Raw genomic sequence first — 55,578 nt, forward strand, 5'->3', positions numbered from 1 at the left:
GGCTGGTACGTCCACGGGATGAACGCCCGGAACCCCCGGGTGCGGTCCTGCACGTCGCGGATCATCCGCAGGTGCTCGATCCGCTCGGCGTTGGTCTCGCCGGTGCCCATCATCATGGTCGCCGTGGACTCCAGGCCCTGCCCGTGCGCCAGCTCCATGACCTCCAGCCAGCGCGCGCCGGACTCCTTCAGCGGGGCGATCGCCCGACGCGGCCGGTCCGGCAGCATCTCGGCGCCGGCACCGGCGATCGAGTCCAGCCCGGCCACCTTGATCCGGGCGATGGCCTCGTCCAGGCTCACCCCGGAGACCTTCGCCATGTGCAGGATCTCGCTCGGCCCGATGGAGTGGATGGCGAGCTGCGGGTACGCCTTCTTGACCGAGGAGAACAGCTCCTCGTAGTACTCCACGCCGTAGTCCGGGTGGTGGCCGCCCTGGAGCATGACCTGGGTGGCGCCCAGCTCGACCGCCTCGCCGCAGCGGCGCAGGATCTCCTCGGTCGGGTGGGTCCAGCCCTCGGCGTGCTTGGGGGCCCGGTAGAACGCGCAGAACTTGCACGCCGTCACGCAGACGTTCGTGTAGTTGATGTTGCGATCGATCAGGTAGGTGACGATGTTGTCGGGGTAACGCCGCCGACGTACCGCGTCCGCCGCCTCGCCCAGCGCGTGGAAGGGCGCCTCGGTGTAGAGCAGCAGGGCCTCCTCGGGCGTGATCCGCCCGCCGTCCGCGCCGCGTTGCAGGATGTCGTCGATCTCCCGGCTCACCGTCACGCCTCCGAGCGTACGCCGGGCGCGCGCCTGCGCACCCGGGGGTGCGCCGAGCTGTGATTCGAGTCCCGCCAGGTCGGCAACGACCCGACGAGCGCGTGATCCGGCCGACCGGTCAGGCGTCGTAGTCGACCGTGAGGGTGTCGGTGGTCGGGCTGGACTGGCAGGTCAGCACGTATCCGGCGGCCACCTCGTCCGGCTCCAGCGCATAGTTGCGGGCCATCGTCACCTCGCCCGAGACGACCTTCGCCTTGCAGGTCGAGCAGACCCCGCCCTTGCAGGCGTACGGCAGTTCGCCGCGCACCTTCAGCGCCGCGTCCAGCACCCGCTCGTCCCGGCCCATGGTGAAGCGCGACGAGCGGCCGTCCAGCAGGATCGTCACCTCGGCGCCGACGCCCGGCTCGTCACCCGGGCGGCGTACCGGCTCCGGCGGCGCGTCGACGTGGAACAGCTCGCTGTGCACCGCCGACTCCGGCACGCCCCGGCCGGTCAGCACCGCCTTCGCGCCCACCACCATCCCGTACGGGCCGCAGAGGAACCACTCCTCGATGGCGTCGCCGGGCACGATGGTGCCCAGCAGCCGGCCCAGCCGGTCGGCGTCGATCCGGCCGGACAGCAGCGGCGACTCGCCCTGCTCGCGGGAGAGCACGTGCACCAGGTGCAGCCGGGTCGGGTGGCGGTCCTTCAGGTCGGCCAGCTCCTCGGCGAACATCACCGTGTTCGCCGTGCGGTTGCCGTACACCAGGGTGAAGGTGCTGGCCGGCTCGACGGCCAGCGCGGTCGTGATCAGCGCGAGCACCGGCGTGATCCCGGAACCGGCGACCACCGCGCCGTAGCGGCGGACCCGGTCCGGCGCGAACGCGGTGGTGAAGTGCCCCAGCGGGGGCAGCACCTCGACGGTGTCGCCGTGCCGCAGCGCCCCGCAGGCGAACGCGGAGAAGGCGCCGCCGGGGATCTCCCGCACCCCGATCCGCAGCCGGCCGTGCCGGACCAGGTCGTCGGGGGTCGAGCAGATCGAGTACGACCGCCGCACGTCCGTGCCGGTGGGCCCGGCTCCGCCGGGATGCCGGACGGTCAGGTGCTGGCCGGCGGAGAACGCGAAGGTGGCCCGCAGCTCCTCCGGCACCGCGAAGGTGATCGCCACGGCGTCGTCGGTGAGCCGGTCGACGGCGGTGACGGGGAGCGGGTGGAAGGCCGGCCGGCGACGGACCGGGCGGGTGATCGTGACAGTCACAGCGCCTTCAGGTGGTCGAAGGGTTCGGAGCAGGAGCGGCACCGCCGCAGCGACTTGCAGGCGGTGGAGCCGAACCGGCTGACCTGTTCGGTCTCCGGCGAGCCGCAGCGCGGGCAGCGGACGGTGAGGGTGAGCGGGACCACGGTGCCGGCCCGGGTCGGGGCCGGCGGGGCGATGCCGGCGGCGGCCAGCTTGGCGCGGCCACGGTCGGAGATCCAGTCGGTGCTCCAGGCCGGGGTGTAGACCGTGCGGACCTCGGCGTCGGGGTGCCCGGCGACCGCGAGGGCCCGCCGGATGTCGGCGCGGATCACGTCCATCGCCGGGCAGCCGGTGTAGGTGGGGGTGATGGTGACCACCACCCGGCCGGTGGCCGCGTCCTCGTCGACCGCCCGCAGGATGCCCAGCTCGTCGATGGTGATCACCCGGATCTCCGGGTCCACCACCGCCGACACGGCCGTCCAGGGATCGGTCACCGGGGCCGCCCTCCGGGCTCGACCGGGTGGCTCCTTCGCGCCGTGCCCGGCACGCTCACCACCGTGCCCCCGGATGGGCACGGTGCAACACCTGCATCTCGGCCAGCAGGAAGGACAGGTGCTCGGTGTGCACGCCGTCCCGACCGCCACCGGGCGTCCAGCCGGTCGCCGGCCGCTCCAGCGTCGCCTCGTCGAGCACGGCGGAGACGACGGCGTCGAAGTCGGTCCGCAGGGTCGCCGGGTCGACCGGCGCCGCCGGGTCCGCCGCCAACAGCTCGTGGTGGTACGGCCAGAGCTGGTCCACCGCGTCCTGGGCCCGGCGGTGCGACTCCTCGGTGCCGTCGCCGAGCCGCTTCACCCACAGCGCGCTGTGGTCCAGGTGGTACGCCGACTCCTTGCGGGTCTTGGCCCCGATCGCGGCGAGCCGCTCGTCGGCGCAGCCGGCCAGCGCGGTGTAGAGCGGGAGCTGGTACGCCGACAGCAGCAGCAGCTTCACCATGGTCACCGCGAAGTCGCCGTTGGGCAGCTCGACCAGGAGACAGTTGCGGAACTCCCGGTCGTCGCGCAGGTACGCCAGCGCGTCCTCGTCCCGGCCGGCGCCCTCCAGCTCGCCCGCGTACGACAGCAGCAGGCGGGCCGCGCCGAGCTGGTCGAGGGCGATGTTGGCCAGCGCGATGTCCTCCTCCATCTCGGGCGCGCGGGTGGCCCACTCGCCGAGCCGCTGCGCGGCGACCAGCGCGTCGTCGCCGAGGGAGAGGGTGAAGTCGAGGGGGCCGTTCACAGGTGGGCCACCCCGTCCGGCACGTCGTAGAAGGTGGGGTGACGGTAGACCTTGTCGGCGGCCGGGTCGAAGAAGGCGTCCTTCTCGTCGGGGCTGGACGCGGTGATCGCGCCCGCCGGCACCACCCAGATGGAGACGCCCTCCTGGCGGCGGGTGTAGAGGTCGCGGGCGTTGCGCAGGGCCAGCTCGGCGTCGGGGGCGTGCAGGCTGCCGACGTGGGTGTGCGACAGCCCGCGCCGGGCCCGGACGAAGACCTCCCACAGCGGCGAGGATTCCCTGGTCACGCGGCTACCTTCTCCTTCTTCTCGGCCCGCTTGGCGGCGTACGCCGTGGCGGCCTCGCGGACCCAGGCGCCGTCGGCGTGGGCGCGGCGGCGGTGTTCCATCCGCTGCCGGTTGCACGGCCCGTTGCCCTTGATCACCCGCATCAGCTCGTCGTAGTCGGGCTGGGTGAAGTCGTGCGCCTGGCGCTCGGCGTTCCAGCGCAGGTCGGGATCGGGGATGGTCAGCCCGAGGATCTCCGCCTGCTGCACGCACATGTCCACGAAACGCTGGCGCAGCTCGTCGTTGGAGAACCGCTTGATCTTCCAGGCCATCGACTGCTCGGAGTGGGTGGAGTCGCCGTCGGGCGGGCCGAACATCGCCAGCGACGGGTACCACCAGCGGTCGAGCGCGTCCTGGGCCATCGCCCGCTGGGCCGGGGTGCCGTGCGCCAGGGTGTGCAGGATCTCGTAGCCCTGCCGCTGGTGGAACGACTCCTCCTTGCAGACCCGGATCATCGCCCGCGCGTACGGCCCGTACGAGCAGCGGCAGAGCGGGACCTGGTTGACGATCGCCGCGCCATCCACCAGCCAGCCGATCGCACCGACGTCGGCCCAGGTCAGGGTGGGGTAGTTGAAGATCGAGCTGTACTTCTGCCGGCCGTCGAGCAGCAGCTCGACCAGCTCGTCCCGGCTGACGCCCAGGGTCTCGGCGGCGGCGTAGAGGTAGAGGCCGTGGCCGGCCTCGTCCTGCACCTTGGCCAGCAGGATCGCCTTGCGCTTGAGCGAGGGGGCCCGGCTGATCCAGTTCCCCTCCGGCTGCATCCCGATGATCTCCGAATGCGCGTGCTGGGCGATCTGCCGGACCAGCGTCCGGCGGTACGCCTCCGGCATCCAGTCCCGCGGTTCGATCTTCTGGTCGGCGTCGATCACGCCGGCGAAGTACGCCGCCGGATCCTCGCCGGGCGTCGGGCTGCCCCCGCGGGCGCGGGCCGCCGCCTCGCGCAGCGCCGCCTCGGCGGCCTCGACCTGACCGAGCAGGCCACCGTCGGGCGCGTCCTCCCCCGGGGCGAAGTCGTTGCCATACATGTGACCAAGTGTTACAGCTCGCCCCCAACGACACCAGAGGGTGTAACAGGATTTGAGAATCCCCTTCCGTTACCCGCCGGGAGCTCCCGGTCGACACCAGGACAGGCCACCGGCTATGACTTGCGTCACTGAGTAAAGATGAATGCCCCCAACAGGTGCATAACATGCTTTTATCCCGACTTCGCGGCAAGTTGCCGAGCGGCGGGTCCTGGCGCGTCGGTTGTCCGGACGTAGACTTCCCCGGTCACCACCGATCGGCTGCCGACGATCACCGCCAACCAAAGAGGCCACCATCCCCCGGCCTCGGCGATCGAGCCGACCCATTCGGAAACAGCCGGTCCCCCCGGCCCTGACATCTGGAGCTCACCCACTCATGCGATCTCGCGTGATCATGGTGCTCGCCGTCCTGGCGGTGCTGCTCGGCGTCGGCCTGCTGGTGCCGACCGCGTACGCGAAGCTGGCCGGCGACGACGGAGCCGGCGGCATCGGCGGCGGCGCGGCGGAGAAGGTCCCCACCCCCGCGCCCACCGAGCCCCCCGCGCCCACCCTCGCCGCCGCGCCGGTCTCGGTGAACTTCAAGGGCCAGTTCTTCGGCTGGGCCCTGCTGGACCGGAAGACCGGCGAGATCACCGGTTCGAAGAACATGGCGTCGACCAACTCGACCGAGTCGATGCTCAAGGCCTGGATCGTCTCCGACTACCTGCGCCAGCTCGGCGACAAGGCGCCGTCGGCGGAGCTGAAGAAGGCCGCGAGCCTGGCCATCCGGGACAGCGACGACGACGCGGCGAACAAGGTCTACCGGGCCGCGGGCGGGTCCTACCGGGTGCCGGCGGGCGGCCAGGCCGGCCCGGTGGTCCAGCGGGCCATCAAGATCTGCGGCCTCACCGACACCGAGCGCGGCAACGTGGCCGGCTACGAGGGCTGGTGGAGCTTCACCCGGATGTCCCCCCAGGACGCCGTGCGGCTCGGCGACTGCATCGCCGACGGCAAGGCGGCCGGCCCCGTCTGGACCACGTGGGTGCTGGACGAGATGGCCAAGGTACGCGGCAGCGTGAGTCAGCAGCAGGCCCGCTCAGGTGGCGGCAAGTGGGGCATCGTCGACGGCCTGCCGGCCGAGATCAAGGCGCAGGGCCCGGTCAGCGTCAAGAACGGCTGGACCCAGCTCAGCTACGACGGCAACTGGCACGTCAACTGCCTCGCCGTCACCGACAAGTGGAGCCTCGCGGTGATGTTGCGCTACCCGGCGGGCCAGCCGCTGTCGTACGGCGCGAAGGTCTGCGCCAGTGTCACCACCCAACTGGTCACCCCGCAGCCCGGCGCGGCGCTCAAGGTGCCGCAGCAGCCGGTCGGGAAGCTCTGATGGCCGGCAACCGGCGGGCCGACCGCACCGGCCGCCGGGACAACCAGCCCCTGAAGCTCGCCGCCTTCGCCGCGGTCATGATCGGCCTGGTGCTGGTGTCACTGCGGCTGCTACCCGGCTCTCCGCTGGAGTCCGCCGCCGCCTCGCACTGGGGCGACCCGTCCACGCCGGAGCGCTCCACCGAGTCGCCGACCGACCGCAGCAGCCGCCCGACCTCGTCGCCCACACCGACGCCGTCGCTGGACCCGCTGCCCTTCGCGGACAAGGACCTCGACCTCGACATCAAGGGCTGGTACGCCTGGAGCGTCCTGGACAAGCGGACCGGCGAGATCATCGGCTCGGACAACATGGCCGAGACCAGCACCACCGCCTCACTGATCAAGTCGTGGATCGTCGCCGACTACCTGCGGCGGACCGCCGACGCCGGACAGACCCCGAGCGACGCCAAGCTCGCCGACGCCACCCGGATCATCCGGGACAGCGACAACACCCGGGCCGAGCAGTTCTACAACACCGTCGGCCGGTCCGCGTCGATCAAGCGACTGATCTCGATCTGCGAGCTGACCGACAGCAGCGCCGCCGCCGACGGCGGCTGGAGCCGGACCAACCTCTCCCCCCGGGACACCGCCCGGCTCGGCGCGTGCATCGCCGACGGCCGGGCGGCCGGCCCGAAGTGGACCAAGTGGCTGCTCAACGAGATGAAGCTGGTTCGTGGCGCGGGTGACTTCGGCATCCGCAAGGCGTTCCCGGCCGCCGAGCAGAAGACCATCGCCATCAAGAACGGCTGGATCGACCGGACCAGGGAGCAGGAGATGCACATCAACTGCCTGGCCATCGGCGACACCTGGACGATGGGCGTGATGGTCCGCTACCCGATCAACCTGGGCTACGACTACGGCATGAAGAACTGCCAGAAGATCACCGAGGCGCTGCTCCGCGACGGCACCTGAGCCGCCCTGATCAACCCCGTTTCGCCGATGTGGCGGTGTTCCCGGCCCCGGGACACCGCCACATCGCCGTACCGGCGAGCGGCTCAGCCGGCGGAGCGGCGACCGGCCCAGCCGGCGGAGCGGCGACCGGCCCAGCCGGCGGAGCGGCGACCGGCTCAGCCGGCGAAGAAGGCCGGGCCGTCGGCGGGCAGGGCAGGCACCTCGCCGACGGCGGCGGCCCGGCGGGCGAACTCCCGCAGCCCGGCGACCTGCCGTTCACCCAACGAGAAGTCGAGGGTACGGAAGTAGGTGGCGAGGGTCGCCGCGTCGAACGGCTCCCAGCGGGCCGCCGCCTCGGCCACCTGGTCCAGCTCGGCCAGGCACAGGTCACGGGAGCGCAGGAACGCCTCGTGCACCTCCTTGACCATGCCGGGATGGGCGGCGGCGAAGTCGCGGCGCACCGCCCAGACGGCGAAGACCATCGGCAGGCCGGTCCACTCCCGCCACGCCTGACCGAGGTCGGTCACCTCCAGGCCACGACGGGGCGCCTCGTAGAGCGCGCGCAGCGCGACGTCGCCGATGAGCACCCCGGCGTCGGCCTCCAGCAGCATCTGGGTCAGCTCGGGCGGGCAGCGGAAGTAGTCGGGGTGGACCCCGTACCGCTCGCCGAGCAGCAACCGGGCGAGGAGCACGCCGGTCCGCGAGGTGGAGCCGAGGGCGACCCGGCCGCCGTCCAGTTCGGCGAGCGGTTTGGTGGAGACCACGTTGACCGAGAGCACCGGCCCGTCGCTGCCCACCGCGAGGTCGGGCAGGAGCAGCAGCTCGTCGGCGTGCCGCAGGTACTCCACGTGCGAGATCGGACCGATGTCCAGGTCACCGGCGACCAGCGCGGCGCTGAGCCGGTCCGGGGAGTCCTTGTGCAGGTCGACGTCGAGCAGCGCGCCGGAGCGCATCAGCCCCCAGTAGATCGGCAGGCAGTTGAGGAACTGGATGTGCCCGACCCGGGGACGTGCCACGCGCTCAGCCATGACCCGACCGTATCCCCGCCCACCGGAGCCGGCTCACCGGGACGGCCGTGAAGTGGCCAACCCCGCACCGGCCGGCGGATCGGCCGGCCCGACGCTGCCGGCCATGGTCGATCCGCCGCGCTCGGCCGGCACCGTCCCGGCCGGCGGTTCGGCCGGCTCGGCCACCGCCGGCTCGGCCACCGCCGGCCCGGCCACCGCCCGCTCGGCCACCGCCGGCTCGGCCACCGCCGGCTCGGCCACCGCCGGCTCGGCCACCGCCGGCTCGGTTGATGGCGCGGGGTCAGCGGCGGTCGTCCGGTCCGCGTCGGTGGCGACGCGGCGCGAGCGGCGGACCGCCCGGGTGACCACCGGGACGAACGCCAGCACCACCAGCAGCCCGGCGACGCCGGCCGCGGCGATCAGCGGTCGCGGTGGCAGCACCGCCAGCAGCGCGCCGCCGAGCAGGTAGCCGGCCATCGAGCCGCCCTGCACGGCCGCGCCGATCAGGGCGTACGCCCGGGCGCGCAGCGCCTCCGGCACCCGCCGGGCGGTCAGCACGTTGATGAAGACGTTGTCGCCGCCGTTGGCCGCGCCGCCGACCAGCCAGAGCGGCACCAGCAGCGCCGCCGCCGGCACGGTGGCGGCGAGGACCACCACCAGGCTGCACCCGCCGAGGCTGGCGAGCACCCCGTAGACCAGGCCGCCGTCGTCGGTGAGCCGGCGGGCCACCCGGGCGGCCAGCCAGCTACCGGGCAGCATGCCGGCCATCCAGGCGGCGCCGACCAGCCCGTAGACGGTGGCCGAGGAGTCCAGGGTCTCCCGGATGAAGAAGACCTCGACCACGTTGATGCCACCGATCGCGGTGATCACCGCCGCCGTGCTGACCACCATGGCCAGCATCAGCGGGTCGGCACGCAGTCGCCAGGCCGGCGCGGGGTCCGCGGTGGCGCTCGGGGTGGCGACCCGGCGGCCACCCCGCCGGGTCCGCAGCAGCAGGCCGGCGCCGACCAGCGCCAGGTAGCTGACGGCGTCCAGGAGCAGCGGTACCCGGGTGCCGAACTCCCCGACGAGTAGCCCGGCGAGCACCGGCCCGGCGAGGGCGCCGAGCGAGACGGCGGTCTGGCTGACGGCGCTGGCCCGGGGCAGGTCGCCGGGGCGGACCATCGCCGGCAGCAGCGCCGCCAGGCAGGGCTGGGTGACGGCGAGCCCGCAGGCGAGCAGGGCGACCAGCCCGATGACGGCCACCGGCCGGTCGGCGAAGGCGAGCAGGACGCAGATCACGGCCTGCCCCAGCCCGACGGTGACCAGCAGGGTACGGCTGTCGACCCGGTCGGCGAGGCGACCGGCGAGCGGGGCGAACAGCACCAGCGGCAGGGTGGCCGCCAGCAGCAGCCCGGACACGGCCAGGCCACCGGCCCCGGCGGCCTGGAGAGCCAACGCCAGGGCGGTGGCGGCGAGGAAGTCCCCGCAGATGGTGGTGCCGCGTGCGGCGGCGGTGAGCCAGACGTCGGACCAGCGCGAACCGTCAGTCGTGAAGGACATACTTCGAAAGTAATGCTTCACAACTGATCGAATCAACCCCTGTCCTAGAGCGGCACCACCTTGTACTGCGCTGCCACGGCCCGCGCCCCGGCCGGCGGATCCGACAGCCGGTTCCGCTGCCGGTACGGCTCGAACAACGCGATCACCGTCTCGTTGAGTTCGGCCAACTCCTCGGCGGTGAGCAGCAGCAACGAGTCGCTGAACAGGGCGACGTCGTACCACTCGGGCGGCTCGCCGGCGGCCCGCCGCAGCCAGTCCCGGGTACGCTCCGCGTCCCGGACGGCGTGCGCCTCCACCAGCGCCTGCTCGGCCGCGCGAGCGTCCGGCCCGGCGTCCTGGCCGGCCTCGACCATCCAGCTCTGGCTGAACGTGCGCCACACCCGCTCCCGCGCGTCGCCCCGGCTCGGGGCCTGCTCGACCAGCCCGAACCTTGCCAACGCCCGCAGGTGGTAGCTGGTCGCGCTCGGCGAGAGCCCGACGATCTCCGCGCACTCGGTGGCCGTCCCACCGCCCTCGCGGGTGCTCAGGTATTCCATGATCGCGATCCGGGCCGGATGGGCCAGCGCGCGCATCACCTGCGGGTCGCTGATCGTCAACCGGCGCGGATCGGGGCGTGCCTCGGTCATGGCCCCATGATCCCGCCCACCGGTCGCCCCGGCCAGCGGCCGGGCCGTCCGACCGGGGTGGCCGAGGGGTCGGGACCAGGGCCGGAGCGCCGGAAAACCGGTTTGCCCGCCGGGACGCCGGCAGTAGACTGCCCTGTCCCGCCCGACGGCCGAGGTGTGTAGCACCGCAGCGGACGTCCCCGCGCCGACCGACGGTCGGAAACGCGAGCGGCAGCGTTGTTCCCCGTGGCGAGGAGTACGTGGATGACCCTGCACGCCCCAGCACAGTCCCTGGACGACGAGCTCGCCGTCGAGCGTGCCCACCTGGACAGCTCCCGACTCGCCCTGCGCCGGATGCGGGAGCGCGCCGAGGCGCTCTTCGCCACCGGCGACAAGGTCGCCGGTGACGCCTACACCGCCGAACAGCTCGGCCGGCACATGGCCCGGCGGGTGGTCGAGCTGGCCGACGACCCGACCACCCCGCTCTTCTTCGGCCGGCTCGACTTCGGCCCCGCCGACCCGGAGCACGCCGGGCGGGAGTACCACGTCGGCCGGCGACACGTCACCGACGAACTCGGCGAGCCGCTGGTGCTGGACTGGCGGGCCCCGGTGTCCCGCTCGTTCTACCGGGCCAGCGCCCGCGACCCGCAGGGCGTCGCCGTGCGGCGACGGTTCGGGTTCAGCGCCGGGGCGCTGACCAGCTTCGAGGACGAGCGCCTGGACCGGGGCGAGGAGCTGGGCACGACCAGCCGGATCCTCACCGCCGAGATCGAGCGGCCCCGCGTCGGGCCGATGCGGGACATCGTCGCCACCATCCAGCCCGAGCAGGACGAGCTGGTCCGGGCCGACCTGGCCGACTCGATCTGCGTACAGGGCGCGCCGGGCACCGGCAAGACGGCCGTCGGCCTGCACCGCGCCGCGTACCTGCTCTATCTGCACCGGGAGCGGCTGCGCCGGGCGGGTGTGCTGATCGTCGGGCCGAACCGGGCGTTCCTGTCGTACATCGCGGCGGTGCTGCCGGCGCTCGGCGAGGTCGAGGTCGCCCAGGCCACCGTGGAGGACCTGGTCGTCCGGGTGCCGGTGCGGGCGGTCGAGGACCCGGCGGTGGCCACCCTCAAGCACGACGTCCGGATGGCCGAGGTGCTGCGCCGCGCGGTCGACGCGCACGTCGGCACGCCCACCGAGCCGATCATGGTGTCGGACGGCTCGTTCCGCTGGCGGATCGGCCTGGACCCGCTGCACCGGCTGGTCGAGGAGACCCGCCGGGAGGGCCTGCCGTACGCCACCGGGCGCGAGCGGATCCGGGCCCGGGTGGTCGGGCTGCTGCAACGCCAGGCCGAGGCCCGCCGGGCCGAGTCGCCCGGGGACGCCTGGCTGCGCCGGATGGGCCGGGCCCGACCGGTGACCACCCTGCTGGACGCGGTCTGGCCCGCGCTCACCCCGGACGGGCTGGTGCACACGCTGCTCGGCGACCCGGCCGCGCTCGCCGCCGCCGCCGACGGCCTGCTCACCCCCGAGGAGCAGGCCCTGCTGCGCGGCGGCACGACGGCGACCGGCACCAGGCTGGGCCGCACCCCCAGGGCGACCCGGTGGACCGCCGCCGACGCGGTGCTGATCGACGAGGCGGCCGGCCTGATCGAGCGGCCGGCCGGCTTCGGGCACGTGGTGGTCGACGAGGCGCAGGACCTCTCCCCGATGCAGTGCCGGGCCGTCGCCCGGCGCAGCGAACACGGCTCGATCACCCTCCTCGGCGACCTGGCCCAGGGGACCGCGCCGTGGGCCGCCACCGACTGGCGGGAGTCCCTGGCCCACCTGGGCAAGCCGGACGCGGTGGTGGTGCCGCTGAGCGTCGGCTTCCGGGTGCCCGCCGTGGTGGTCGCGTTCGCCAACCGGCTGCTGCCGGCGCTCGCCGTCGACGTACCCCCGGCGGAGTCACTGCGGCGCGACGGCGCGCTCGACGTACGTCCGGTGACCGACCTGGTGGCGGCGACGGTGGCCGAGGTGCGGGCGGCGCTCGGGCACGACGGCTCGGTCGGCGTGATCGCCGCCGACGACGCGGTGGACGGGCTCCGCGAGGCGCTGGCCGCCGCCGGTGTCGACACCGCGACGGCCGACGACGTGGCGGCCGGGGCGCGGGTCACCGTGGTACCCGCCACCCTGGTCAAGGGCCTGGAGTACGACCACGTGGTGGTCGTCGAGCCGGCCGCGATCGTGGCCGCCGAGCCGCGTGGCCTGCACCGCCTCTACGTGGTGCTGACCCGGGCGGTCTCCCGGCTGTCCGTGCTGCACACCGCGCCACTGCCCGCACCGCTGGCCGAGGCCCCGACGACCTGACCCGGGCGCGACCCGGCGGGACGCCGGCAGCGGGCGGTACGGAGGGACCGTCCCGGGCGCTGCCGGCACCGGCGCGCACCGCCCTCGACTTTGTGTTTTAAAGTAGTTTGCATGACCGTCGAGGACGACGACCCCGCCCCGCTGGACGCCGCCAGCGCGATGCGGCTGATCCACGAACAGCGGGCGACCACCACCCGGCACCTGGAACCCGACCCCCGGCTGCACTACTGGCCCTGGGGGGTCGCCTGGCTGGTCGGCTTCGGGCTGTACTTCCTGCGCTTCTCCCCGGACGGCCGGACGCTGGTCGCCATGCCGCAGTGGCTGCCACTCACCGCGCTCTTCGTGCTGCTCGGCGGCGCGGCGGCGGTCTTCGCGGTGGGCAGCGCCCGCGCCTGGCGGCACGTCACCGGCGACTCGGCCCGGCGCGGAAGCTGGTACGGCACGGCCTGGGGACTCGGCTTCCTCAGCCTGTTCGCGGTCGCCGGCCGGGTCTCCGGCAGTCTCCCCGACGACCTCGCCGGGCTGCTCTGGTCGGCGCTCTCCGTCGCGCTGACCGGCGCCCTGCACCTGGCCGGCGGGGCGATCTGGCTCGACCGCACCCTGTTCCGGCTCGGCGTCTGGCTCACCGCGGTCAACATCGCCGGAGTGCTCGCCGGCCCCGGCTGGCACGCCCTGGTGGTCTCGGTGGCCGGTGGCGGCGGGATGCTGCTCGCCGGGGAGATCGCCCGGCTCCACCGGCGGGACCGCGGATGAGCGAGCTGGACCCGGTCATCCACGCCCAGGCCCGGCTGCGGGTGGTGGTCACCCTCGCCACCCTCGGCGACGGCGACCGGATCACCTTCCCCCGCCTCCAGGAACTGCTCGCGATGACCGCCGGCAACCTCTCCGTGCACCTGCGCAAGCTGGCGGACGCCGGCTACGTCGAGATCGACAAGACCCACCGCGGACGTACCCCGGCCACCCTGGTCCGGCTCAGCCGGCGCGGCCGGCGGGCGTTCGAGGAGTACACCGAGAACATCCGCAGCCTGCTCGACCCCGCCGACCCCAGGGAGACCCGATGATCCTCGCCCGCGCCGACCAGGCCACCCGCCGGTACGGCGACGTCCTCGCCCTCGACCGGGTCGACCTCACCGTCGGCACCGGCGAACTGGTCGGCCTGCTCGGGCCGAACGGCGCCGGCAAGAGCACCCTGATCAACCTGCTGGTCGGGCTGCGCCGGCCGACCGCCGGCCGGGTCGAGCTGTTCGGCGGCGACCCGCGCGAGCCGGCGTCCCGGCGACAGCTCGGGGTCACCCCGCAGGAGACCGGCCTGCCCGGCACGCTCCGGGTCGGCGAGGTGGTCGACTTCGTCTCCGCGCACTTCCCCGACCCGGTGCCCCGGGCCGAACTGCTCGACCGGTTCGGCCTCACCGACCAGGCCCGACGGCAGACCGGCGGGCTCTCCGGCGGCCAGCGTCGCCGGCTCGCCGTCGCCCTCGCCTTCGTCGGCCGGCCCCGGCTGGTCGTCCTGGACGAGCCCACCACCGGCCTGGACGTCGAAGCCCGGCACACCCTCTGGGAGGCGGTCCGGTCGTTCCACGCCGACGGCGGGACGGTCCTGCTGAGCAGCCACTACCTGGAGGAGGTGGAGGCCCTGGCGCAGCGGGTGGTGGTGATCGGGCAGGGCCGGGTGCTCGCCGACGACACCGTCGACGCGGTACGCGGCATCGTCGGGGTCCGCCGGGTCAGCCTGGTCGCCGCCGACCTGCCCGAACTGCCCGGGGTGGTCGCCACCGAGCACACCGACGGGCGCACCCACCTGCTCACCACCGACGCCGACCAGCTCGTCCGTGACCTGGTCACCGCCGGGGTGGCGTTCCGCGAGCTGGAGGTCCGCCCCACCTCGCTGGAGGAGGCGTTCCTCGCCATCACCGGGAACGGCCCCACCGCCGTACCACCCGTCACCGCCGCCGTCGGCGGCAAGCCCACCGCCTGAGGAGTCGACGCCGTGCCGCTCGCCCTGGTCCACGCCCGCTACCAGCTACTGGAGATCGTCCGGATCCCGGTCGCCGTGGTGGGCAGCGCCTTCTTCCCCGCCGCCGCGATGCTCTTCTTCGTCGTCCCGTTCGCCGGGGACGACCCCACCGGCGCCACCTACGCCACCGCCGCCATGGTCACCTTCGCGGTGATGAGCGCCAACATCTTCCAGTACGGCGTCGGCGTCGCCGAGGACCGCGACCAGCCGTGGAACCCGTACACCCGGACCCTGCCGGCCGGGCCGGGTCCACGCCTGGCCGGGCGGATCCTGGCCGGGCTGGTGCTGACGTACCTGTCGATGCTGCCGGTGGTGGTGATCGCCGCGGTCGCCACCGCGGCCCGGGTCACCCTGGCCGGGTTCCTGCTCGGCGCGGTCACCGTGGCCGTGGTGTCGGTGCCGTTCACCCTGCTGGGCCTCGCCATCGGCTACTCGCTGCCGAGCAAGGCGGCGATCGTGGTGGCGCAGGTCCTCTTCTTCCCGCTCGCCTTCGGCGGCGGACTGCTCTCCGGCCCGGACGACGCGCCCGGCTTCATCAAGGTGGTCGCCCCGTTCCTGCCCACCCGGGGCGCGGTCGAGCTGATGTGGGCGGCGGTCACCGACTGGTCGCCCGACCCGCTCGCCCTGACCATGCTCGGCGTCTGGATCGTGCTGCTGGCAACCGTCGCGGCGTGGGCGTACCGGCGGGACGAGGGCCGCCGGTTCAGCTGACCTTTCGCCCGGTTCCGCCCCGGCGACCGGGGGGACGGTGCCACGATGCCGGCAGGGCGTCCCACCGGTACGCCCCGGAGCCGAGAGGGGTCAACGTGAGCACCGTCCCGGCCGGCACGCCCTGCTGGACCGACCTGGCGACACCCGACCTGGCGGCTGCCCGACGGTTCTACCCGGAGCTGTTCGGCTGGACCGGCCGGGTCGCGCCGCAACCCGAGGCGGCCGGCTACACGACGTTCCTCAAGGACGGCCGGCCGGTGGCGGGCGCCGGTCCACCGGCCGCCCCCGACCAGGTGCCGATCTGGTCGACGTACGTGGCGACCGACGACGCCGACCTGGCCGCCACCCGGGTCGAGGCGGCCGGCGGGCAGGTGCTGGTCGCCCCGTTCGACGTCCTCGACCAGGGCCGGATGGGGGTCTTCGCCGATCCGGCCGGCGCGGTGTTCAGCGTCTGGCAGTCGATGCGGATGCCCGGGGCGGAGCTGTTCAACGCCCCCGGGGCGATGTGCTGGAACGAGCTGGTCAGCCCGGACCCGGAGGGCGCGAAGGTCTTCTACGAGCTGGTCTTCGGCTGGCACCCGGAGGAACAGCCGACGGCCGGGTACGGCTACACCGGCTGGCGCTGCGGGGCGCGCATCGTGGCCGGAATGATGCCGCCGCTCGGCGACGGCCTGCCGGCCGACATGCCCGCCTACTGGTCGGTGTACTTCGCGGTCGACGACGCCGACGCCACCGCCGCCCGCGCCACCACCCTCGGCGGCACCATCCTCACCCCGCCCCGCGACACCCCCCAGGGCCGCCTCACCGCCCTCCGCGACCCCGACGGTGCCCTCTTCACCGTCATCGCCCTCGCCCCCTGATACCGGCGAGATGGCGCGGGTCAGGAGCGGGGCGGCGCAGGGGACGGGTCGCCGGGCGGCGGCTGGTGGGGGCGGGTCGGGACTACCAGGGGGCCGTGGGCGCCGGGGATGACCCGGACCCGGGCCCGGTAGTGCCGGGCCAGCAGGTCCTCGGTGAGCACCTGGTCGGGAGGGCCGACCGCGGCGACCCGGCCGTCGGCGAGCAGCACCATCCGGTCGGCGTACTCGCCGGCGACGGAGAGGTCGTGCATGGTGGCCAGCACGGTCAGGCCGTGTGCCTGGCGGAGCTGGTCGACCAGCTCCAGCACCTCCTGCTGGTGGCCGATGTCCAGCGCGCTGGTCGGCTCGTCGAGCAGCAGCAGGGTGGCGCCCTGGGCGAGCGCCCGGGCCAGGAAGACCCGCTGCCGCTCCCCGCCGGAGAGGGTGGCCAGCTCCCGCCGGCGGAACACGGCCAGGTCCAGCCGGTCCAGCACGTCGTGCACGGCGGCCAGGTCGGCGGCCGACTCCCGGCCCAGCGGCGCGATGTACGGGGTCCGCCCCAGCAGGACGTAGTCGAACACCGACATGCCCGCCGGCACCACCGGGGACTGGGCCACCGTGGCCACCACCCGGGCCCGGTCGCGGCGGCGCAGCGACCCGGACGGCGTACCGAAGAGGGAGATGGCACCCGGCGCGGGCAGCAGGCCGCCGACGGCGCGCAGCAGGGTCGACTTGCCCGCGCCGTTCGGGCCGATCACGGTGACCCACTCCCCCGGGGCGACCGTCAGGTCGACGCCGGCCAGGATCGTCGCCCCACCCAACCGCACGTGCAGATCCCGCACCTCGACCGCCGGCTCACTCCTCGCGCTCACGGCAGCACCCGGCGGGAGGTGCGCAGGACCAGGACGAAGAACGGGCCGCCGAGCAGGGCGGTGACCACGCCGATCGGGACCTCGGCGGGGGCGGCGGCGGTCCGGGCCACCACGTCGGTCAGCGCCAGGAACGCCCCGCCGAAGAGCATCGACAGCGGCAGGATCACCCGGTGGCTCGACCCGGCCAGCAGGCGCACGGTGTGCGGCACGATGATCCCGACGAACCCGATCAGCCCGGAGGCGGAGACGGCGGCGGCGGTGCCGAGCGAGGCGGCGGCGATCAGCAGGTACCGGGAGCGCTGCGGGTGCAGCCCGAGGCTGGCCGCCTCGTCGTCGCCGACGGACAGGACGTCGAGTTCCCGTCGGTGCAGCAGCACCACCACGGCGGTGAGCACGAAGTACGGCAGGATCAGCCGGACGTCCTGCCAGCCGGCGGTGGCCAGCCGCCCGAGCAGCCAGGAGTAGACCTGCTGGATGCTGTCGGAGTGGCGTTGCAGCAGGTACGTCTGCCCGGCGGCGAGGAACGCCGACACCGCCACCCCGGCCAGGATCAGCGTGGCCGGTGACCGGTCCCGCCCGCCGGCCGCGCCGAGCAGGTAGGTCAGGGCGACCGCGCCGAGCGAGCCGGCGAACGCGGCGAGCGGGATGGTGACCGGCATCCCGGTCAGCGCGCCGCCCGCCCCGGCGCCGCCCAGCGTGATCACCGCGGTCACCGCGAGCCCCGCGCCGGCCGCCACCCCCAGCAGGTACGGGTCGGCCAACGGGTTGCGGAACACCCCCTGGTAGCAGCCGCCGGCCAGGGCGAGCAGCCCGCCGACGAGCAGGCCGAGCACCACCCGGGGCAGCCGCAGCTCGGTGACGATGGCGATCTCGCGCTCGGTCAGCCCGCTGTCCAGGTGCACCCCGGGCAGCAGGTTCAGCAGCTCGGCGGCGACGCTGCCGGGTGGCAGGCTGACCGGGCCGAGCGACACCCCGGCGACCAGGGCCACCAGCACGGCGAGCACCCCGGCGGCGAGCCAGCGCTTACGCAGCCCGGCCGGTCGGGGCGTACCGGCGGCGACCGGTGTGCGGGCCGACCGGGCAGCGGCCCAGCGGCCCGGACCGACCCCGGACCCAGCGGATCCGGACCCGACCTCGGCCGGCGCTGACCCCGGCCCAGGCACGGACGCCGGAGCAGGCACGGACGCCGGAGCAGGCACGGACGCCGGCCGGGACGCGTCGGGCGTCCCGGCCGGTCCGGGGTCGGTGGACCGCACGGTCACCGGTGGCGGACCGTCACGCCGGCACCTTGGCGGTGGCGTCGACGATCGACCGGAACAGGTCGACCACGCGCGGGCCCCAGCGCGAGGCGATGTCGTCGTCGAGGGCGACGACCTGGTTGTTCTTGACGGCGGTGACGCCGGCCCAGCCGCTGCGCGCCTTGACCGTCGCCGCGCTCTGCTGGCAGCACTTCGTGTCGGCCAGGAAGACGAAGTCCGGGTTGGCCTTGACGATGACCTCCTGGGAGAGCTGCGGGTAGCCGCCGTTCCTGCCGTCCGCGTCGGAGGCGTCGGCGATGTTCTCCAGACCGGCCATCGTGTAGATCGACCCGATGAAGGTCTTGCTGGTGGCGCTGTACAGCTCCGGGCCCAGCTCGTGGTAGTAGGTCAGCTTCGTCGACCGCTGCGGCAGGTCCTTGGCCAGCTTGGCGATCTCGTCCTTCATCCGGGTGGTGACGTCGGCCGCCTCGGTGGGGTGGCCGGTGAGCGCGCCCAGGTCGGTGAGCTGCCGGTAGGTGTCGTCGAGCGTGGCCGCCGCCGGGGTGAGCAGCACCGGGATCTTCAGCGTGGTGAGCTGGTCGACGATCTTGTTGGTGTCGTTGGCGAGCACCACCAGGTCGGGGCTCCTGCCGGCGATCGCCTCGGCGTTGGGCTGGAAGCCGGACAGGTCGCTCTTCGGCGCGTCGGCCGGGAAGTTCGACTGGTCGTCCACGGCGGTGACCTGCTTGCCGGCGCCGATGGCGAAGAGCATCTCGGTCGCGGTGGGCGACAACGAGACGATCTTCTCGGGACGGCTGTCCAGGGTGAGCTTGCCGACGGTGACGGGGAAGGACGCGGCGGCCGAGCTGCTGCTGCCGGCGGCGGGGGTGTCGTTCGAGGTCTTCTCGGCGCAGGCGCCGAGGGTGAGGGCGGCCACCGCGAGGGTCGCGGCGAACAGCCGGGGGGTACGTCGGGACATCTTGCCTCCTGTCGGTCGAGGAGCGTGGTGCTTCGCCGACAGGGACCGCCTGGGCGTACCCGTCCGCGAGGCGCCCTTCCTCGAGAGCGCGTGTCGCGACCGACCGCAGGCGACCTGGCTCGCCCCACACACGACGGCGCCGGCCACGGGGGCCGGACGCCGGGGCGGCTCCGGCCGGGGGCCGGGACCACGGTGGGGCATCACAGTTGCGGGACAGCGCCGGTTTCGCACCGGCTTCGCTGCGGGTTGGTCGGGTGCCACGGTAGCGCACGACCAGCGGAGATCGTCCGGACGGGCGGGGTGGGTGGGGCCTCGTCGGGGGCGTTACGAGGCCCCACCCGGAATGACGGTCCGATGGGTCAGCAGTAGGTACTCTGCTTGTTGATGACCCGGTACGGGCAGTCGGCGTACTCCGACAGCAGCAGCACGGCCTCCTTGTTGCGGGAGGTCTGGGCGGGGATCACCTCGTCGGGCGGGTAGAAGCCGCCGCCCGAGCCGGACGAGCCGGGGTACATCTCGAAGGTGTACGCCCAGATCTTGTGGGTGCCCCACATCCAGTCGATGCTGGTCCCGTCGGCGATGTAGAGGTCGCTGGACTGCTCCGGGGTGTACCCGTTGGTGCTGGCCATCTGCTGGCCGAGGGTGGCGAAGGTGTTGTACTGGTCGGCGTTCATCCCGGTGGCGGTGTTCGCCGTGGTGTACCCGTACGGCCAGAGCACCAGTTGCGAGTAGGTGTGGAAGTCGATGTTCGCCTTGATCTGCTGCACCCCGCCGACGACCCGGCTGTTGACGAAGTCGCGCAGCGCCCGCGCCTCGGTGGCGGAGAAGGCGGACGGCCCCCGGTAGGTCAGCGACGACGGTGAGCTGGACGAGCCGCCGCAGCAGCCCCACTGGTAGCCCCAGTTCCGGTTGAGGTCAGTGCCGACGGCGGTGCTGCCGCTGTTGGGTTGCCGGTTCTTCCGCCAGGACCGGTACGACCCGGTGGCGATGTCGTACTCGCTGCCGTCCGGGTTGACCGTCGGGACGATCCAGATCTCCCGGGAGTTGACGATGTTGGTGATCCGGGAGTCGGTGCCGTAGCTGTCGGTGAAGAGGTTGAGCAGGTAGATCGCCATCTCGACGGTCAGGTGCTCGCGGGCGTGCTGCTGGGCGTTGAACAGGATCTCCGGCTCGGCCTCGTCGGTGCCGACGTTGTCGGAGATCTTGACGGCCATCAGGTCGCGGCCCTCGTACGACCGACCGATGCTGATCTTGCGGGCGATGGTCGGGTGGTCGGCGACCACCTGGTTGACCACGGCGGTCAGCTCGGCGTAGTCGTGGTAGTTGGAGTCGGCCGGCGGGAAGGCGAGGGTGCCGACGCCGTCCGTGGCGGCCGGTTCGACCTCCTTCTCCAGCCGGAAGCCGAGTCGGGTGATCGCGGCGGCCTCCGCCCGGGTGGCCGAGACGTGCAGCACCCCGTGCTCGGCGGAGTCGATGGCCGCACCGGTACGGGCGACGGCGTTGCGGTCGGCGAAGGTGCGGGGGCCGAGCACCCGGTAGCCGGCGGCCGCGGGCTCGGGTTCCGGGGCCGGCCGCGCGGAGACCGGACCGGTGGCGACGGCGGTGAGGCCGAGGCCGGCGACGACGGCGAGCGCCAGCCGGCGCCGGAAGGGGGAGGTGCGGAAGGCCATGGACATCCTCCTCGGGGTACGGGGGTCCCGTTGCCGCACACTCCACCAGGAGTCACATGGTCATATCAATATCCGTAACTACCTAGGCCCATCCCGACCGGATCGTCACGCCGGCAATGATTTTCCACCCCTCAAACCCTGGCGAAACTTCCTGCCGGACGGGACAGTGAACGGCAACGATTCCTCACCCCGCGGAGTTGCCATGGCCAGCAGAGCCCTGCGTGCGGTCGCCCTCGCCGGCGTCGCCACCCTCACCCTCCTCGGCACCACCGTCCCGGCCCGGGCCGGCGGCCACCCGCCCGCCGGTGGCCACGACGAGCAGATCACCTTCCAGGAGTGGTCCCGCCACCCCGACTGGCGGGGCGGCACCCACCAGGGCACGTACGCCGTGCCCGGCCACCGCGCCGGCCTCACCATCGGCCGGCCCGCCGGCACCACCGAGTTCACCGACGAGCACACCGGCACCACCCGCACCTGGGAGTACGCCACCTGGACGTCGCCGCGCACCGCGATCGGCTTCGACGCCACCGAACTGGTCGCCTCCTGGAACGCCGACACCCCCGCCGGCACCTGGCTCCAGGTCGAACTCCAGGGCACCTACAGCACCGGCGACCGGACCCCCTGGTACGTCATGGGCCGCTGGGCCTCCGGCGACCAGGACGTCACCCGGGCCACCCTGGACGGTCAGGGCGACCCCTGGTCGAGCGTCTGGACCGACACCTTCGCCATCGACGACGCCACCGCCGGGGTGCTGCTCCGGTCGTACCAGTTGCGGCTCACCCTCTACCGCGCGCCCGGACAGACGGCCTCGCCCCGGGTCCGGATGCTCGGCGCGATGAGCTCGCACGTGCCGGACCGGTTCACCGTCACCCCCAGCCGGGGCGGCATCGCCTGGGGCACCGAACTGCCGGTGCCGGCCCGCTCCCAGATGATCCACCGGGGCAACTACCCCGAGTGGGGCGGCGGCGGCCAGGTCTGGTGCAGCCCGACGTCCACCACGATGGTGCTGGAGTACTACGGCCGGCTGCCGTCCGCCACGGACATGTCCTGGATCAGCCCCGGCTACCCCGACCCGCAGGTCGCCCACGCCGCCCGGATGACCTGGGACAGCGAGTACGAGGGCGCCGGCAACTGGCCGTTCAACACCGCCTACGCGGCCACCTTCCCCGGCATCGACGCGCGGGTGACCCGGCTGCACTCGCTCGACGAGCTGGAACGGTTCATCAGGGCCGGCATCCCCGTCGTCACCTCGCAGTCCTTCCTCGACACCGAGCTGGACGGGTCGAACTACGGCACCTCCGGCCACCTCTTCGTGGTCGTCGGCTTCACCGCCGACGGGGACGTGATCGTCAACGACCCGGCGTCGTCGACGAACGCCGAGGTGCGCAACGTCTACCGGCGGGACCAGTTCGAGCAGATCTGGCTGCGGACCAAGCGCTACCGGGCCAACGGCACGGTGGCCGGCGGGTCCGGTGGCATCGCGTACCTGATCAAGCCGGCCGACCGGCCGTGGCCGGTGGTGCCGGGCTCCACCAACTGGTAGGAGCCACCGGTGGTCCCGACCCGGCCCGGGGCGGGTCGGGGCCGCTGTCGGACGACAGTCAGCCGAACCACTCAGCGCTGCTGGTCGCCGGGGTCACCCTCGGCGGGCTGGTCGTCGCCGGCCAGCGCGGAGCGCAGCCGCTCCTTCTCCGCCCGCCGCCGCTCGGCGGCGGCGGCCATCTCCTCGGCCATCTCGTCGCGCCAGCCGCGCAGCAGGAAGAACGACGCGGCGGCGGAGAACGCCAGCGCCACCATCAGCTTCAGGAAGACGTTCATCCCGACCGGCCACAGCGCCGCCACGACCACGAGGAAGAGCCCGATCCGGGCCAGCGTGTACTTGACCGCCGCGCTCACGTTCCCACTCCTTCTCCGCGCCGGGTGCCCCCGCCGTCGGTGGTTCAGCCCGTCCGTCGGGCCAGCCAGTGCACGCCCTGGAACCAGAGCACCGCGTACCCGACGGTGAACGCGAGCGCGGCCAGCCCGCCGGTGAGCAGCGGCGCCAGCCCGGCGGCCAGGCCCGCCGCCAGCAGCCCGGCGACCACCGCGACCAGCGCGGCGAGCAGCGCCGCGACCACCCGGGCCGCGCCGAAGTCCCAGGCCCGGAAGTCGTCCCAGAACAGCCAGACCGGGAGGATCACCGCGAGCCAGCCGTTGGTGTGCCCGAAGTCCCCGGCGCCGACCGCGGCGAACGCCCAGTCGAAGAGCACCAGCGCCAGCAGGCCGATCACCCAGCCGGCCAGACTCACCCCGAGCAGGTCGCCCAGGGTGAGGATGCGCCCCTCGGCGTCCCGGCGGGGGAACCCGCTCCGCTGCTCGCTCATGACCCTAAGAGGGTACGTGAGCACCTCGGACGCCCGACCGGCGACCGGCCGTCAGCCGGCGAGCGCCGTCACCGGCGCGGAGGTGGGTTCGTCGTCCAGCGCGCGACGCCGACGCCGGGCGAGCAGGCCGAGCGCCGCCAGGGCCAGCACGATCAGCAGGGTGCCGATGACCGACCAGGGCGCCGCCCAGGTGCCCGCCGACCGGCTCGTCGCCGGGAGCCGCCCCTCGGCGGTCACCGGGTTGACCGTGACCACCGCGTCCAGCCGGCCCGCCGGCCACACCTTCAGCTCGCGGTCCAGCACGATCTCGCCACCGGGCAGCAGCTCCGGCAGGGCGACCCGGCCCGCGTCGGCCAGGGTGAACCCGAGCGGGCCACGGACCCGCAGTGCCGCCTGCCCGGCCACCATCCGGACGTTGCCGGTGTTGCGGACCCGGTAGCGGACCCCGAAGTCGCCGCTGGCGAAGGGGACCGCCGGGGTGCGGTAGCTCGTCGCCAGCCGCTCGATCCGGACCTCCGGGGCCAGCTCGCCCTCCACCCGCAGGTAGACCCGGGCGGCCACCCGGCGGTCGACGTTCACCAACTGGCCCTGCGGGTCGGTCTGCCGCTCGACGATCGAGGCCACGATCCCGCCGGCATGGTCACCCGGCGTCGCCTTGGCCGGCACGCTCAGCTCGAACGGGATCTCCAGCCGCTTGCCGGTCGGCACGGTGTACTCCCGACGGGGCAGCCGGATCCAGGAGCCCAGCCCGGTGGGCCGGTCGCTCGCCGGCAGCAGGGCGAACGCCCCGTCCGGGGCGCTGTACGCGTCGGTGGCGTAGACGGCGAAGGTGAGCGGCCGGTCGCTCAGGTTGCTGATCGTCACCCGGTCGGCGACGCGGGTGCCGGCACCGCTCTGGTACTCGAACAGGTTCCGCCCGACGGTGCCCTTCGGGGCGGCCGGCTGGACCGACCAGCGCAGCTCACCGTCTGCCGCACCGGTCCGCGCCCCCGGCCCGGCGGTCACCGGCGCGGGCACCGCCGACCGGACCACCGTGGTGCCGGCGGCCGACGACACGGCACTGCTGACGGGCGGCGCGGCCGACGCCGCCGGCCCGGCGACGACCAGGCCACCGACGAGCACGGCGGTGAGCAGCGCCCCGACACGGCCGGGGCGAGACGAGCGGTGGTCCATCCGATGACTCCGTCTGTGGGACGAGTGGTGAGGGGCCCGGTCGGGTCGGCCGGGGTGGCGTCTCCCGACGGATCGTCGAGGTGGGTGCGGAGGTGCCACGGTGTGGCACCTCCGCGTCGTACCGCTGGTGGGACGGGCCGTCAGGCCAGGGTCAGGGTCAGGGTCGCGGCGTAGCTGCCGGGCGCGACCGAGTCCGGAATGTCCAGGGTCAGGCCGGCACCGCACTCGAAGACACCCGCGCTGCTGCCCGAGTTCGCCTTGCACAGCGTCCGGGCGGTGCCCAGACCGGTCCCACCACCCGGAGCGGCGGCGACACCGGCGAGCACCGCGCCGGAGGCGTCGACCTTGGCGGCGTTCGGGGACCAGCCGAGGTTGTCGCCCGGGATCTGGGCGGAACCGTTGACGAAGTCCTGCACCTGGCCGACCAGGTTCCAGCCGGCGTTGGTGCCCCGCAGGTCGGTCACGGTGGCCTTGTGCAGCGCGCCGGTGGCCTGGCCGCCGACCACGCCACCGGTCAGGTTGACGGTGTCACCGGCCAGGCCGAGCGAGAACGCGCCCGGGGCGACGTCGGCGAGGATGGTCTGCGAACCGGACGCGCCGCCCGCCGGGGCGGTCACCTGGTACGCCACCCCGGCCGAGGTGGACGCGGCCCAGTCGTTGCCGGACGGGGCGAAGACGGCGGTCAGGGACAGGGTGCCGATCGGCAGGTCGGCGGCGGACAGGCTGGCGGTGCCGCCGGAGACCGCAGCGGTGCCGATGGTCGTGGCACCACGCTTGAAGGTGACCGTGCCGGTGGCGGCCGACGGGGTGACCGTGGCGGTGAGCGTCACCGGGGCGCCGTACGCCGCGGTGCCGGCCGGGGAGGCGGCCAGGGTGGTGGTGGTCGGCTGGGCGGTCACCACACCGGCGACCGTCCAGGTGCCGGCGGAGACGGTGATCGGTACCCGGAAATAGTTCGGGTGATCCCCCAGAATCTCCCCCGAACACTGCACCACGATCTCGTAACCACCATTCCCCGGAACCACACCCAACGCCCGCGCCATCGACCGGTTCGCCTCCAAAGAGAACGCACCCGCGTCGTAGTTGTTCTCACCACCAATACGATTCAAATTGTTGTACGGCCCACCCACCGGACCCACCTTCGCCACCGCATTCGTGCCATACCCCGACGGACAACCCGCCGACGTCAACACCGACCCGAACATCGGCGACACATCATCCACCCCCGAACCCACCGAACCACTCGACGGCGACACCGTCAGCGTGCCCAGATCCGCAGCAAACGCCGGACCAGACACCCCGACCAACGCCACCGAGGAGAGCACTGCCGCTCCCAGGAGCGTGGCCATCCGGGCCACACGGGAGGACCGAGACTTCATGAACCACTTCCCCTACTCGAAGTGAACGCCGGTGCCCGGCGGGCACCGGACCTCAGGTTTCGGGTGGGCCGTGTCCCGGCGATCAGGCCCACTCTTACGCCGGACATGCGCGAGGCGAATTCGCGGTGACCTACGTCGGGTCAGCCGAACCGGCCGTTGACGTAGTCCGCCGTCCGCTCGTCCCGGGGGCGCTCGAACATGGCGTCGGTCGGTCCGTGCTCGACGATCACGCCGGGGGTCCCCTGCTCGGCCAGGAAGAAGGCACACTGCTGGGAGACCCGGGCGGCCTGCTGCATGTTGTGCGTGACGATGACGATGGTGACCTCGCTGGCCAGCTCGGCGATGGTCTCCTCGATCCGCCGGGTGGAGGTGGGGTCGAGCGCCGAGCAGGGCTCGTCCATCAGCAGCACCCGGGGGCGTACGGCCAGCGACCGGGCGATGCAGAGCCGCTGCTGCTGGCCACCGGAGAGGGCCCCGCCGGGCTGCCGCAGCCGGGCCTGGACCTCCCGCCACAGGCCGGCCTTGACCAGGCACTCCTCCACCAGGTCGTCCCGGGTGCGCCGGCCGGCCCGGATCCCGGTCAACCGGAGTCCGGCGAGCACGTTGTCGTAGATCGACATGGCCGGGAAGGGATTCGGCTTCTGGAAGACCATGCCGATCTGCCGCCGGGCCTCGGTGAGCCGGCGGGACGGCGCGTAGATGTCCACGTCGTCGAGCAGCACCTCGCCGGCCAGCGACGCACCGGGCACCAGCTCGTGCATCCGGTTGAGGATGCGCAGGAAGGTGGACTTGCCGCAGCCCGACGGCCCGATGAGCGCGGTCACCTGACCGGCCGGCATGGTGAGCGAGACCCGGTCGAGCACCTTGTGCCCGCCGAACCAGGCGGAGACGTCGCGGGCGTCCAGCCGGCCGGAGGAGGAGTCCACCGGGACGGTGTCCACCGTGGTCAGATCGAGGGAGATGGTCATCAGTGGGCCTTTCTAGAGCAGGTTCGGCAGCAGCCGGCTGACCTGGTCGGCGACGGTGATGCCCAGCGCGGCGAGCACCGGGACGCCGACCACCCAGGACTGCCACCGGCCCCAGCGCGCCCGCAGCCAGGCGAAGCCGAGCACCGCGGCGAGCAGGGCCTGGCTCCACAGCAGCAGCGGGGTCCACGCCGCCGGGTCGGTGGCCATCGGCTGGTCCGCGCGGGGCAGCGCGGCGGCGGTGAGCGGGCGGGGGCCGACCGGCTGGGCGGGCGAGACCAGTTCGGCGTCCACCCGGAGCAGGTCCGCCGGCAGGAACGGCTGCCCGTCGGCGGTGATCAGGGTGAGCCGTCCGGCACCCGGGCCCAGCGGTGGCGGGACCTGGTCGCCGGTGCGTCGTACCGCCTGCACCCGGTAGGTGTGCCGGCCCTGGCCGGTGGTCACGGTGATCACGTCGTCGGTGCTGAGCAGGTCCAGCCGGCCGAACGGCCCGCCGTACGCGGCCCGCCGGCCGAGCAGCACGCTGGTCCCGGCCTGACCGGGCAGCACGCTGTCCCGCCGGTGACCGGGTCCGGCGGTGAGCACGCCGGCCGAGGTGCCCTCCAGGACGACCTGGCGGAGCCCGATCGCCTTGATCTCCAGGACGGCGACCGGGGTGCCGGACGCGAGCAGCCGGCCCTCCTGGTCGACCTGACCGGTGGGGGCGGTCGCGTTGGCCAGTTCGCCGCGCAGGTCGGCGTAGGCGATCTGCTGGTCCCGCTCGTACTGCACCCGGCTGAGCACGGTCAGGTGCGCCACGAAGCCGAGCAGGAGCAGGGCGAGCAGGCCCAGCGCACCGGCGGCGAGCTGGGCCGGACCGTGTGGCGCGGGGCCGGGGTGGGTGCGGGCGGGGCCGGGGCGGGTGCGGGCGGCGGTCGCCGCCGGTGGGGTGCCGGTGGTCGTCATCGTTCCTCCTGGGCCGCGGGGCCGGATCAGCCGGCTTGTTCGTCGCCGACGAAGGCGGCCCGCCGGCGTCGCGCCGCGGCCCGCAGCGCCGCGCCGACGGTCACCAGCAGCAGTCCGGCGGCGGCCACCGCGCCGATCGCGAGCCCGGTGACCGGCAGGTCGCCCCCGCCGCCCGGGTCGCCGGGCTGGCTGGGGGTGGCGGTGGGGCTGGTCGGGCTGGCGGTGCCCGGTGCCACCTCCGCCCGCAGGCTGACCGTGCCGGCCGGGCCACCGGGCGGGCCGGTGGGACCGGGCGGGGCGGCGGACACCGTCCAGGTGCCGGCGGAGACGGTGATCGGTACCCGGAAATAGTTCGGGTGATCCCCCAGAATCTCCCCCGAACACTGCACCACGATCTCGTAACCACCATTCCCCGGAACCACACCCAACGCCCGCGCCATCGACCGGTTCGCCTCCAAAGAGAACGCACCCGCGTCGTAGTTGTTCTCACCACCAATACGATTCAAATTGTTGTACGGCCCACCCACCGGACCCACCTTCGCCACCGCATTCGTGCCATACCCCGACGGACAACCCGCCGACGTCAACACCGACCCGAACATCGGCGACACATCATCCACCCCCGAACCCACCGAACCACTCGACGGCGACACCGTCAGCGTGCCCAGATCCGCAGCAAACGCCGGACCAGACACCCCGACCAACGCCACCGGGAGCACCGACAGTCCGAGCAGGACGGTGGCCAGTGATCGGGAACCTCGCACGGTCATGCCTCTCTCCGTTGACGACTGGTGGTACGCGCTGGTGGCCGGAGGCCCTTGGGGCGTCCGGCCACCGCTGTCGCGCCGGGACCCTGCTGGGTCCGGTTCAGCTATTGGCCTTCAGGTAGGTGTCGCCGCAGCCCTGCTTGAGCAGGTCGGCCGGCTGGCTGCCGGTGGACGGCCGGAAGCCGAAGCCGAACGCGGTGATGATCTCGTCCCGGGTGCAGACGGCCGAACCGGCGCCGACGAAGGTGCCCGCCACGGTGGCGTTGCCGAGCTCGGCGGTGGGTACGACGTTGTAGACGTCCCGCACCAGCGGGAAGTTGATGTTGAGGCTGCCGGTGAAGCCGCCGGTGCCGGTCCTCGGCGACACCCCGCCGACCTTGCCGAGCACCGCCTGGCCGCGCCGGTCCTGCACCTCGACCAGGACGCCGCCGACGGTCCGGCCGGCGTTCTCCTGGGCGATGTACTGGGCGATGGAGAACGGCACGAGGTAGTTCAACTGGCCGTTGAGCACGGTGCCGTCGTGCTCCTGCACCCCGTTGTTGAGGCCCTGGAGGCAGGGGTAGTCACCGGCGCTGATCTCCGACTCGGAGATGCCCATCTTGCTGTTCCAGAACGAACGGGTGCCCGAGCCGGACTGGATCAGCAGCGGGGTCACCGTCACCCCGTTGATCTTGGTGGTGAGGCAGCGGTAGATCCGCTGGAGCTGGACCAGGGTGAGGTTGGTCGGCAGGTCGCTGTTGGCGTTGACCGCGTAGCTCACGCCGTCCACCCCGAACGCGACGTAGGTGTAGTTGCCGGTCGTGCCGGGGGTGCCGGACGGCGCGCTCGACGAACGCGCGAAGTCGACACAGCCGATCACGTTCGCGCCCTGGTAGACGCCGCCGCTCTCGCCCTTGGCGGCACGCAGCACGGTCCGCCCGGCGCCGGAACCGTCCGGCCGGCTGAACTCGCAGTTGGTCGCCTTCGTCTTGATCGTCGCGCTGCCCCGGGCGTTCCAGGAGGCGATGACCTTCGCACCGCCGGGTGCGGTGATCGCATTGCTCAGGCCGTTCATCACGTCCTGGGTGGTGTCCGAGCCGACCCCGGCCAGCACCCGGTAGTCGGTGGCCGGACTCGGGTCGGCGTACGCCGGAGCGCCAACGGCCACGACGGCCACCAGCGCGCCGAGCGACGCCGCGAGCGCCCGGCCGAACTTCTTCACCTGCATGTGTCTCCCTTTCCGAACCAGGAAGTGGGCTGCCCAGCACCGGTCGGACCTGGGCAGCACCCATGCTCGCCACGGTGGCCGGTCGCTCGATACCGCACGCCGGAGAACGTTTGCTCCGCAGTGCCTCGCCAACATGCACGCCGGATGAACGCGCCGGCCGGCGGCCTCACGAGGTGACCCCGCGTCGCCGCGCGACGAGGCGTACCAGCGGGCCGGCGAGCGCGGCGGCGGCACCGAGCAGCAGCGCGCCGAGCAGCACGAAGCGGATGGCACCGGCCGGCTGTCCCCGGGTCACCTGGGCGACCGGCGTACCCGACGGGCGGGTCGGCGCGAGTCGGGTCGGCGGCGCGGCGACCGGCGGCGCACCGGCGACCGGCACTCCGGACGTGGCGGTCCCGGGGGCAACGGGCGGGGGTGCCGCACCGTCCGGCCCCGGCGGGGCGGTCGAGGTCGGTGCCGGCGTCGGGGCGGCCTGTTGCAGGGCCGCCGCGGCGGTCAGCGCCTCGGCGCGCAGTTGCGCCGGCAACGGCACGTAGCCCCGGGGTAGCTGGCCCCGCTGCACCCCGGAGATCTGCCCGGCGGCGACGGCGTACCGGATCAGCGTGGCGTAGTCCCGGCGCGCCGCCGGCTCGTCGGTGGTGTCACCGACGGCGTAGGTGAGCATCCCCAGCGGGTAGGCGCCGGGCACCACGGCGTCCGGATCGATCTTCCGGACCCCGGGTGTGCCGCTGGGCACCAGGGCCGACGCGGCGGCCAGCACCGACTGCTCGGTGGGGGCGACGAACTCGCCGGCCCGGTTGCGCAGCCGCGCGGTGAACAGCCCGTACCGGGCGGCGGTCGCCGCGTCGGTGACGGCGGCCGCGAACCGCTGGGTGACCGGCTGCGGTGGGAACGCCTTGTAGGCCATGGGGAAGGCGGCCGGATCCCACCAGGTGCGGTTCTTCGCGTCCGCCCGCAGGGTCTGGTAGCCGGCCTCCGCCAACGACCCCTGGTAGGGGCGCAGGTCCAGCGCGCAGTACTTCTCCTGCTTCGGCGGGGTGTCGCAGTTCAGGTCCTCGCGGGGGAAGCTGGTCGGAGCGGCGGCCGTCGCGAAGAGCGGCAGGTACTCCTTGTTCACCACCATGCCGTTCTCGTCCGCCTTGCCACCCAGCCAGGCCCGGGCGTCCGGGTCGGCCAGGATCCACCGCCACACCTCGCGGGCCGCCGCCGAGGTGCCGATGGAGACCATCAGCCCGTCGAACGCGGCGTTCGAGGCGTAGCTCGCGAACTGCGGGTTGGCGGCCAGGAACTCCTTGTCCAGCCGGATGGTCCGGGGATTGCCGGCCAGGTACTCGTACTTCGGCTGGTTGCTGCCCGGGATGTCCCGCTTGTAGGACTGGGTGAGCAGCTTCGCCACCAGCCGAGGGGTCAGGTTCAGCTCCCGGACCATGGTCCCGGCCCGGCTGTCCGTGGCACCCGGGTCGATCCGGAAGTCGATGTTGAACGCGATCACCACCGCGGAGAGCACGACGGGGGCGTGCACCACCGCCGGCCCGCCCGGCGGTGGCACCACCGGGTCGCTGGTGAACGCCAGGCCGGGACCGTCGGCACCCGGGGTCAGCACCTGCCGGGCGGCGTCGTCGTCGCCGGTCGTGGAGTAGCCGAAGACGGGCCCGTCGTCGGCGCAGAGCGCCGGCTGCCACGAGAGCATCGCGTTGGCCACCAGTTCGGAGCCGGTGGTCCGGCGCTCGGCCCGACCCAGCGGGCAGAACGCCCCCACCGGCTGGAAACCCAGCGGTACGGCGAGCGCGTCGCTGAACACCGAGGCGCCCAGCGGACTGCCCTCGACCTGCACGGTCGGGTTGCCGGCCCGGTCCCGCTCACCCCTGGGCACGATGACCAGCCAGCAGGTGAGGTGTCCGGGCGCACCACAGCCCAGGTGCGGTGACTCGACGGCGGTCTGCACCTCGAACACCGCGCGGCCGGTGCCGTCCCCGGCGGTGACCGCCTTGGTGATCTCGTTGGTGGTGTAGACGCTGTAGTGGTCGGCGAGGATGTCCGCCTCGGTGGCGGGACAGGTCAGGTTGTCCTCGGGTGGGCCACACGCCTTCCTCGGCCAGGGCTGCTGGGCCCCGCCGTGCGGGGTGGCACTGCCGTTCGCCGGCCGGAACGGCACCATCTGGGCGTCCGGCGGCAACGACTCGCAGGGCTTCCCGTCCGTCGTCGGGCAGCGCGGGTCGACCGGCGAGGGGGCCCGGGCCGGGGTGCTGGAGCCACCCACCTGGCAGGTCTCCCGGAAGTTCGCCGCCTTCGGGTCCGGGCCCCAGCACTGCATGAACTGCAGGTAGTTGGTGGCCGCCGGGTCGTCGTCCCGGGGGGCGCTGGGCCGGCCGCCCGTCCAGCTCACCACGATGCCCTGGCTGGTCAGTTCCTTGGTCTGGGCCACCGTGATGCGCAGGCCGGTGAAGTCGTCGCCGAAGATGCCCGATCGCCCGTTGACGGTGACCGCCGAGTCGGTCAGCGGGTCGTCGGTGCCGGCCGTCGCGGCGGTGGCGTCCGGGACCCGGACGTCCACCGTCACCAGTCCGGCCGTGGCGAGCAGCAGCCCGACCAGGATGGACAGGCCACGGCGGCTCATCGCGTCCCACCCTGGTCGCGGCGGCCGAGGGAACGGGCCAGCAGCGGCGGGCCGATGACCACCAGGGTCAGCAGCACCCCGGAGAGGATCATCAGGGTGCGGCTCAGGCCCCAGCCGCCCTCGGCGTCCAGCGCCACCGGTACGCCGTCGACGTACTGGCCGCCGCTCCCGCCGCCGGCACCGATCACCTCGCCGGTGTCCGGGTCCACCGCCGTCCCGGGGGCCGGTGCCCCGCCCGGTCCGGCGGTCGCGCCGGCGGTGGGCCCGGCGGTGCCGGTGGCTCCTCCGCCGGGGACCGCCCCGGTGCCGGGCCCACCGGAACCGGCCTGGTTGCCGCGCGTCGGGGTGTCCTGCTTCGCGCCACCGGTGCCGGTGGCGCACTGCGCCGGTCCGCCCTTACGGTCACACTCCGGCGGGTACGGCGCGGTCTTCGCCAACGCGTTCGTGCCGTCCGCCGAGAACGTCGGGTTGTTGCAGGTCTTGATGTCCTTGTCGGCGGGGCTGACGCCGGGGATCCGGCGGACCTGGGTGAGCCCGGCCTTGACCAGGTTGAGCGGCAACGGCGAGTAGCCGAGCCCGTCGGCCACCTGCTGCCCCTCGCAGAGGAAGTACTTGGCGAACTCGCCGAGGGTGTAGCCCTTGTCGTTGGTGAAGCCGTTCTCCAGCTTCGTCGGCAGGACCATGTACGAGTACGACGACAGCGGGTAGGCCCGCTTGTCCCGGTTGGCGTAGACCCCGTCCAGCTTCTGGGTCAGGTCGGGGTTGATGTCCGCGCCCAGCAGCCCCACCGCGACACTGGTCGCCTTCGGCTCCACGTAGTAGCCGGCGCCGTTGAGCAGCTTGGCCACCGGGAAGCCGGACTTCTTGGCGTACGCGTACTCCACGTAGGTGATCGATCCCTCGCCGAGGGACTGGGCGACGTACCCGGAGACGCCGAGCGAACCGGCCTGGGCCACCACCGAGCCGTCCGTCGGGTACGGGTAGTACGAGGTCACGCCGCACGGGGCGGTCCGGTTGTTGCGACGGCACCAGTCGTTCCACAGGTCCGGGTGCTGGCTGCTCATCCAGAGGCTGAACTGGGCGGTGGTGCCCGAGCCGTCCGAGCGGACCACCGGGACGATCCGCCGGGCGGGCAGGGTCAGCCCCGGGTTGTCCGCGCTGATCTGCGGGTCGTTCCAGACCGTGATCTTGCGGGTGAAGATCTTCGTGAGCACGTCGCCGGAGAGTCGCAGGTTGGTGACCAGCTTCCCGCCGATCTTGACGTGGTACATGAACGCCGTACCGCCGGCCACGATCGGCATGTACGCGAACCCGCGTGCCGGCGGCGGGTCGGTGGTGCCGCTGCCGGCGTCCCGCAGCCCGTACGGGATCTCCGAGACCGCGAAGTCGACGGTGCCGTTACGGAACTGGTTACGGCCGTCGGAGGAGCCGGTCCCGGTGTACTCGACGGTGATGCCGTTCTTCCGGATGTTCGACTTCCACTCCTTGACCGCGATCTCGCTCCAGGTGGAGCCGACACCGACGATCCGGACGAAGCCGGCCGCCGACGCGGGTGAGCCGGAGCAGGTGACGGCCGCCAGCAACGCGGCGACCAGAGCCGCGGCGGCGAACCGGCGGCGGGTGTCGCGTCTCGCCATGGTTGTCCTCACTCTGTGGATCGGGGATCGGTGACGCCAGGGTCGGCACGGCGCGCGTACCGGAGCACGTCGCGTCGGGAGGCCCGTATCCGACGGGCCTGCTGGCCCCGGGTGAGCTGGCCGGGGCCACGCCCACCGACCAGCCGGGCCAGCAGGAACAGCAGCAGCACCAGGGCCAGCAGCACGGTCGCCGCACCGAAGCCCCGGGCCACGTCGTACTCGGAGGCGGAACCGACCAGCTTGAAGGTCATCAGCGGCAGCGAGACCTGCGGCCCGTCGAACGGGTCAGTGTTCATGCCGTCCGCGAAACCCGCGGTGAGCAGCACCGGAGACGTCTCCCCGATGCCCCGGGCGGTGCCCAGGATCACGGAGGTCGCCAGGCCGGACCGGGCCGTGGGCAGCAGCACGAACAGGGCGGTACGCCACTGCGGCGCGCCGAGCGCCAGCGAGGCCTCCCGCAACGTCCCCGGCACCAGGCGCAGCACCACGTCGGCGGCGCGGATGACGATCGGCAGCATCATCACGGTGATCGCCAGACCGGCGGCGAAGCCCGACCGGTCGAAGCCGAGCATCAGGATCACCGTGGCGTAGACGAACAGGCCGGCCACGATGGACGGCAGGGCGGTCATCGCCTCGGAGACGGTGCGGACCACCCGGGCGAAGCGGCCGGGCACCTCGTTGAGGAAGACCGCGCAGGCCAGCCCGAGCGGCACGGTGATCAGCAGCGCGATGCCGATCTGTTCCAGGGTGCCGACGATGCCGTGCAGGATGCCGCCCCGGTCCAGCGGGGCGAGCGGCCCGGCCGAGGCGAGGTCGCCGGTGAAGAAGTTGCCGTGCCAGAAGATCGCCTTCGCCCCCCGCGTCACCGGGTACGCGACGACCACCACCAGGGCGACCAGCAGCAGGACGGCCAGGCTGTGCACGACCACGGCGACCGTCCGGTCGCGGACCGTCGGGCCGTCCTCGTCGAGGCCGACCAGCAGCGCGTAGCAGCCGAGGAAGGTCACCCAGCCCAGCACGACGAAGCCGAGCGGCCCGTCGAACGGGGCCAGCCGGGTGTAGACCAGCACGGTGAGCGCGACGGCCGCCGCGCCGGCACCGAGCAGCGAGAGGACGTCGGTCCGGCGTACCCCGGCGGTGCTGCGCCGGGGCTCGGGGCCGGCCGGCCCGGCGGTCCGTACCGGGATGGTGGTCGCCGGACCGGGTGCCGGCGACTCGACCGGCGGCGGGACGGTGTCGGTCGCCGACCCGTGGTCGAGGTCCGGGACGGTGTCGGTGCTCATCGGGTCTCCTCAGGCATCGCTGGCGGCCCCCGAGCGGCTGCGGGCGATGATCGACGAAGCGACGAAGTTGACCACCAGGGTCAGCGTGAACAGGGCCAGGCCGGCCGCCATCAGCGCGGAGATGCCGATCGTCGAGGCGTCCCCGTAGCGGAGCGCGATCAGCGCGGAGACGCTGTTGGCGCCGTTGGCGAGCAGGTGCGGCTGGATGGCGAAGACCGGCGAGATGATCATGTAGACGGCGATCGTCTCGCCGAGCGCCCGACCGAGACCGAGCATCGAGCCGCCGATCATGCCGCCCTTGCCGAACGGCAGCACCACCGCCCGGATCATCCCCCACCGGGTCGCGCCGAGGGCGTACGCGCCCTCCCGCTCGCCGACCGGCGCCTGGGAGAACACCTCGCGCATCACCGAGCAGACGATCGGCGTGATCATCAGCGCCACCACCAGACCGGCGATGAAGGTCGACGAGGTGTACGCCGCCGGCGGCGACAGCGGATCGCGCGGGTCCGCGCCGGACACCCGGAACGGGGGTATCCAGCCCAGCCAGGTGGACAGCCAGCGGGACAACCCGATCACCTGCCCCTGGAGCAGGAAGGCCCCCCACAGCCCGTAGACCACGCTGGGCACCGCCGCCATCAGGTCCACCAGGCTGACCAGGGTGCGTCGGATCCGGCGCGGGGCGAACTCCGAGATGTACAGCGCGGTGCCGGTGGCCAGCGGGACGGCGACGCAGATCGCCACCGCGGCGATCAGGACCGTCCCGGTCAGCACGGCGGCGATGCCGAAGTTCCCGGAGTCCGGCTCCCAGGTCTCGGTGGTCAGGAAGTCCGGACCGGCCACCCGCAGCGCCAGCGTCGCCCGGTACGCCAGGAACACCCCGACCATCGTCATGACCAGCAGCACCAGCACCCCGGCGGCCCGCACCCCGCCCCGGAAGACGAGATCCGCCGGGCCACGGCGCGGACGGAGGGGGCGGGGCTGATCCGCACCCGCCTCCGTACCGACCTCGGCCGGCAGCACGGTGACGGTCATCGGAGCACCGTCCGGGACGGGCCGGTGCCCGTCGGGTCGCCGGGGCGGGCCGCCGCGCCGAGCCCCCGGCCGGACGGGCCACCTGCCCCGTCCTCGACCTGGCCACCGTGCCAGCGGCCCCGCCGCACGGTCCGGGTGCCGGCAACCAGTTCCGCGGTGGGCACCGCTTCCAGGAAGCGCTCCAGGTTGTAGCCGCACTCCCGGGTACGCAGGTAGGAGCGGCTGGACACGGCGACCGGCCGGTCGTCGAGCAGGATCCGCCAGGTCCACTGGCCGGTCCGGTCCACGTTGCTGACCAGCGGACGGCAGCGCGGACCCCCGTCCCGCAGCGCCAGGACGGCGGCCCGGCAGCCGGCATAGCTGTCGTGCACGCCGTACCCCCGTCCGAGCGCCCGGTTGTTCGGTGAGACGAGCATCCACACCACGCCGGCGTCCGAGTCGCTCTGCGGACCGGCGGACGGGAGCATGGACAGGAACACGAACCGCGCTAGCTGCACCGACGACCCCTTCCTCAGGCGGAACCGCTCATCCCCAGAAAACCCAGCGGGATCAGGTTCGGGAGCACCGATGTCCACACCCGCATCCGCGTACTCACGCCGGACATGCACGAGATGAACAACGCGTGAGCGGACATCCACCGTTCGTCAGCGGGTCCCGGCCCAGCGGTCGGCGGGAACGGCCGAAGGGCCGCGACGCGTCGGCGTCACGGCCCTTCGGGCGGGGCGTACGGGCAGGTCAGGCCCGTCCAGATCGGGTCAGGCCCGTTCGAATCGGGTCAGGCCCAGACCTGCTGCGGCTCGGCACGGCGCTCGGCCGGCGACGGGGGCTTGTCGTACTCGCGGACCACGTTGTAGCGGGTGTCCCGCTCGACGGGCTGGAAGCCGGCGTCCCAGATCAGGTGCAGCAGGTCGTCCCGGTGCATGGTGTTCGGGGTGCCGTACGAGTCGGCGTCGTGAGTGATCTTGTATTCCACGACCGAGCCGTCCAGGTCGTCCACGCCGAAGTTGAGGGAGAGCTGGGCCACCGAGAGGCCGTGCATCACCCAGAAGTTCTTCAGGTGCGGGACGTTGTCGAAGAGCAGCCGGGAGACCGCGAAGGTCTTCAACGACTCGGCCGGCGAGGCCATCGTGGTGCGGGCCTGGATCCGGTTACGGATCTTGCCGTCCGCCGAGTCGACGAAGTCGTGCTGGTAGCGCAGCGGGATGAAGACCGCGAACCCGCCGGTCTCGTCCTGCAACTCGCGCAGCCGCAGCACGTGGTCGACCCGGTGCCGGGGCTCCTCGATGTGGCCGTAGAGCATCGTCGCCGGGGTCTTCATGCCCTTCGAGTGGGCCAGCGCGTGGATCCGCGACCAGTCCTCCCAGTGGCAGGCGTGGTCGACAATGTGCTGGCGGACCTCCCAGTCGAAGATCTCCGCGCCACCGCCGGTCAGCGACTCCAGGCCGGCGTCCATCAGCTCGTCGAGGATCTCGTCGGCGGACAGGCCGCTGATCTTCTCGAACCACTGCACCTCGGTCGCGGTGAAGCACTTCAGCTTGACGTTCGGCAGCGCCGCCTTCAGCTCGCGCAGCACCTTCGGGTAGTAGCGCCAGGGCAGCGTCGGGTGCAGGCCGTTGACGATGTGCAGCTCGGTGAGCTGCTCGTCCTCCATCTCCTTGGCCTTGCGGACCGCCTCGTCGATGCGCATCGTGTACGCGTCCTTCTCGCCCGGCTTGCGCTGGAACGAGCAGTACGCACAGGAGGCGGAGCACACGTTGGTCAGGTTGAGGTGCCGGTTGACGTTGAACATCACCCGGTCGCCGTTCAACTCCGTACGCCGGTGGTGGGCCAGCCGGCCCAGCCAGGTCAGGTCGTCGCTCTCGTAGAGGGCGATCCCGTCGGCGCGGGTCAGTCGCTCCCCCGCGTACACCTTCGCTTCGAGCTCACGCTTGAGTCCGGCGTCCATCGAAAGCCACGTCCCTTCCACCTGCGGTCCGGTCGAGCCTACGTCGAGCCACCGACGGGCCGGCAGGACGGGCACCGGCAGCGACGCACCTCACCGGACTCCCAGCTTTCTCTCAACGGGCGACGCATCGACATCACTGGCCCGGTGCGGTAGACAAGGTGGGACGCGACACACTGGTAGCGTGCCGGTCGCCACGCCCACCCTGCGTGGCGGCACCACGCCGGACGGGGAGCGGAATGGTCGACAGCGCACACGGGCGGCAACAGCGACGGCGGCGCAGCCCGGTGATCTCCCCGGTGCTGCGTCCGGCGCTCTGGTCCGCGCTGCTCGGCGCCGTCGCGGCGATGGTCCTGGCCACTCCGGCCTACGCCGAGCCCGGGCTGCCCGGCACCGTCCCCGACACCGGCTCCCGGCCGGTCGCGGCGGGCGCGCTGCAACTGCCCGGCACGGCGGTGCCCGGCTACCCCGCCCCCGGCCAGCCCGGCGTCGGCGGCACCCTGCCGATCGGCGGCATCCAGACCAACCCGCTGCTGGCCCAGATCGACGCCCTGACCGCGCAGAACGGCCAGCTCGCCGACCAACTCCTTCAGCTACGCCAGCAGCGCGACGACGCGCGGACGCAGCTCACCGGCGGCCAGGCCGAACTCGTCCGGGCCCGGGCCGCGCTGACCCTGGCCGAGCAGCGGGCCAACGACGTGGCGGCGAACGCGTTCAAGGCCGCCGCCGCCCTGCCGCCCGGCGAACTCGCCAGCGACCTGCGCGGGCTGAGCGTCCTCCAGCGGATCTCCCGGGGCGAGCAGACCGACGACGTGACCACCGCGGCGGCCGGCGAGCTGTCCCGCGCCCGGACGGCCGAGCAGGCCGCCACCCAGGCGGTGACCGCCGCCGAGGACCGGGTCCGGCGGGCCGAGGAGCAGTTCGCCGCGGTGCAGAAGGCGTTGCGGGACAACGACGCCAAGCTCGCCAAGCTCCACGCGGACAACCAGGCCCAGCTCATCGAGCTGGAGAAGCAGCAGGAGGCCGCCGAGCAGAAGCTGGGCGCGGCCTACGTGGAGGGGCAGAGCAGCACCGGGCTCAACGCCAGCCCGCAGGCGCTGGCCGCCGTCCGGTACGCGCTGGCGCAGCTCGGCGACCCGTACCTCTGGGCGGCCGAGGGGCCGGACCGGTTCGACTGCTCGGGCCTGATGTGGGCCGCGTACCGGTCGGCCGGCTACTACGAGCTGCCCCGGGTCGCCCGCGACCAGTACTACGCCACCCGGGGCCGGACGGTCTCGCAGAGCGCCCTACTCCCCGGCGACCTGCTCTTCTTCGCCTCCGGCGGTAGCTGGACGACCATCCACCACGTCGGGATGTACCTCGGCGGCGGCCGGATGGTGCAGGCGCCGCGCTCCGGTGACGTGGTCAAGATCTCCCAGGTCCGGTGGTCCGGCCTCTACGCCGCGACCCGGGTCGTCGGCGCGGTGCCCGCGCCGGGCACCCCCGTCACCCCGGCTCCGGTGCCGACCACGTCGAGCCCGAAGCCCACCACCAGCCCGACGCCGAAGCCGACCACCCCGACGCCGCGCCCGACCGGGGGCAGCACCAACCCGCCGTCCCGGCCGCCGACCACCCCACCGAGCCCGTCGCCGACGCCCACGTCGCCCTCGCCGACGCCGAGCGCCTCCGACCCCGGCACGCCGGCCCCGCAGACCAGCAGCGCCGTCCCGACCACGGCCAGCAGCAGCGGCGCCCCGGAGAACAGCCGGTCCGCCTCGGCCTCCGCCTCCGCCTCGGCGAGCACCGGAAGCTGACCGACGCCCCGTTCCGGCCGTCCCCGGTAAGCACTCCGACTGTGCCGACGGGGCGAGATGTGGCACGGTGACATCGAGGCACCACCGGCCCATCGGTGACCGGCAGGGGTGCGAACGCGCGGAGGGCGATGATGGGTGAGCTAGGGACGCCGGTGGAGAACGTCGACCGCGGATCCGGGCCCGATCCTGCCCCCGGCACACCGGGACGCCCCACCGACGATGCCCGACCGGCGGGCCGGTCCACCGGCGCCGCCCCGCCCACTCCGTCGCCGGCCGGCGACGGTCCCGTGCCGGCCCGCGCCACGGCCAGCGTCAGCACCGTGACGACACCGTCCGAGGGTCGTGGCCGACCCGCCGGGCCGGCCACCGCGACCACCTACCGGGCGGGTGCCCCGGCTGCCATTCCGGGGCAGCGCGACGGCGGGTCGGACGGCAGCCCGGCCCGGGCCAGCGTCGCCGTACCCGGGCGCAGTCGGGTCTCCGCCGCCGAGGCCGAAGGCGCGGCGTCGGGCGCCCTGACCGGCGGCACCGGCGCCACGGTGTACCGGTCCAGACCGATCAACCCGGAGCCGCCCGAGCCGGCCCAGCCCCCGGAACCGGCCCAGCCGCCCACCCCGCCGACCCCGGAACCGGAGCCGACCCCCACGCCGGGCCCGGTGCCGCCCACGCCCACCCCCGAACCGCCGTCACCCGGCCCGTTCCCCGCGCCGGTCCCGCCCCTGCCCGGTCCGCCGCCGGGTCCCCGGCCAACGCCACCGGGTCCGGTCCCACCGACGCCAGGGCCGGTCCCGCCGACGCCAGGGCCGGTGCCACCGATCCCGGGGCCGGTGCCACCGATCCCGGGGCCGGTGCCACCGATCCCGGGGCCGCCCGTGCCGCCCCCGGGGCCACCGGTTCCGGCGCCCCCGCCGCCACCAGGCCCGCTGCCGGCGCCGCCGTTCCCCCCGCCGCCGGCCATGCCCGGCGTCGCCGGCCCACCGTCGGCCTTCCGGGCCAGCGCCGCCGTGTCGGTACCCACCATCGGCGCAGCGTCCACCCCGCCGGCCTCCACCCCGCCGGGGTCGATGCCGCCGGCCGCCCCCGCGCCCCAGTTCCGGGCCGCCGCCCCGGTCTCCGCACCGCCGGTCGGCGCGACCCCACCCGCCCCGCCCTACCCCGGTACGCCCTACCGGGGCGGCCCGGACCTGGCGAGCGTCGCCTACGGCGGTGGCACGGACGGGCCGGGCCACTCGACGATCTCCCTCCCCACCGCGAACCCGATCGAGAACTCCGGGTCGCTGACCGGGCACATCCTGGCCCAGGGTTGGTCCGACACACCGACCACCCGGTCCAGGACCGGCCGGGTGGTGATCGTGCTGGCCGCCTCCCTGGGGCTGCTGGTGGCGATCAGCGTGCTGGTCGTCCTGCTCGCCAACGACGTGCTGGACGGCCTGGTGGGCGACATCCTCACCAAGTGAGGGCGCACCGGGCGGGGTGAGCCCGCCCACTACCCACTCGCGGCCCACTGGCGACATCGCCGAACCGCCGTACACTTGTCGGGATCACTGACCTGGCGCGCGTGACGCGTGCCCATGGGCGATCTTGCGGGCGAATCGGCGGCGTACCTCTGCTGCGGCGGGCCATCGCGAAGATGCGCCCCGCTCGAAAGGCATTTCTTGACCACCTTCGCTGACCACGGCACCATTCCGTCCGCCCTCGACCTCCCCACCGGCGACGGCACCGACGCCGCCCCGGCGGCCCCCGCCGCCGACCTCGACTTCACCGACCTGGGCCTGCCCCGGCCGCTGGTCGACACCCTCGCCCGGCAGGGCATCACCACCCCGTTCGAGATCCAGCGGGCCACCCTGCCCGACGCCCTCGCCGGCCGGGACGTGCTCGGCCGGGGCCAGACCGGCTCCGGCAAGACGCTCGCCTTCGGCCTGCCGATCATCGCCCGGCTCGCCGAGCGCAACCGGGCCCGGCCACTGCACCCGCGCGCCCTGGTGCTGGTCCCGACCCGTGAGCTGGCGATGCAGGTCAACGACGCGCTGCTGCCGCTCGGCAAGGCCGTCGGGATCTTCCTCAAGACCGCCGTCGGCGGCGTCCCGTACGACCGGCAGATCGACGCGCTGCGCCGGGGTGTGGAGATCGTCGTGGCCACCCCGGGCCGGCTCGGCGACCTGATCAGCCGGGGGGTCTGCAACCTGGACGACATCGAGGTGACCGTCCTCGACGAGGCCGACCAGATGGCCGACATGGGCTTCCTGCCCGAGGTCACCGAGCTGCTGGCGAAGACCCCGGCCGGCTCGCAGCGGCTGCTCTTCTCGGCGACCCTGGACGGGGACGTGGACGCGCTGGTCAAGCGGTTCATGACCGACCCGGTCACGCACTCCACCGCGCCGTCCACCGCCTCGGTGTCCACCATGGACCACCACCTGCTGCTGATCCCGCCGCACGACAAGTTCGCGGTGGCGGCCTCGATCGCCGCCCGCGCCGGCCGGACGATGCTCTTCGCCCGTACGCAGCTCGGCGTAGACCGGCTGGTGGAACAGCTCGCCGCGGTGGGCGTACGGGCCGGTGGCCTGCACGGCGGCAAGACCCAGCGGATGCGTACCAAGACCCTGGCCGAGTTCCGCGAGGGGCGGATGGACGTCCTGGTCGCCACCGACGTGGCGGCCCGGGGCATCCACGTCGACGGGGTCTCCCTGGTCCTGCACATCGACCCGCCGAAGGACCCGAAGGACTACCTGCACCGGGCCGGCCGTACCGCCCGGGCCGGCGAGTCGGGCGCGGTGGCCACGCTGGTGCTGCCCAAGCAGCGCCGGACCACCCTGGCCATGCTGGAGAAGGCCGGCGTGCAGCCGGCGGAGACCCGGGTGCGGGTTGGTGACCCGGCGCTGGCCGAGCTGACCGGGGCCCGCGAGCCCAGCGGGGTGCCGGTACGCGAGGAGCCCGAGCCGCGCCGGCACGGCGACCGTCCGCGCCGCTTCGGCGACCGTGAGGGACGCGCCTTCGGCGACCGGCCGGGCGGCGACCGCCGCTACGGCGACCGGGGCGACCGGAGCTTCAGCGACCGGGGCGACCGGGGCTTCGGCGACCGGGGCGACCGGCGCTTCGCGGAGCGTTCCTCCGGCGACCGGCCGGAGCGCCGCTTCGGCGACCGCCCGACCGGCGACCGTCCGTTCAGCGACCGTTCGCACGGTGAGCGCCCGAGCGGCGAGCGCCGCTTCGGCGACCGGGACGGCCGGGGCGACCGGGGCTACGCCGACCGGCCGACCGGGGAGCGCCGTTACGGCGACCGTGAGCACCGCGCCGACCGTGGCGTCGGCGGGAGCCGGCCGGGCGGCGAGCGCCACCACGCCGACCGGGACACCCGGGGCGAGCGCTTCGGCGAGCGCCGCTTCGACGGCCGGGGCGACCGGCCCACCGGCACCCGGTCCTTCGGCGACCAGGGCCGGGGCGACCGGCCCTTCGGCGACCGGCCGACCGGGGAGCGGAGCTTCAGCGACCGGCCGACCGGGGAGCGGAGCTTCGGCGACCGGTCCTTCTCCGACCGCGCCGAGCGGCGGCCCGCCCGACCGGCCGGCGAGCGCGGGTACGGTGACCGGGGTCAGGGTGACCGGGCCGAGCGGCGGCCCGAGGAGCGCGACCGGCCGACCGGCGACCGTGGCTACGGCGAGCGACGCTTCGGTGACCGCCCGGCCGGCGACCGGCGGTTCGGTGACCGGGACGCCCGGGGTGAGCAGCACGCCGGCGAGCACCGGTTCGGCGGCGAGCCGCGCGGTGCCGACCGCCGGGGCGGGTTCCGTCCCGAGGGGCGGGGCCGGGACGACCGGCCGCGTGACGACCGGCGTGGTTTCGGCGGCCGGCCGCCGGCGCGTACCCACTGATCCGACCGAACGCCCGGAACGCCGTCGTGGAGCCCACGCTCCCCGGCGGCGTTTCCGCATGCGCTGCCACCGTCGGCCGGCTGGCGTAACGTCCGAACCATGCCGAGGTCACTTTTCTGGAGCCGAACGGACACCGTCGGCGCCGAGCACGCCGTCCTCGACGACGGGCCCGGGCTCGCCGCGCACGGCACCCAACTGGCGGTCGACCCGATCCCCTACACCTGCCGTTACCGGGTGACGGCCGGGGCGGACGGGGGCACCCGTTCGCTGGCCGTGGAGACCGAGGGGGCGGGCTGGTCGCGGAGCGTACGGCTGGAGCGCGGTCCGGACGGCTGGCGGGTGACCACCGGCGAGCAGGGTGACCTGGACGCGGCGCTACGGGCGGCCGGGCACCCGCCGACGGGGCGGCCGGGCGTCGAGGACCCGGACCGGCTGCACGACGCGCTCGACGTCGACCTGGGCGGCTCGGCGCTGTTCAACACCCTGCCGGTACGACGGCTGGGGCTGACCGGGGCCACCTCCAGCACCGAACACCGGGTCACCGTGGCCTGGGTGCTGGTGCCGAGCCTGGAGGTGATCGCCGGCGAGCAGGTCTACACGGCGCTCGGGCCGGGCCGGGTGGGTTTCACCAGCGACACCTTCCGGGCCGAGCTGGAGGTGGACGGCGACGGCCTGGTGCGGCACTATCCGGGCCTGGCGGACCGGGCCGACATCCCGTTGCCCACGCCCTAGTGGGGCGGTGTCCGTGACGTTTGCCGGGTCGGTCGGCCCGGCTGCCAACGCCGGTCCGGCCGAGGAACCGGGGTTCCCCGACCGGCATGCGGGCCGCCGGGCCGCCGTCAGGCCGGCCAGCCGCCGGTGGCGAGGAAGTGCTCGATCGTGGCCAGGTGCGGGGCGAGGTCGAGGCCCTGGCCGGCCACCCACGCGTCGTCGTAGTAGGTGTCGGCGTACCGGTCCCCGGCGTCGCAGATCAGGGTGACCACCGAGCCGGTCCGCCCCTGCGCGAGCAGCTCCGCGATCAGCCCGAACGCCCCCCAGAGGTTGGTGCCGGTGGAGCCGCCGACCCGGCGGCCGAGCACCGCCGAGCCGGCCCGCATGGCGGCCAGCGAGGCGGCGTCCGGGACCTGGGTCATCCGGTCCACCACCGAGGGGACGAAGGACGCCTCGACGGTCGGCCGGCCGATGCCCTCGATCCGGGAGCCCCGGCCGGTGCGTACCGACCAGTCGGCGGCCTGCCAGGCCGGGTAGAACGCCGAGTTCTCCGGATCGACCACGCAGAGTTTGGTGGGCAACCGCTGGTAGCGGGCGTACCGGCCGATGGTGGCGCTGGTGCCGCCGGTGCCCGCGCCCACCACGATCCAGGCCGGTACGGGGTGCCGCTCCAGGGCGAGCTGCGCGTAGATCGACTCGGCGATGTTGTTGTTGCCCCGCCAGTCGGTGGCCCGCTCGGCGTAGGTGAACTGGTCCATGAAGTGCCCACCGCTGTCCTCGGCGAGCCAGCGCGCCTCGATCACCACCTTGGCCGGGTCGTCCACCAGGTGGCAGCGTCCGCCGTGGAACTCGATCTGGGTGATCTTCTCGGGTGACGTCGAGGCGGGCATCACCGCGATGAACGGCAACCCGAGCATCCGGGCGAAGTACGCCTCGGAGACCGCCGTCGAGCCGGAGGACGCCTCGATCACCGTGGTCGACGGCCCGATCCAGCCGTTGCAGAGGCCGTAGAGGAAGAGCGAGCGGGCCAGCCGGTGCTTGAGCGAACCGGTGGGGTGCACCGACTCGTCCTTGAGGTACAGGTCGATCCCCCACTGCCGGGGCAGCGGGAAGGGGAGCAGGTGGGTGTCGGCGGACCGGTTGGCGTCGGCCTCCACCGCGCCGATCGCCTCGGTCACCCACACCCGGCTGGCCTCGTCGCACCGGTCGAGATGAGTCACGCCGCAACGTTACAAGTGAGGCCGGCTCGGGTTCGGGCCGCCCCGGCCGCGCTGCCCGCGCTGCCCGGCCCGCGCCGGCCCGCACCCGGGGTAGCTGCGGAAGCCGGAGCGGCGACCGGCCGGGACGGTCAGGAGGCCGGAGCGGCGAAAAGCCGGGACGGTCAGGAGGCCGCCGGATCGATCGGCTGGGGGCGGTTCTCCCACTTGGTCGACAAGGCGATCCCGGTACGGGTGGAGGCCACGCCGGGGGTGCGGTTCAACCGGACGATCAACTCCTCCAGCTCGGCGATGGTGCCCACCCGGGCCTTCAGCATGAAGGACTCGACCCCGGCCATGAAGTAGCAGGACTCGATCTCGGGCATCCGCCGGAACGTCTCCAGCACGTCGTCGGTGTCCCCGCCGGAGTCCTCGACGATGCCGATCAGCGCGGTCACCCCGAGCCCGATCGACTCCGGCTCGACCTCGGCCCGGTAGGCCCGGATGACGCCGCTCGACTCCAGTTTGCCGACCCGTTCGTGCACGGCCGGCGCGGAGAGGCCGACCTGCCGGGCCAGTTCGGCGTACGAGAGGCGGGCGTTACCGCGCAGCAGTTCGACGAGGCTCCGGTCGATCGCGTCCACGGAGTGTGACCCTATCCGTTCCGGCGTAACGTCCGACGGCCGGCACCCGTTGGACATGACAGTAGGTGACAGTTCGCAGACCGACGGTCAAGGGAGTCCCGCGCCGGTACCATTTACTAACTTCCCACTCCGTGCGTTTTTCGCGTTTGGCGGACAGGCCAGGTCGCTGGTGCTGTAATTGCCATACGTCCCTCATGACGGCTCTGGGCTCGCACCGGCCGGGGGCAGTGTGTTCAGCCGGGGGCTTCGTCGACGCGAGGAGGGGGCTGTGGACACTGGAGATCGCCTGCTGACACCGGGTGAGGTCGCCGCGCTGTTTCGGGTAGACCCGAAGACTGTGACGCGTTGGGCGGCGGCCGGCCGGATAGGCAGCATCCGGACTCCAGGCGGGCATCGCCGGTTTCGGGAATCCGAGGTGCGGGCCCTGCTGGAAGGGGAGGGCATGCTGGACGAGGCGGAAGACATGGGCAAGCCACGTAACGTGGGTCCCACCGCCTCGACCGGGCCGGGTCCGGCCAACGCCGGGATGTACTGAATGGTGCGAGACGGGTACGCGGGTCGGCCGAAAGGTCCGGCCCGCGTCCGGCTGAGCCGGCGGGCTCAGGAACGGTCCGCCTCCGGCTGAGCCGGCGGCCTCAGGAACGGTCCGCCTCCGGCTGAGCCGGCGGGCTCAGGAACGGTCCGCGTCCGGCTGAGCCGGCGGGGCTCCGGAACGGTCGGCGCCGAGCTGCCCCGACCAGCGCCGGAACAGGGTGTGCGGCACGCCCAGGGCGTCCAGCACCTTGCCGGCCACGAAGTCGACCAACTGCGCTGCGGTGGCGGTCGCGCCGGCGCCGTAGAACCCGGGGCTGGCCGGCAGCACCACCGCGCCGGCGTCGTGCAGCGCGATCAGGTGCTCCAGGTGACTGCGGGTCACCGGCGTCTCCCGGGGCACCAGCACCACCGGCCGGCGCTCCTTGAGGTTGACCTCGGCGGCCCGTTGCAGCAGATCCTTGGAGAGGCCGATCGCGATGCCGGCGCAGGCCGCCGTACTCGCCGGCACCACCACCATCCCGCGTACCGGGTAGGAACCGCTGCTCGGCCCGGCGGCGAGGTCGCCGGCCGGCCAGTGCCGCAGGTCGGCGTCGGCGAGGTCCCGGCCCAGCCAGGCGGCCAGGTCCTCGGCCCAGTGGCCGTCCCGGAACGGACGGCCGGTCTCGTCGAGGACGGTCAGCCGGGCGGCCCGGGAGACGATCAGGTCCACCGGTTCCCCGGCGTCGAGCAGCCCGCGCACCACCGCCGCCGCGTACGGGGTGCCGGACGCCCCGGAGACCCCGACCACCCATGGTTCGCGCATACCTCCAGCGTGCCTGGTCGGTCCCGGCAGTCGGCGGCCACCCCCGGTATCACGGCCCGGCCCGTGCGATACGAGCACCGGCCGGCCGTCGGCTGGCACCGCCGCCGGACACGCTTGCACCGCCGGCAGACCCGATCTGCGCCGTCGGCTGAACCGGTCTGCACCGCCGGCTGAACCGGTCGGCACCGTCGGCTGGCCCGGGTCGGCACCGTCGGCAGACCCCGTGTGCACCGCCGGCGGACCCGGTCGGCACCGCCGGCGGACCCGGTCGGCACCGCCGGAAGACCCGGTCGGCACCGCCGGAAGACCCGGTCGGCACCGCCGGAAGACCCGGCCGGCACCGTCGGCGGACCCGGTCGGCACCGTCGGCGGACCCGGTCGGCACCGTCGGCGGACCCGGTCGGCGTACCGGGGTCCGACCTGCGATGCTGCCGTCGGCGATCCACGCCGGGCGGGGAGGGATCGGGATGGTCGACGGGGTCCTCTGGTCGTTACGGTCGGCGTGCCCCATATCCCCGCGACTCTCCCCGTACGCCGACGGGGTGCAGGCGTGGCTGCTGGACCGGCTTCCCCGGCTGGGTCTCCCGCTGGACGCCGAGGCGTTGCGCCGGCTCGACCGGGCCGGCTTCGCCCGGTACGCCGGCCGGCTCTACCCGGACGCCAGCGAGCCGGACCTGCGCACCCTGGCCGCCCTCTTCACCTGGTTCTTTCTGGTCGACGACGCCTGCGACGGGCCGGACCGGATGGCCCCGGGGCAGATCCGGGCGCTGCGGGCGGGAACCCTGACCCTGCTGCACGACGGGCCCCGGCGACGGCACCCCGGTTTCGGCGGCCCGCTGCGCCGGCTGCTGGTGGAGGCGTGGCGGGTACCCCGCCGCCGGATGCCGGCCCGCTGGCGGCTGCGGTTCGCCGACGCGGTCGCCGACCACCTGCACGGCAACTGGCGGGAGGCGGTCGCGAAGGACAGCGGACGGGCACCCGGGGTCGCCGAGTACATCAAACTGCGCCGGGCCACGTCGGCGGCGTTCGTGTCGTACCCGCTGATCGAGTTCGCCGGCGGCCGGACGCTGCCCGACGCGGTCTACCACCATCCGCTGCTGCGCCGGATCGGCGAACTCGGCAACGACCTGCTGTCCTGGTACAACGACATGGCCTCGGTGGAGCGGGACCGGGCCACCTCGGGCGGGCACAACCTGGTGCTGGCGGTGGCCGCCGAGCGGGACGTCCCGGTGGAGGCGGCGGTGGGGCTGGTCGCCGAGCGGTGGCGGGACACGATGGCGCGCTTCGAGGTGCAGCGCGCGGCGGTGCCGTCATTCGGCCCGGCGTTGGACGAGTCCGTCGCCGCCCACCTCGACGGGGTAGCGAACGCCGTACGCGGCACCATCGACTGGACCTTGGAAAGCGCCCGCTACCCCGTAGCCAACCACCCCTAACACCCCCCGCCCCGCCCCGCCCACCTCACCCTCACCCCCGCCCACCTCACCCTCCCCCGCCCACCTCACCCTCGCTCGGCTCCGGTGATCAAGAGAAATCGGTCTGGTCGAAGATCAAACTTGACGTAAACCTCTTGATCACCGGGCAGAGCCGGTGGGGCGGCGGGCGGGCAGGGCGGGGGCGGGGGCGGGGGCGGGCAGGGCCGGGCGGGGGCGGGGGGCAGGGCCGGGCGGGGGGCAGGGCCGGGCAGGGCGGGGGCGGGGGCGGGGCGGTTAGGGGTGTAGGGCGAGGCGGATGGTCAGGTCTAGCAGGGCGAAGATGAACAGGGCTATGCCGACGAAGCCGTTGGCGGTGAAGAACGCCCGGTTGACCTTGGTCAGGTCGGTCGGGGTGACCACCAGGTGCTGGTAGCCGAAGGCGACCGCGGTGAGCGCCAGCCCGATCCACCAGGGCCAGCCGAACCCGACCAGCGCGCCGAACCAGATGAACAGGGCGAACGTCACCAGGTGCGCGACGGTGGAGGCGTGCAGCGCGAAGCGTCGCCCGTAGCGGGCGGGCACGCTGTGCACCCCGATCTGCCGGTCGACCTCGTCGTCCTGGCAGGCGTAGATCAGGTCGAAGCCGCCGATCCACAGGCCGACGGCCGCGCCGAGCAGCCACGCCGGCCAGGAGCCGGCCAGGGTGCCGGTGACGGCCAGCCAGGCGCCGACCGGGCCGACCGCCTGGGCGACGGCCAGGATGGCGTGCGGCCAGTTGGTGAACCGCTTGCCGTACGGGTAGACGACCAGCGGGATCACGGCGAGCGGGGCGAGCACCAGGCAGAGCGGGTTGAGCAGGGCGGCGGCGGCGAGGAAGACCACCAGCGCGACGGCCGCGCCGGTCCAGGCCGTCCGTACGCTGACCGCCCCGGTGACCAGTTCCCGGTTGGCGGTACGGGGGTTCCGCGCGTCGATCCGCCGGTCGAGGATCCGGTTGGCGGCCATCGCGAACGTCCGTGCGCCGACCATCGCCACGGTGATCAGCAGCAGGTCGGCCCAGCGCACCCGGCCGCCGTCGACCTGCATCGCGGTCAGCGCGGACAGGTACGCGAAGGGCAGCGCGAAGACGGAGTGCTCGATCGCGACGAGCTTGAGGAAGGACGTGACCCGTCCGGGCCGTTCCAGCACCGCTGTCATCAGATTCCGTACTCCTTCCAGCGCTTGTCGACCAGGGAGGTGACCTCCGGTGACATGGTCATCTCCTCGGGCCAGCCCCGGGTGTAGCCCTCGGTGGGCAGCTTGCGGGTCGCGTCGACGCCCACCTTGCCGCCCCAGAACTGCTGGTACGAGGCGTGGTCGAGGTGGTCCACCGGTCCCTCGGTGAGCAGCAGGTCGCGGGCGTAGTCGACGTTGCCGAAGGCGCGGAAGGCGACCTCGTGGTAGTCGTGCACGTCGCAGTCCTCGTCGACGATCACGATCAGTTTGGTCAGCGACATCAGGTGCGCGCCCCAGATCGCGTTCATCACCTTCTGCGCGTGCTTCGGGTAGCGCTTGCGGATGGAGACGATCGCGCAGTTGTGGAAGACCCCGGCGGCCGGCAGGTCGTAGTCGACGATGTCCGGGATCAGCAGCTTGAGCAGCGGCTGGAAGATCCGCTCGGTGGCCTTGCCGAGGCCGTGGTCCTCCTGCGGCGGCTTGGAGGTGACGATCGAGTGGTAGACCGGGTCGCGTTGCATGGTCATCGTCTCGACGTGCAGCACCGGGAACGGCTCGACCGGGGTGTAGAAGCCGGTGTGGTCGCCGAACGGCCCTTCGGGCAGCCGCTCGCCGGGCTCCAGGTAGCCCTCCAGCACGATCTGCGCGTGCGCCGGCACCTGGAGCGGGACGGTGAGGCAGTCGACCATCTCGACCCGCTCGCCGCGCAGGAAGCCGGCGAACAGGTATTCGTCGATGTCGCCGGGGAGTGGCGCGGAGGCGGCGTAGCTGACCACCGGGTCGCAGCCGATGGCGATGGCGACCGGGAGCCGCTGGCCGAGCCGTTCGGCGACCGCGTGGTGGGCGGTGGAGTCCTTGTGGATCTGCCAGTGCATGCCGAGGGTGTTCCGGCCGTGCTGCTGGAGCCGGTAGAGCCCGAGGTTGCGCTTGCCGGTCTCCGGGTGCTTGGTGTGGGTGAGCCCGTAGTTGTGGAAGATCCCGCCGTCGCCGGGCCAGACCTGGAGGCCGGGGAGCCGGTCCAGGTCGACGTCGTCGCCGGAGTAGACCACCTCCTGGCAGGGGGCGGTCTTCACCTTGCGCGGCGGCACCGACTTGAGCTGCATGACCTTGCCCAGGCCCTCGCGGATGCCGGACCAGCCGACCGGCAGCTCCGGCTTGATCAGCGCGCCGATCCGCCCGCCGATCTCGTCCAGCGAGTCGACGCCGAGCGCCATCGCCATCCGCTTCTCGGTGCCGAACAGGTTGATCGCCACCGGCATCTCGCCCCGGGTCGGCCGCTCGAACAGCAGCGCCGGCCCGCCGGCCCGCACGGTCCGGGTGACCACCTCGCTGATCTCCAGCGTCGGGTCCACCGGGACGGTCACCCGCCGCAGCTCGCCCGCGCGCTCCAGCGCCGCGAGGAAGTCCTTGAGATCGGTGTACGGGAAGCCACGTGCCGCCATACGGCCAGTCTCCCGCACCCCGGGAGGCACCGCCCACGCCGGGTCGGGCCGGACGGTGTGCGCCTCCCCACCCCGGCCACCGGCACTCCCACCGGGCGACGCGAACACGATCCCCCACAGGGCGCCGTGCACCCCGAACGCCGTCTCCCCACCCGGCCGGCGCTCGTTGGGTGGGTGACGGTGGCATGGGCCGACGGGTCGAGACGGGGGCGGCGATGGGCGACGGACGGGTTCCGGCGGGGTTCACCGAGCAGCGGGCCCAGGTCGGTGCCGTGGCGATCAACTATGTCCGGGGCGGCCGGGGGCCGACTCTGGTGCTGCTGCACGGCTATCCGCAGTGCTGGCGGATGTGGCGGGGGCTGCTGCCGGAGCTGGCCGCCTCGTACCAGGTGGTCGCCCCCGACCTGCGCGGCTTCGGCGACAGCGACGCCCCGCCCGACGGGTACGACAAGAAGACCCTCGCCGCCGACCTGCACGGGCTGCTGGCCGGCCTGGGCCTGGCCGGTGACATCCGGCTGGTCGGCCACGACGTGGGCACCATGGTCGCGTACGCCTACGCCGCCGCCCACCCCGACGAGGTGTCCCGGCTGGTGCTGACCGAGGCGCCGATCCCCGACGAGAGCGTCTACGCCTTTCCCGCGCTGAGCACCGCCGGGCCGGCGGTGTGGAACTTCGGTTTCTTCAATGTCACCAACGGCCTGCCGGAGGAGCTGGTCGCCGGCCGGGAGTCGCGCTGGGTGGACCGCTTCACCGACTCGATCATGGTGAACAAGGGCAGCATCGGCGCGGACGACATCGAGGAGTACGCCCGGCACCTGAGCGACCCGGCCCACCTGCGGGCCAGCTTCGCCTACTTCCGGGCGTTCGGGCAGGACGTCGCGGACAACGCGGCGTACCGGAAGCGACCCCTGCCGATGCCGGTGCTGGCCGTCGGTGCCGGGGCCAGCCTCGGCGGTCAGGTCGCCGACCAGGTACGCCGGTACGCCCGCACGGTCGACGGCCAGGTGGTCGCCGACAGCGGCCACTGGCTCTTCGAGGAGCGCCCGGCCGAGCTGACCGCCCTGCTGCTCCCATTCCTACGCGGCTGACGCCCCACCCCACCGGCCGCACCACGTCGCCGATGTGGGGCCATCACCACCCGGCTGACACCCCTACCTCGGCGACCTGGCGAGCGTCGCCCAGGTGCCGGGGCGGGTCAGCGGGTGCGGGCCTGGGCCACGAAGGCTCGCCAGGCGGCCGGGTGGAAGGTCAGCACCCCACCGTCGCGGTCCTTGCTGTCGCGTACGGCGACCAGGCCGGGAAGGTTGTCGGCCACCTCGACGCAGTCCCCGCCGTTGGTGCTGCTCCGGGTGCTGGTGCGCCAGCGCGCGCCGGTCAGCTCCATGACTTCGCCACCTCCGCCAACAGATCGATCGACTGCCGGGGCGGCAGCGCCTCGCCCTGGATCGACTCCCAGGCCGACCGGACCGCCAGCACGTCCTCGGTGTGGTCGATCACCTGGCCCTTGAGCTGATCGTCCAGATAGACGACGTCCTCCCCGGTGGGGAGTGTAGCCAGGATGAAGGCCCCGGCGACACCGGGATACGCGCCGACCGAGGCGGGCACGACGTGCAGCCGCACCCGGGAGTGCTCGGTGGCCACCTGCACCAGGCGCAGCACCTGCTCGCGCATCACCACCGGGCCGCCGACCGGCCGGCGCAGCACGTGTTCGTCGAGCACCGCGACGAGCTGCGGCGGCCGTTCGCCGGTGAGCACCACCTGCCGCGCCAACCGCGCCTCCGCCCGCTGCTCCACCTCCGGCTCGTCGAAGAGGCCGACGCTGCGGAACAGCGCGCGGGCGTAGGCCGCCGTCTGGAGCAGCCCCGGCACCACCGTGGGCTGGAACGACCGGAGCACGGTGGCCTGCCGCTCGTTGGCCTCCCACTCCCGCATCCACTGCGGCGACCCGAACCGGGCCAGCATCCGGGCGAACGCGCCCCCGGTGTCGAGCGCCACGTCGACCCGGTCCCAGAAGTCCGGCGGCGGCTTCCGCGCCCCGGTCTCGACCATCGCCACCGTCGACGGCGAGTAGTTGACCGCCTTGGCCAGCTCCTCCTGGGTCATCTTCCGGGCCGCCCGCATGTGCCGCAGCTCCTCGATCAGCACCCGTAAGCGCTCGTCCATCCGCACGTCTCCTCACCACCGCGACCCGCGTTCCTCACCGACCTCACCGGCGACCCCGTCAGGCACACGGGGCGACCGGATGCCTTCCGAGCGTAGTGCCGTCCTCACCAGACTGTGCACAACGGAACCGCCCGGATCCGACCCGAAAGGACGGGCGCAACCGTCGAGGGGCCGTCCGGCACGTCGGCGACGGACGGCCCCTCCTGTAGCGGTCAGTGGCCGAGAAGAGGAAGACGCGATGACCGGCTCCGCACAGCGCACCCGGCTCCATGTCCCCCACCGCCCGCTCTGGCTCTGCCTGGCCTGCGGCGATCCGTGGCCCTGCGGCACCGCCCGGCTGATCCTCGCGGCCGAGTACCGGAACAGCCCGGTCGCCCTGTCGATCTACCTCGCCGGCATGCTGTACAACGCCGTCGACGACCTGTACCGGCTCAACCCGCACGACGCGCCGAAGCCGGGCGCGCTGCACGAGCGCTTCCTCGGCTGGGCGACCCCACGCGCACCCCGACCGCCACCGCCCCCACCCGCCTGACCGCCGGGGAGCCGCGTCAGGCGGCCGGTGCCCAGGCGTAGGCGGCCAGGGGCGGGTCGAGCGGGGCGCGGGTGAGCCGGTTGGCGAAGGTGGAGATGGTGTACGTGCCGACGCCGAGCACCACGTCCAGGGCGTGCCGGGGCTGGTAGCCGGCGTCGAGGAAGGCGGTCAGCTCGTCGTCCGGCACGTCGCCGGCCTGGTCGAGGACGGCGTGGGTGAACCGGCGCAGCGCGGTCAGCCGGGGCTGGGGCAGCTCGGTGCCGTCGCGGAGCGCGTCGACCAGCTCGGGCGCGGCACCGAGCCGGGTCAGGGTGGCGGTGTGCAGGGCCACGCAGAGGTGGCACGCGTTGCGGGTGGCGACGGTCAGCACGACCACCTCCCGCTCGACCGGGTCGAGGTCGGTGGCTTCGAAGGCGGCGTTGGCGGCGAGGAACCCCTTGAGCAGTTCGGGGGATTCGGCCATCAGGCCGACCGCGCCGGGCAGGTGGCCGAGCTTGCGGTGCACCCCGGCCATGACCGGGCGGGCGGCGGCGGGCGCGGTGTCGAGGGTGTGCGTGGTGAACACAGCGGTTGCCTCTCGGGTAGAGTCGTCAACGTGGTTGTCCAAACCGTAAACCAGGTTGTCGAAAATGCCAACCGCTGACCCCGAGCGGCCCGGCTTCGCGCTGCCCCTGCTGCTGCTGGCCGGCTTCCGTACCCTCGTCGACGACCTGCACGCCGAGCTGGCCCGGCAGGGCCACCCCGAGCTGCGCCCGGCGCACGGCTTCGTCCTCCAGGCCGTCGGCGTCGGCGGCACCACCGCCTCCGAGCTGGGTCAACGCCTCGGCGTCTCCAAGCAGGCCGCCGGCAAGACCGTCGACCGGCTGGTCGCCCTCGGCTACCTGGAACGCGCCGACGACCCGGCGGACGCCCGCCGCAAGCTGGTCCGGATGACGGAGAAGGGTGTCGACGGGCTGCGCCGTTCGGCCGTGCTCTTCGACGCGCTGCGGGAGCGCTGGGTCGCGCAGCTCGGCGCGGACCGGGTCGCCGCGATGGAGGACGACCTGCGCGCGATCACCCCACCGAACGTCTTCCGCCTCGACCTCCCCGGCTGGTTCGGCACCTGAACCACCCTGCCGACCGACGAACCGGCTTGACGCATTCCGTTGTCCACGAGTGGGTCGGCGGGTTCCAGCGGTTCTGGACCGAGAGTTTCGACCGGTTGGACACCTACGTGCAGGACCTCAAGCAGACCCGACAGGAGGAACGACCGATG

At 73.4% G+C, this 55,578-nt stretch carries 54 protein-coding genes and 2 pseudogenes (1 of these 56 cut by a window edge); 20 read left to right on the forward strand and 36 right to left on the reverse strand.

What is annotated here, in order from left to right; all coding sequences use genetic code 11:
* The 6 genes from mqnC to paaA all read right to left on the reverse strand — a co-directional run.
* Window positions 1–767, reverse strand: partial view of a cyclic dehypoxanthinyl futalosine synthase gene (mqnC, locus tag ACIQG9_RS10840; protein ID WP_400400227.1) — the 5' portion only. The gene continues 424 nt to the left of window position 1, outside the view; 767 of the gene's 1,191 nt are visible here — the first part of the coding sequence; it begins with the start codon at window positions 765–767; its stop codon lies off the left edge, out of view.
* Window positions 768–879: 112 nt separating this feature from the next.
* Window positions 880–1,998, reverse strand: a complete 1,119-nt coding sequence (gene paaE, locus ACIQG9_RS10845; protein ID WP_400400229.1) for a 1,2-phenylacetyl-CoA epoxidase subunit PaaE — start codon at window positions 1,996–1,998, stop codon at window positions 880–882.
* Window positions 1,995–2,471 carry a 1,2-phenylacetyl-CoA epoxidase subunit PaaD gene (gene paaD, locus ACIQG9_RS10850; RefSeq protein WP_400400231.1) on the reverse strand — a complete coding sequence of 159 codons (477 nt, stop codon included), beginning with the start codon at window positions 2,469–2,471 and terminating at the stop codon, window positions 1,995–1,997. Before paaD ends, paaE begins: the two co-directional genes overlap by 4 nt.
* 55 nt (window positions 2,472–2,526) lie before the next feature.
* Complete coding sequence (paaC, locus tag ACIQG9_RS10855; RefSeq protein ID WP_400400233.1) at window positions 2,527–3,252, reverse strand: 1,2-phenylacetyl-CoA epoxidase subunit PaaC; 726 nt, start codon at window positions 3,250–3,252, stop codon at window positions 2,527–2,529.
* Window positions 3,249–3,536, reverse strand: coding sequence for a 1,2-phenylacetyl-CoA epoxidase subunit PaaB (gene paaB, locus ACIQG9_RS10860; protein WP_400400235.1), 288 nt, complete (start codon window positions 3,534–3,536; stop codon window positions 3,249–3,251). Before paaB ends, paaC begins: the two co-directional genes overlap by 4 nt.
* Entirely contained in the window at window positions 3,533–4,600 is a 1,068-nt protein-coding gene (paaA, locus tag ACIQG9_RS10865; RefSeq protein WP_400400237.1) for a 1,2-phenylacetyl-CoA epoxidase subunit PaaA, read from the reverse strand. Before paaA ends, paaB begins: the two co-directional genes overlap by 4 nt.
* A 373-nt stretch (window positions 4,601–4,973) precedes the next feature.
* On the opposite strand from paaA, the gene ACIQG9_RS10870 reads away from it, so the two are divergent.
* Together ACIQG9_RS10870 and ACIQG9_RS10875 are read left to right on the forward strand one after the other, a co-directional pair.
* Window positions 4,974–5,960, forward strand: a complete 987-nt coding sequence (locus ACIQG9_RS10870) for a hypothetical protein (protein ID WP_400400239.1) — start codon at window positions 4,974–4,976, stop codon at window positions 5,958–5,960.
* Window positions 5,960–6,910: a hypothetical protein gene (locus tag ACIQG9_RS10875; RefSeq protein WP_400400241.1), complete on the forward strand. Its 951-nt coding sequence runs from the start codon at window positions 5,960–5,962 to the stop codon at window positions 6,908–6,910. The genes ACIQG9_RS10870 and ACIQG9_RS10875 overlap by 1 nt, the downstream gene beginning before the upstream one ends.
* A 155-nt stretch (window positions 6,911–7,065) precedes the next feature.
* On the opposite strand, the gene ACIQG9_RS10880 is transcribed toward ACIQG9_RS10875, so the two are convergent.
* Genes ACIQG9_RS10880 through ACIQG9_RS10890 form a run of 3 tightly spaced genes read right to left on the reverse strand, consistent with a single transcriptional unit; the run spans window position 7,066 to window position 10,064 of the window.
* A complete protein-coding gene (locus tag ACIQG9_RS10880) occupies window positions 7,066–7,917 on the reverse strand; it encodes a menaquinone biosynthetic enzyme MqnA/MqnD family protein (protein ID WP_400400243.1) in 852 nt (283 codons plus the stop codon).
* A gap of 33 nt (window positions 7,918–7,950) precedes the next feature.
* On the reverse strand, window positions 7,951–9,438 hold the full coding sequence (locus tag ACIQG9_RS10885) for an MFS transporter (RefSeq protein ID WP_400400245.1): 1,488 nt from the start codon (window positions 9,436–9,438) through the stop codon (window positions 7,951–7,953).
* 44 nt (window positions 9,439–9,482) lie between these two features.
* On the reverse strand, window positions 9,483–10,064 hold the full coding sequence (locus tag ACIQG9_RS10890; RefSeq protein ID WP_400400247.1) for an ArsR/SmtB family transcription factor: 582 nt from the start codon (window positions 10,062–10,064) through the stop codon (window positions 9,483–9,485).
* A gap of 243 nt (window positions 10,065–10,307) precedes the next feature.
* On the opposite strand from ACIQG9_RS10890, the gene ACIQG9_RS10895 reads away from it, so the two are divergent.
* From ACIQG9_RS10895 to ACIQG9_RS10920, 6 genes are all read left to right on the forward strand, one after another.
* Window positions 10,308–12,377 (forward strand): HelD family protein, encoded by a 2,070-nt coding sequence (locus tag ACIQG9_RS10895; protein WP_400400248.1) that lies wholly within the window; start codon window positions 10,308–10,310, stop codon window positions 12,375–12,377.
* 111 nt (window positions 12,378–12,488) lie between these two features.
* Window positions 12,489–13,130: a transporter gene (locus ACIQG9_RS10900; RefSeq protein WP_400400249.1), complete on the forward strand. Its 642-nt coding sequence runs from the start codon at window positions 12,489–12,491 to the stop codon at window positions 13,128–13,130.
* Window positions 13,127–13,438, forward strand: coding sequence for a transcriptional regulator (locus ACIQG9_RS10905; protein WP_400400250.1), 312 nt, complete (start codon window positions 13,127–13,129; stop codon window positions 13,436–13,438). Before ACIQG9_RS10900 ends, ACIQG9_RS10905 begins: the two co-directional genes overlap by 4 nt.
* A complete protein-coding gene (locus ACIQG9_RS10910; RefSeq protein ID WP_400400251.1) occupies window positions 13,435–14,352 on the forward strand; it encodes an ABC transporter ATP-binding protein in 918 nt (305 codons plus the stop codon). Before ACIQG9_RS10905 ends, ACIQG9_RS10910 begins: the two co-directional genes overlap by 4 nt.
* A 12-nt stretch (window positions 14,353–14,364) precedes the next feature.
* Window positions 14,365–15,102 carry an ABC transporter permease gene (locus ACIQG9_RS10915; protein WP_400400253.1) on the forward strand — a complete coding sequence of 246 codons (738 nt, stop codon included), beginning with the start codon at window positions 14,365–14,367 and terminating at the stop codon, window positions 15,100–15,102.
* A 95-nt stretch (window positions 15,103–15,197) separates the two neighbouring features.
* Complete coding sequence (locus ACIQG9_RS10920) at window positions 15,198–15,962, forward strand: VOC family protein (protein ID WP_400400255.1); 765 nt, start codon at window positions 15,198–15,200, stop codon at window positions 15,960–15,962.
* A 20-nt stretch (window positions 15,963–15,982) separates the two neighbouring features.
* Here ACIQG9_RS10920 and ACIQG9_RS10925 read toward each other — a convergent pair whose 3' ends face one another.
* The 4 genes and pseudogenes from ACIQG9_RS10925 to ACIQG9_RS10940 all read right to left on the reverse strand — a co-directional run.
* Window positions 15,983–16,813, reverse strand: coding sequence for an ABC transporter ATP-binding protein (locus tag ACIQG9_RS10925; RefSeq protein ID WP_400400257.1), 831 nt, complete (start codon window positions 16,811–16,813; stop codon window positions 15,983–15,985).
* On the reverse strand, window positions 16,810–17,844 hold the full coding sequence (locus ACIQG9_RS10930; RefSeq protein ID WP_400400946.1) for a FecCD family ABC transporter permease: 1,035 nt from the start codon (window positions 17,842–17,844) through the stop codon (window positions 16,810–16,812). Before ACIQG9_RS10930 ends, ACIQG9_RS10925 begins: the two co-directional genes overlap by 4 nt.
* 244 nt (window positions 17,845–18,088) lie before the next feature.
* Window positions 18,089–19,030, reverse strand: a complete 942-nt coding sequence (locus ACIQG9_RS10935; RefSeq protein ID WP_400400259.1) for an ABC transporter substrate-binding protein — start codon at window positions 19,028–19,030, stop codon at window positions 18,089–18,091.
* Between the two features lie 362 nt (window positions 19,031–19,392).
* A pseudogene (locus tag ACIQG9_RS10940) lies at window positions 19,393–20,700 on the reverse strand (M14 family metallopeptidase); the annotation flags it as partial.
* A 202-nt stretch (window positions 20,701–20,902) separates the two neighbouring features.
* On the opposite strand from ACIQG9_RS10940, the gene ACIQG9_RS10945 reads away from it, so the two are divergent.
* Window positions 20,903–22,243, forward strand: coding sequence for a peptidase C39 family protein (locus ACIQG9_RS10945; protein WP_400400261.1), 1,341 nt, complete (start codon window positions 20,903–20,905; stop codon window positions 22,241–22,243).
* Between the two features lie 71 nt (window positions 22,244–22,314).
* On the opposite strand, the gene ACIQG9_RS10950 is transcribed toward ACIQG9_RS10945, so the two are convergent.
* From ACIQG9_RS10950 to ACIQG9_RS10965, 4 genes are all read right to left on the reverse strand, one after another.
* Window positions 22,315–22,596 carry a DUF4229 domain-containing protein gene (locus tag ACIQG9_RS10950; protein WP_400400263.1) on the reverse strand — a complete coding sequence of 94 codons (282 nt, stop codon included), beginning with the start codon at window positions 22,594–22,596 and terminating at the stop codon, window positions 22,315–22,317.
* A 44-nt stretch (window positions 22,597–22,640) separates the two neighbouring features.
* Window positions 22,641–23,063 carry a hypothetical protein gene (locus ACIQG9_RS10955; RefSeq protein ID WP_400400265.1) on the reverse strand — a complete coding sequence of 141 codons (423 nt, stop codon included), beginning with the start codon at window positions 23,061–23,063 and terminating at the stop codon, window positions 22,641–22,643.
* A gap of 51 nt (window positions 23,064–23,114) precedes the next feature.
* A complete protein-coding gene (locus tag ACIQG9_RS10960; protein WP_400400267.1) occupies window positions 23,115–24,236 on the reverse strand; it encodes a WxL protein peptidoglycan domain-containing protein in 1,122 nt (373 codons plus the stop codon).
* A 140-nt stretch (window positions 24,237–24,376) separates the two neighbouring features.
* The gene (locus tag ACIQG9_RS10965) at window positions 24,377–25,366 is read right to left on the reverse strand and encodes an Ig-like domain repeat protein (protein ID WP_400400269.1); all 990 of its coding nucleotides are present in this window, start codon (window positions 25,364–25,366) and stop codon (window positions 24,377–24,379) included.
* A 25-nt stretch (window positions 25,367–25,391) separates the two neighbouring features.
* Between ACIQG9_RS10965 and ACIQG9_RS10970 the strand changes: the two genes are divergently transcribed.
* Window positions 25,392–25,640: a hypothetical protein gene (locus ACIQG9_RS10970; protein WP_400400270.1), complete on the forward strand. Its 249-nt coding sequence runs from the start codon at window positions 25,392–25,394 to the stop codon at window positions 25,638–25,640.
* Between the two features lie 115 nt (window positions 25,641–25,755).
* Here ACIQG9_RS10970 and ACIQG9_RS10975 read toward each other — a convergent pair whose 3' ends face one another.
* From ACIQG9_RS10975 to mqnE, 10 genes are all read right to left on the reverse strand, one after another.
* Window positions 25,756–26,583: a phosphate ABC transporter ATP-binding protein gene (locus tag ACIQG9_RS10975; RefSeq protein ID WP_400400272.1), complete on the reverse strand. Its 828-nt coding sequence runs from the start codon at window positions 26,581–26,583 to the stop codon at window positions 25,756–25,758.
* 12 nt (window positions 26,584–26,595) lie between these two features.
* Window positions 26,596–27,525, reverse strand: a complete 930-nt coding sequence (locus tag ACIQG9_RS10980) for a sortase (protein WP_400400274.1) — start codon at window positions 27,523–27,525, stop codon at window positions 26,596–26,598.
* Between the two features lie 26 nt (window positions 27,526–27,551).
* Complete coding sequence (locus tag ACIQG9_RS10985; RefSeq protein ID WP_400400276.1) at window positions 27,552–28,052, reverse strand: hypothetical protein; 501 nt, start codon at window positions 28,050–28,052, stop codon at window positions 27,552–27,554.
* A 340-nt stretch (window positions 28,053–28,392) separates the two neighbouring features.
* Window positions 28,393–29,499, reverse strand: a complete 1,107-nt coding sequence (locus ACIQG9_RS10990; RefSeq protein ID WP_400400278.1) for a hypothetical protein — start codon at window positions 29,497–29,499, stop codon at window positions 28,393–28,395.
* Window positions 29,500–29,665: 166 nt separating this feature from the next.
* On the reverse strand, window positions 29,666–32,116 hold the full coding sequence (locus ACIQG9_RS10995) for a hypothetical protein (protein WP_400400280.1): 2,451 nt from the start codon (window positions 32,114–32,116) through the stop codon (window positions 29,666–29,668).
* On the reverse strand, window positions 32,113–33,753 hold the full coding sequence (locus tag ACIQG9_RS11000) for a phosphate ABC transporter substrate-binding protein PstS (protein ID WP_400400282.1): 1,641 nt from the start codon (window positions 33,751–33,753) through the stop codon (window positions 32,113–32,115). The genes ACIQG9_RS10995 and ACIQG9_RS11000 overlap by 4 nt, the downstream gene beginning before the upstream one ends.
* A gap of 8 nt (window positions 33,754–33,761) precedes the next feature.
* Window positions 33,762–35,036 carry a phosphate ABC transporter permease PstA gene (pstA, locus tag ACIQG9_RS11005; protein WP_400400284.1) on the reverse strand — a complete coding sequence of 425 codons (1,275 nt, stop codon included), beginning with the start codon at window positions 35,034–35,036 and terminating at the stop codon, window positions 33,762–33,764.
* Window positions 35,037–35,045: 9 nt separating this feature from the next.
* Window positions 35,046–36,068 carry a phosphate ABC transporter permease subunit PstC gene (gene pstC, locus ACIQG9_RS11010; RefSeq protein WP_400400286.1) on the reverse strand — a complete coding sequence of 341 codons (1,023 nt, stop codon included), beginning with the start codon at window positions 36,066–36,068 and terminating at the stop codon, window positions 35,046–35,048.
* A complete protein-coding gene (locus tag ACIQG9_RS11015) occupies window positions 36,065–36,565 on the reverse strand; it encodes a hypothetical protein (protein WP_400400288.1) in 501 nt (166 codons plus the stop codon). The genes pstC and ACIQG9_RS11015 overlap by 4 nt, the downstream gene beginning before the upstream one ends.
* A gap of 278 nt (window positions 36,566–36,843) precedes the next feature.
* The gene (mqnE, locus tag ACIQG9_RS11020) at window positions 36,844–38,013 is read right to left on the reverse strand and encodes an aminofutalosine synthase MqnE (protein WP_400400290.1); all 1,170 of its coding nucleotides are present in this window, start codon (window positions 38,011–38,013) and stop codon (window positions 36,844–36,846) included.
* 236 nt (window positions 38,014–38,249) lie between these two features.
* Between mqnE and ACIQG9_RS11025 the strand changes: the two genes are divergently transcribed.
* On the forward strand, window positions 38,250–39,803 hold the full coding sequence (locus ACIQG9_RS11025; RefSeq protein WP_400400292.1) for an NlpC/P60 family protein: 1,554 nt from the start codon (window positions 38,250–38,252) through the stop codon (window positions 39,801–39,803).
* Window positions 39,804–40,179: 376 nt separating this feature from the next.
* Here the strand turns inward: ACIQG9_RS11025 and ACIQG9_RS11030 are convergent, their stop codons facing one another.
* Window positions 40,180–40,470 carry a hypothetical protein gene (locus ACIQG9_RS11030; protein ID WP_400400294.1) on the reverse strand — a complete coding sequence of 97 codons (291 nt, stop codon included), beginning with the start codon at window positions 40,468–40,470 and terminating at the stop codon, window positions 40,180–40,182.
* Between the two features lie 289 nt (window positions 40,471–40,759).
* Here ACIQG9_RS11030 and ACIQG9_RS11035 point away from each other — a divergent pair, with 289 nt between their 5' ends.
* The 3 genes from ACIQG9_RS11035 to ACIQG9_RS11045 all read left to right on the forward strand — a co-directional run bounded on the left by ACIQG9_RS11035 (window position 40,760) and on the right by ACIQG9_RS11045 (window position 44,404).
* Window positions 40,760–41,260, forward strand: a complete 501-nt coding sequence (locus ACIQG9_RS11035; protein ID WP_400400296.1) for a hypothetical protein — start codon at window positions 40,760–40,762, stop codon at window positions 41,258–41,260.
* A 198-nt stretch (window positions 41,261–41,458) separates the two neighbouring features.
* Entirely contained in the window at window positions 41,459–43,672 is a 2,214-nt protein-coding gene (locus ACIQG9_RS11040) for a DEAD/DEAH box helicase (RefSeq protein WP_400400298.1), read from the forward strand.
* Between the two features lie 99 nt (window positions 43,673–43,771).
* Window positions 43,772–44,404: a putative glycolipid-binding domain-containing protein gene (locus ACIQG9_RS11045; RefSeq protein ID WP_400400300.1), complete on the forward strand. Its 633-nt coding sequence runs from the start codon at window positions 43,772–43,774 to the stop codon at window positions 44,402–44,404.
* Window positions 44,405–44,511: 107 nt separating this feature from the next.
* On the opposite strand, the gene ACIQG9_RS11050 is transcribed toward ACIQG9_RS11045, so the two are convergent.
* Both ACIQG9_RS11050 and ACIQG9_RS11055 read right to left on the reverse strand, forming a co-directional pair.
* Window positions 44,512–45,603, reverse strand: a complete 1,092-nt coding sequence (locus ACIQG9_RS11050) for a PLP-dependent cysteine synthase family protein (RefSeq protein ID WP_400400302.1) — start codon at window positions 45,601–45,603, stop codon at window positions 44,512–44,514.
* 161 nt (window positions 45,604–45,764) lie between these two features.
* Complete coding sequence (locus ACIQG9_RS11055) at window positions 45,765–46,223, reverse strand: Lrp/AsnC family transcriptional regulator (RefSeq protein WP_400400304.1); 459 nt, start codon at window positions 46,221–46,223, stop codon at window positions 45,765–45,767.
* Window positions 46,224–46,491: 268 nt separating this feature from the next.
* Between ACIQG9_RS11055 and ACIQG9_RS11060 the strand changes: the two genes are divergently transcribed.
* On the forward strand, window positions 46,492–46,758 hold the full coding sequence (locus ACIQG9_RS11060) for a BldC family transcriptional regulator (RefSeq protein ID WP_091603534.1): 267 nt from the start codon (window positions 46,492–46,494) through the stop codon (window positions 46,756–46,758).
* 135 nt (window positions 46,759–46,893) lie between these two features.
* Here ACIQG9_RS11060 and ACIQG9_RS11065 read toward each other — a convergent pair whose 3' ends face one another.
* Complete coding sequence (locus ACIQG9_RS11065) at window positions 46,894–47,559, reverse strand: UbiX family flavin prenyltransferase (protein ID WP_400400306.1); 666 nt, start codon at window positions 47,557–47,559, stop codon at window positions 46,894–46,896.
* Between the two features lie 467 nt (window positions 47,560–48,026).
* On the opposite strand from ACIQG9_RS11065, the gene ACIQG9_RS11070 reads away from it, so the two are divergent.
* A complete protein-coding gene (locus ACIQG9_RS11070) occupies window positions 48,027–48,992 on the forward strand; it encodes a terpene synthase (protein ID WP_400400308.1) in 966 nt (321 codons plus the stop codon).
* Between the two features lie 273 nt (window positions 48,993–49,265).
* Here the strand turns inward: ACIQG9_RS11070 and mqnP are convergent, their stop codons facing one another.
* The gene (gene mqnP, locus ACIQG9_RS11075; protein ID WP_400400310.1) at window positions 49,266–50,168 is read right to left on the reverse strand and encodes a menaquinone biosynthesis prenyltransferase MqnP; all 903 of its coding nucleotides are present in this window, start codon (window positions 50,166–50,168) and stop codon (window positions 49,266–49,268) included.
* Window positions 50,168–51,628 (reverse strand): menaquinone biosynthesis decarboxylase, encoded by a 1,461-nt coding sequence (locus tag ACIQG9_RS11080; RefSeq protein WP_400400312.1) that lies wholly within the window; start codon window positions 51,626–51,628, stop codon window positions 50,168–50,170. Before ACIQG9_RS11080 ends, mqnP begins: the two co-directional genes overlap by 1 nt.
* A 185-nt stretch (window positions 51,629–51,813) precedes the next feature.
* Between ACIQG9_RS11080 and ACIQG9_RS11085 the strand changes: the two genes are divergently transcribed.
* A complete protein-coding gene (locus ACIQG9_RS11085; protein ID WP_400400314.1) occupies window positions 51,814–52,716 on the forward strand; it encodes an alpha/beta fold hydrolase in 903 nt (300 codons plus the stop codon).
* Window positions 52,717–52,823: 107 nt separating this feature from the next.
* Here ACIQG9_RS11085 and ACIQG9_RS11090 read toward each other — a convergent pair whose 3' ends face one another.
* Window positions 52,824–53,012, reverse strand: coding sequence for a DUF397 domain-containing protein (locus ACIQG9_RS11090; RefSeq protein ID WP_400400316.1), 189 nt, complete (start codon window positions 53,010–53,012; stop codon window positions 52,824–52,826).
* On the reverse strand, window positions 53,003–53,791 hold the full coding sequence (locus ACIQG9_RS11095) for a helix-turn-helix transcriptional regulator (protein ID WP_400400318.1): 789 nt from the start codon (window positions 53,789–53,791) through the stop codon (window positions 53,003–53,005). Before ACIQG9_RS11095 ends, ACIQG9_RS11090 begins: the two co-directional genes overlap by 10 nt.
* A 238-nt stretch (window positions 53,792–54,029) precedes the next feature.
* Between ACIQG9_RS11095 and ACIQG9_RS11100 the strand changes: the two genes are divergently transcribed.
* The gene (locus ACIQG9_RS11100) at window positions 54,030–54,323 is read left to right on the forward strand and encodes a hypothetical protein (RefSeq protein ID WP_400400320.1); all 294 of its coding nucleotides are present in this window, start codon (window positions 54,030–54,032) and stop codon (window positions 54,321–54,323) included.
* Window positions 54,324–54,339: 16 nt separating this feature from the next.
* Here ACIQG9_RS11100 and ACIQG9_RS11105 read toward each other — a convergent pair whose 3' ends face one another.
* Window positions 54,340–54,888 (reverse strand): carboxymuconolactone decarboxylase family protein, encoded by a 549-nt coding sequence (locus tag ACIQG9_RS11105; protein ID WP_400400322.1) that lies wholly within the window; start codon window positions 54,886–54,888, stop codon window positions 54,340–54,342.
* A 64-nt stretch (window positions 54,889–54,952) separates the two neighbouring features.
* Between ACIQG9_RS11105 and ACIQG9_RS11110 the strand changes: the two genes are divergently transcribed.
* Both ACIQG9_RS11110 and ACIQG9_RS11115 read left to right on the forward strand, forming a co-directional pair.
* Window positions 54,953–55,429: a MarR family winged helix-turn-helix transcriptional regulator gene (locus tag ACIQG9_RS11110; RefSeq protein WP_400400324.1), complete on the forward strand. Its 477-nt coding sequence runs from the start codon at window positions 54,953–54,955 to the stop codon at window positions 55,427–55,429.
* Between the two features lie 38 nt (window positions 55,430–55,467).
* Window positions 55,468–55,569: pseudogene (locus tag ACIQG9_RS11115) on the forward strand (transcriptional regulator); the annotation flags it as partial.
* Between the last annotated feature and the right edge of the window lie 9 nt (window positions 55,570–55,578).

The organism is Micromonospora sp. NPDC092111, assembly GCF_044755745.1.
Lineage (GTDB): Bacteria > Actinomycetota > Actinomycetes > Mycobacteriales > Micromonosporaceae > Micromonospora.

Coding starts and splice junctions, on each gene's coding strand:
- paaA (WP_400400237.1), bottom strand. CDS start 4,600: ATGTATGGCAACGACTTCGCCCCGGGGGAGGACGCGCCCGACGGTGGC.
- ACIQG9_RS10870 (WP_400400239.1), top strand. CDS start 4,974: ATGCGATCTCGCGTGATCATGGTGCTCGCCGTCCTGGCGGTGCTGCTC.
- ACIQG9_RS10875 (WP_400400241.1), top strand. CDS start 5,960: ATGGCCGGCAACCGGCGGGCCGACCGCACCGGCCGCCGGGACAACCAG.
- ACIQG9_RS10880 (WP_400400243.1), bottom strand. CDS start 7,917: ATGGCTGAGCGCGTGGCACGTCCCCGGGTCGGGCACATCCAGTTCCTC.
- ACIQG9_RS10885 (WP_400400245.1), bottom strand. CDS start 9,438: ATGTCCTTCACGACTGACGGTTCGCGCTGGTCCGACGTCTGGCTCACC.
- ACIQG9_RS10890 (WP_400400247.1), bottom strand. CDS start 10,064: ATGACCGAGGCACGCCCCGATCCGCGCCGGTTGACGATCAGCGACCCG.
- ACIQG9_RS10895 (WP_400400248.1), top strand. CDS start 10,308: ATGACCCTGCACGCCCCAGCACAGTCCCTGGACGACGAGCTCGCCGTC.
- ACIQG9_RS10900 (WP_400400249.1), top strand. CDS start 12,489: ATGACCGTCGAGGACGACGACCCCGCCCCGCTGGACGCCGCCAGCGCG.
- ACIQG9_RS10905 (WP_400400250.1), top strand. CDS start 13,127: ATGAGCGAGCTGGACCCGGTCATCCACGCCCAGGCCCGGCTGCGGGTG.
- ACIQG9_RS10910 (WP_400400251.1), top strand. CDS start 13,435: ATGATCCTCGCCCGCGCCGACCAGGCCACCCGCCGGTACGGCGACGTC.
- ACIQG9_RS10935 (WP_400400259.1), bottom strand. CDS start 19,030: ATGTCCCGACGTACCCCCCGGCTGTTCGCCGCGACCCTCGCGGTGGCC.
- ACIQG9_RS10945 (WP_400400261.1), top strand. CDS start 20,903: ATGGCCAGCAGAGCCCTGCGTGCGGTCGCCCTCGCCGGCGTCGCCACC.
- ACIQG9_RS10955 (WP_400400265.1), bottom strand. CDS start 23,063: ATGAGCGAGCAGCGGAGCGGGTTCCCCCGCCGGGACGCCGAGGGGCGC.
- ACIQG9_RS10960 (WP_400400267.1), bottom strand. CDS start 24,236: ATGGACCACCGCTCGTCTCGCCCCGGCCGTGTCGGGGCGCTGCTCACC.
- ACIQG9_RS10975 (WP_400400272.1), bottom strand. CDS start 26,583: ATGACCATCTCCCTCGATCTGACCACGGTGGACACCGTCCCGGTGGAC.
- ACIQG9_RS10980 (WP_400400274.1), bottom strand. CDS start 27,525: ATGACGACCACCGGCACCCCACCGGCGGCGACCGCCGCCCGCACCCGC.
- ACIQG9_RS10990 (WP_400400278.1), bottom strand. CDS start 29,499: ATGCAGGTGAAGAAGTTCGGCCGGGCGCTCGCGGCGTCGCTCGGCGCG.
- ACIQG9_RS10995 (WP_400400280.1), bottom strand. CDS start 32,116: ATGAGCCGCCGTGGCCTGTCCATCCTGGTCGGGCTGCTGCTCGCCACG.
- ACIQG9_RS11000 (WP_400400282.1), bottom strand. CDS start 33,753: ATGGCGAGACGCGACACCCGCCGCCGGTTCGCCGCCGCGGCTCTGGTC.
- pstA (WP_400400284.1), bottom strand. CDS start 35,036: ATGAGCACCGACACCGTCCCGGACCTCGACCACGGGTCGGCGACCGAC.
- pstC (WP_400400286.1), bottom strand. CDS start 36,068: ATGACCGTCACCGTGCTGCCGGCCGAGGTCGGTACGGAGGCGGGTGCG.
- mqnE (WP_400400290.1), bottom strand. CDS start 38,013: ATGGACGCCGGACTCAAGCGTGAGCTCGAAGCGAAGGTGTACGCGGGG.
- ACIQG9_RS11025 (WP_400400292.1), top strand. CDS start 38,250: ATGGTCGACAGCGCACACGGGCGGCAACAGCGACGGCGGCGCAGCCCG.
- ACIQG9_RS11035 (WP_400400296.1), top strand. CDS start 40,760: ATGCCCGGCGTCGCCGGCCCACCGTCGGCCTTCCGGGCCAGCGCCGCC.
- ACIQG9_RS11045 (WP_400400300.1), top strand. CDS start 43,772: ATGCCGAGGTCACTTTTCTGGAGCCGAACGGACACCGTCGGCGCCGAG.
- ACIQG9_RS11065 (WP_400400306.1), bottom strand. CDS start 47,559: ATGCGCGAACCATGGGTGGTCGGGGTCTCCGGGGCGTCCGGCACCCCG.
- ACIQG9_RS11070 (WP_400400308.1), top strand. CDS start 48,027: ATGGTCGACGGGGTCCTCTGGTCGTTACGGTCGGCGTGCCCCATATCC.
- mqnP (WP_400400310.1), bottom strand. CDS start 50,168: ATGACAGCGGTGCTGGAACGGCCCGGACGGGTCACGTCCTTCCTCAAG.
- ACIQG9_RS11080 (WP_400400312.1), bottom strand. CDS start 51,628: ATGGCGGCACGTGGCTTCCCGTACACCGATCTCAAGGACTTCCTCGCG.
- ACIQG9_RS11085 (WP_400400314.1), top strand. CDS start 51,814: ATGGGCCGACGGGTCGAGACGGGGGCGGCGATGGGCGACGGACGGGTT.
- ACIQG9_RS11090 (WP_400400316.1), bottom strand. CDS start 53,012: ATGGAGCTGACCGGCGCGCGCTGGCGCACCAGCACCCGGAGCAGCACC.
- ACIQG9_RS11095 (WP_400400318.1), bottom strand. CDS start 53,791: ATGGACGAGCGCTTACGGGTGCTGATCGAGGAGCTGCGGCACATGCGG.
- ACIQG9_RS11100 (WP_400400320.1), top strand. CDS start 54,030: ATGACCGGCTCCGCACAGCGCACCCGGCTCCATGTCCCCCACCGCCCG.
- ACIQG9_RS11110 (WP_400400324.1), top strand. CDS start 54,953: ATGCCAACCGCTGACCCCGAGCGGCCCGGCTTCGCGCTGCCCCTGCTG.